The organism is Leifsonia poae (assembly GCF_050632865.1).
In the GTDB taxonomy this organism is placed as follows: Bacteria; Actinomycetota; Actinomycetes; order Actinomycetales; family Microbacteriaceae; genus Leifsonia; species Leifsonia poae_B.
This window is the reverse complement of record NZ_JBODSA010000001.1, coordinates 616,153-672,658: the sequence shown is the minus strand read 5'-3', so window position 1 is coordinate 672,658 and position 56,506 is coordinate 616,153. Positions and strand designations below refer to the sequence as shown.

Sequence of the window (56,506 nt, the reverse complement as noted above, 5' to 3'; positions counted from 1 at the left end):
TCTCCTCCAGCCAGGGCGACTCGAAGGCCAGCTCGCCCCAGCGCTTCTCGATGCCCTGCCACAGCCGCTCGACGCTGAGGTCGCGGTCGTCGCTGGTGCTCGCCTCCTCCATCACGGCGTGCACCACCGTGCCGATGCCCGCGGCGAGCCCGCTTGGCGAGGCGGCCATGGTGTCGACGAACCAGGCGAGCGGCGACTTCTCGAAGGTCTCCAGCCGCGACGGCGAGACGCGGACGACCGCCTCCGGGTCGTCGAGGTCGACCAGCGGCTCGGTGGTGGACGGCTCGAGCAGGCCGTACCAGGAGGAGGGATCGGCGCCCTCCACGCCGGCCTCCGCCAGACGGGCGAGGGCCGCGGCGGCGTCGGCGGAGCCGGTCGTCGCCAGCCGACGGCGCAGGCGACCGACCATCCCGCGGAGCGAGAGCGGATGCGCGCCCTCGTCCACGTCGTCGACGGCGAGCTCCCCCGCCAGCCGCAGGAAGGGCGACGGCTGCTCATCGTCGTTCGCGGTGGCCGTGAGCAGCACCTGGCCGCGGGCGCGGGAGACGGCGAGCGCGAACATCCGGAGCTCGTCGCCCAGCACCTCGGCGCGCGCGTCCTCGGTCTCGGTGCTGCGTCCCTCCACCGCGTCGGCGAGCTCCTGCGGGTGGAGCAACGAGCCGCGCAGGCGCAGGTTCGGCCAGACGCTCTCCTGCAGTCCGGCGACGGCGACGACCTCGAACTCGCGGCCGATCGCCGCGCTCGGCGTGCAGACCAGCACGGCGTCCGCCGCCGTCTGCGCGGCCAGGGTGTCCTCCGGGACCTCGGCGCCCAGCAGCTCGACCACGAAGTCGGATGCCGGTCGCTCGGGGTACCGCTCGACGAAGCGGCGGGCGGCGGTGAAGAGGGCGACGATGCCGTCGAGGTGCCGGTTCGCCTCGTCGGCGACGATGCCGCTGCGCTGCGAGTGCTCCAGCCAGCGCGACGCCAGGCCGCTGCGCTCCCACGCGTGCCACAGCAGCTCCTCGATGGAGTCGCCCTGCTCGGCCTTCGCGCGGCCGGAGCGCAGCGTCTCGGCGAGCCGGCCGGCGCGGCGTGCGGGCGACGCGTCGATCGTCGCCAGGTGGGCGGGATGCTGCAGGGCCTCCACCAGGAGCTCGTCGCCCGGCCGGTTGCCGTCGCCGGCGAGCTCTTCCTGCCGCAGCGCCAGGCGCAGCCGGCGCAGGCTGATGCTGTCGAGGCCGCCGAACGGTCCGAGCAGCAGCTCGTTCGCCACGAGCGGCGTCAGCTCGATCGCGCCCAGCTGCACTCCGGCCACGGTGATGAGCTGCCGGGCCGCGAAGTCCTCGCGCAAGGGACGCCCGGCGATGCTCGTCGTCGTCGGCACCTCGGCGACGGCCAGAGCCCGGGACAGCGCGGGCACGTGGGCGCCGGATCGCACGATGACGGCCATGTCGCTCCACGGGACGCCGTCGAGCAGGTGCCGCTCGCGGAGCTTGCGGGCCAGGCGGGCGGCCTCGGACGGGGCGGAGGTGGCGACCAGCCGGACGATCTCGGGGCGGTGCTCGTCGGTTGCGTCGGCGTCCGCGTGCGCAGGGTCCCCCGCCATCGGCTCCGGGCGCCCCGCCGACGCCATGCGCTGCACGCCCGCGGCAGCCGCGCCGATGCGCTCGGTCACTCGCGCGGTGAGCTCGCGCAGGGCGGGCGTCTGGCGGTGCGCGGTGGTCAGAACGAACCGCGTCACCGGCACGCCGAGCCGCGTCGCCAGCTGGCCGAGAGCCGTCGCCTCCGCGCCGCGGAAGGTGGTGGAGGCGACGTCCGGGTCGCCGAACGCGACCACCGCGACCCCGCGCTCCGCCAGGGCGCGCAGCAGTGCGAGGGTAGCGACCGTGGCCTCCTGCAGGTCGTCGACGAAGACCGCGCGGAGCCGGTCGAGCGAGCTCCCCTCGCGCACCGCGGTCACCGCCGACGCGATCAGCTCGGCGGAGTCGACGAACCCGCCGCGGTAGCTGTCGACGACGAGCTGGTACTCGGCCATGAAGCGCGCAGCGGCGCGCCATTCGTCGTGTCCGGTGATCGCGCCGAGCTCCGACAGCCGCGACGGCGTCACCCCGCGCTCGGCGCAGCGCGCCATCAGCTCGCGCAGCTCGGTGCGGAAGCCCCGCAGCGCGCGGACCTCATCGACCAGCGGCTCCGCCCATACGGGGCCCGAGTTGTCCTCCAGGTGACCGCTGAGCAGTTCGGCGATGATCTGGTCCTGCTCGCCGCCGGTGAGGAGGCGCGGCGGGTCGAGCTGCAGCCTCCTGGCGCGCTCCCCGACCAGCTGGAAGGCGAGCGACGTCGCGGTGCGGGCGAGCGGCCCATGTGTGGGCACCTCCAGGCGCAGCGCGATGCGGTCGCGCAACGCCGTGGCGGCCGTGCGGGACGCGCTCAGCGCGAGCACTTCGTCCGTGCCGTAGCCGCGTCCGTGCACGCGCTCGGCAAGCGTCTCGACGAGGGTCGTCGTCTTGCCCGTGCCGGGCGCGCCGAGGACCGCCGCGGACGCGCCATCGGGCAGCCCGATCACCTCCGTCTGCGCCGAATCGAGCACCAGGCCGGTGGATGCGGCGGTGCGATCGGCGCGCATCCGGAAGCCTGTGGTGCTCATGCCTCTCACGGTATCGGCGTCCGCCGACAGAGAACGCGAGCGGGCGCCGCGAGCCGTGTGCCGTAGTCTGAACTCACACCGGCCGGTCAGGCTCGGGACGCCCAGAACTCCTGAAAGGTACCGTCGTGGAGATCCGCATCGGAATCGTCAACGCCCCCCGCGAGCTCAGCTTCGAGACGTCCCAGTCGGCCGAGGAGCTGACCGGGCAGGTGAAGGCCGCCCTGACGAACGGCGGCGGCGTGCTCGAGCTCCACGACGACAAGGGCCGCCTCTACGTCGTCCCCACCGCGGGCATCGCGTACGTCGAGTTCGGCACCGAGGAATCGCGCCGGATCGGCTTCGTCGGCTAGCCTCCACTCGTGGAACTGCTCTTCGTCGTCCTCGGCGGAGCCATCATCGGGCTCGCCGGGCGCTACCTCCTGCCGTACCGCCACACGCACGGGTCCGTGCTGATCCCGGCGGTCGGCGTCGTCACCGCCTCCGTGCTCTGGGTGGGCCTCACCTGGGCCGGCCTGAAATGGGACGGCGGCTGGATCTGGTGGATCACCCTCCTCGGCACGGCGCTCGTCGTCGCGGCCGTCGACCTCGCGGTCGGGCGTGCGCGCACGGCCGGCGACGACCGGATGCTGCACACGCTCACACGGGGTGCGGTCGCGCGCTGAGGCTCAGTGATCGGCCCACAGGTCGAGAGTCCGCCACCCGTCGGGAAAGCCCATGTGCGTCTCCGGTGTCACCGGAAGCGCTGCCGGGAATCCGTCCATCGCATCGCGCAGCCGCGACGATCCATCCCGTTTCGGAGCGAACCCGCTGCGTAAGGAACGCCAGCAGCGCGCAGACCGCATAGGTGCGACTCCTGCTGTGCGCCTGGGCGTTGAGGTGGATGAGGTCGGGTGCCGTCTCAGGCACCCGGCCGAGCTTGTAGGTCAGAGTGCGGTTCCAGAGCCGCGCGTGGTGGGCGCTGATGTTCCGGGCGTAGTTGGCGGTCTTCATCCAGCGGACGAATACTGCCCCGGAGACTCCCGCCAGATCCTTCGACACCCGTGACTGGTCGGCATCGCGCATGAACCCGAACAACCGGACGAGTTGACCGAATTCCATGATCTCCGTAGCTGCCCAGATGGGCAGGCGGCCGTCGTACTTCTGGATGTGGTGGCTGATGAAGTCCTCGGACGACGAACTCAACAGATGGGCGCTGAATCGTTCGCGCCACGTGTCGTACGAGGTCCTGGTGCGGTCCACGGCATCCGGCCGGTCGCACTTCGCCGCGTCGAGGTGGTCTCTCGACAGGTGTCCGAAGGGGTCGCCTGCGCCGAGGTGGTAACCGATCTTCGAACGCAGGGCGATCTCGATCGTCTCCACCGCGTCCAGGATCAGCAGCCGAAGCGCGCGGTCGAAGGAATAGAGGTCTTCCGCCCACTCGAAGCGTGCATTCGCCACGAAAGCATCCGTGCGGTACTGGACGGTCGTGTCCCGGGCACCGGACGGTGGGATCGGCACGCGGAATGGATAGGCGTATGCGCTGAACCGGTAGTAGCCGACGGCCTCGAGAACCCGCCTCGCCTTGGCGGTATCACCGACCTGTAGACCTCGGCCCGACAAGCGCTCCACCTGCTGATCGAGCGTGAGGTGGGGCTTGGTGTAGCGCATGGTGGAGCCTTAGAGAAAAAGAAAACCAGCCCGTACCCGAAGGCAGAGGGGCTGGTGTTGATGAGTCAAGTATACCAGATGCTAGCCGAGTCCGCTACGCGGTCAACCCCAGCGCGTCCATGCGCCGCGTGTGCGCCGCGATCAGCTCGGTGAAGATCGGCTCGATCCGCTCCTCGTCCGTCGCCCGGTTGCCCGAGAGGTGCAGCGCGGAACGCGCGACCAGCAGCGTGTCGCCCACCAGGCGACGGCCCCACATCGCGAGCCGGGACGCCAGCTGCGGGTCCTTCCCGATCTCCGTGCGCAGCACCTCCAGCACGCCCTCCTGACCGGATTCCGACCCCAGGAGGTGCGCCAAGCGCGGGCCGACGTCGCCCGGGAGGCCCGCGGCGAGGCGGATGAAGAAGTCGTCGAGCAGGCCGCCGGTCACGAGTGCCGAGAGCAGCGTCTCACGCCAGTCGGCGCCGACGATGAGGGCGCTGAAGCCCTCGATCTCGACCGCGAACGGCTCCATCGCCGCCGCCGGGTCGTGGCCGCGGCGGCGGAGCTCGGCGACGATGCCCTGATGCTTCGACAGCGCGTGCCCGGCCGCGGCGGACACCAGCTGTTTGGCGTGCAGGTCCTCCGTCTCGGCGGCGACGCGCGAAAGCGTCTCGAACTGCTCCAGCTGCAGGTACGCCGCCTGCCCGACGTACGGCACCAGGTCGGGCATGACCTCGTGCAGGTCCACGCGGACGGTGGTGACGGGCCGCCGCGGAGTGAGGCGCGGGAGCTCGACGGTGGGCCGGCGCCGGGTGAACCACGTGGACATGCTCAGCAGTGTATCGGGCGGGTCCAGTAGGCTTGGAACGCCGTCGGCGCAGGATCGACGGCCCTACGCCTGCGACAGAGAACAGGGCGTAGACCTTCCGATCGAATCGACAGGCAAACCTCACAGTGACTTTCTCAGAACTCAACATCGACCAGGACATGGTGGACCAGCTCGCGGCCAAGGGCATCGTGGAGCCGTTCCCCATCCAGACGCAGACCATCCCCCTCGCCCTCACCGGCCAGGACATCATCGGCCAGGCCAAGACGGGTACCGGCAAGACTCTCGGCTTCGGCCTCCCGCTCATCCAGCGCCTCGGGCTCGACCCCGAGCCCGGCGTGAAGGCGCTCGTCGTCGTGCCGACCCGCGAGCTGGCCATCCAGGTCTACGAAGACCTCGAACTGGCCGCCGCCGGCCGCCCGACCACCATCGCCGCGATCTACGGCGGCAAGGCGTACGAGGGCCAGATCGCGCAGCTCAAGGCGGGCGCGCAGATCGTCGTCGGCACGCCCGGCCGCCTCCTCGACCTCGCCGGCCAGCGCCTGCTGAGCCTCGGCGGCGTGCAGGAGATGGTGCTCGACGAGGCCGACAAGATGCTCGACCTCGGCTTCCTCGCCGACATCGAGAAGCTGTTCGCGCAGACCCCGGCCACCCGCCACACCATGCTCTTCTCGGCGACCATGCCCGGCCCGATCGTCGCACTCGCGCGCCGCTTTATGACGCGCCCGGTGCACATCCGCGCCAGCGACCCCGACGAGGGCCAGATCCAGGCGAACATCAAGCACCTGATCTACCGCGCGCACTCGCTCGACAAGGACGAGGTCATCTCCCGCATCCTCCAGGCCGAGGGCCGCGGCAAGACCGTGATCTTCACGCGCACCAAGCGCGCCGCCGCCAAGCTGGTCGAGGAGCTGAACGACCGCGGCTTCAACGCCGCCGCCGTGCACGGCGACCTCAACCAGGAGCAGCGCGAGCGCGCCATGGCCGCGTTCAAGGCGGGCAAGAAGGACATCCTGATCGCCACCGACGTCGCCGCCCGCGGCATCGACGTGGACGACGTCACGCACGTCATCAACCACACCATCCCGGACGACGAGAAGACGTACCTGCACCGCGCGGGCCGCACGGGTCGTGCGGGCAAGACCGGCATCGCCGTGACCTTCGTCGACTGGGAGGACCTGCACAAGTGGGCACTCATCAACCGGGCGCTGGAGTTCGGGCAGCCGGAGCCGACGGAGACCTACTCGTCGTCGCCGCACCTCTACAGCGACCTCGACATCCCCGCCGGGGCCAAGGGCCGTCTGAAGACGACGCCCGCGGTCAAGGCGCCGCAGGGCGACGGCGCGCAGCCGTCTCGCGGCGGCCGCTCGGACTCGACCGGCCCCGACGGCGGCGAGCGTTCGGGCCGCAGCCGGAGCCGCCGCCGCACGCGTGGCGGCTCGGGATCCGGAGAGGGCCAGGCGAGCCAGGCCGAGTCGGCCGCTCCCGCCGAGGCCGGCGAGCCGAAGGCCGCGACCGGCACGCACGACGGAGGCGGTCAGCAGCACCGCGACGGCAACAGCGCACCGCGCCGCCGCCGTCGCCGCTCCCGCGGCGGCTCCCCGGCGACCCCCGCGAGCTGACCCCGGATCACTCCGCCGACAATCCCTGAGTTCTTCGACCGTTTCCGCTCCGGAAGACCGAAGAAGTCAGGGATTGTTTGCATCCGGCTGCCACCGCCCTATGCTTCGGTTATCGCGGAGGATGGGGGCATCATGATCGACATGCGCGAAGGCCGGGACGGCGTCTTCCGTGCGGACGGACCCGACCGGCCGCTGCCCTACGGCCTCCCCGACGATCCGCAGGAACCCTTCGTGGGGATCGTCGCCCCGAACATCGACAAGATGTCAGGGTTGTCGTTCGACGGCCGGACGGTGGCGGGACGCCGCTCGCGCAGAGGTCTCGTCGCCTTCGCCGCCTCGGTAGCGGGATGCGCGATCGTCATAGCGGTCGCGGTCGCCGCGCAGTCGGTGTTGACCGCCCTCGGCGTGGAGTGAACCCGGGCGTCAGTACCAGTTGGGGTCGTGGCTCATCTCGAACGTCCACGCGGCGCAGGGTGAGCCGTAGGCGCGGTTGATGTAGTCCAGACCCCAGTTGACCTGCGTGTTCTGGTTCGTCATCCAGTCCGCGCCGGCGCTCGCCATCTTGCTGGCGGGCAGCGACTGCGGGATGCCGTAGGCGCCGCTCGACGTGTTGTAGGCGTCCGCGCGCCAGCCCGACTCGTGGTTCCACAGCTTGATCAGGCACGGCATCTGGTCGCTCCCCCAGCCAAAGGCGCCGAGGCGGCTCGCCGCGTACGCCTGCGCGCCCGCCGGGTCCACGACCATGCCGGGCGGCGGCGCGAAGCCGTCGGATCCGCCGCCGGTGTTCGCGGCAGCGGCGGCTGCGGCCGCGGCCGCCTGTCCGGCCGCGTACTGCTGCTCGACCGACGCCTGCGTGTTCTTGAGCGCAGCGAGCTGCGCGTAGAGGGTGTTGGCGTGCTGCTTCTGGTCGGCCAGCTGCGCGTCCGCCGCGCGCTTCGCCGCGGTCGCCGCATCCAGCGCCTTCTTCGCCTCTGCCGCGAGCTGGTCGCGGATGGTCTTGGCGTCCGCCGCCTGGCTGCTCAGCGACGACGCGACGTTCTTCTGGGCGTTGGCCTGCGCGAACAGGGCGCTGTTGCGGTCGGCGAGCTGGGACACGGCGCCGAGCTGGTACAGCAGGGTGTCGGACTTCGAGGCGGTCGGGCTGAGGAAGAGGCGCAGCGACACCGAGGAGGTGCCGGCGCGGCTCAGCTGCTCGGCGAGCTTGCCGCTCTGCGACCGGAGCTGGTCGGCCTTCGCCGTCGCATCGTGCGCCTTGGCGGCGAGGTCGTCAGCCTTGGCGGTCGCCTTCTGCAGGGCGGCCTCGGCGGCGCCGTACTCGCCGAGCCGTTTCACGGCCAGGTCACCCGCGGCGTTCGCCGCGCTCTGGAGGCTCTGCAGGAGCCCGTTGATGCGGTCCACCTCGGCCTGCGCGGCGGCAGCGTTGTTCTTGGCGGCCTGCACGTCGTCCCAGGAGGGATACGTATCGGCACTGGCCGGGGCGGCACCGCCCGCGATCACCAGGGCGGCCGTCAGGGCGGCCGCGACCGCCGATCCTCGCCAGAACCGTCTCACCCGCGCACCTCGCTCTCTCGACCCCGACCGGGGTCCAGGCTACGGGGTGGAGGTCACGGAGCGTAGAAAGGCGCCGCGCCTGTCGCTTCTTCGATCATCGCGTCCACGACGGCGGGGTCGGTCGTGTTCTCGCCGAGGCGGTTCGGTTTGCCTGCGCCGTGGTAGTCGCTGGAGCCGGTGATCCGCAGCCCGTAGCGCGCCGCGAGTTCCCGCAGCCGCGCCACGCCGTCCGGCGTGTTCTCGCGGTGGTCGAGTTCCAGACCGAAGAGGCCCGCATCCACCAGGCGCCGCAGGCGGTCCTCCGGGATGACTCGGCTGCGACCGCCGGTCGCGGGATGCGCGAGCACGGGCAGGCCGCCCGCGCCGCGGATGAGCCGTACCCCGGTCAGCGGCTCCGGGGCGTAGTGCGGCTGGAAGTAGCCGCTGCGCCAGTGCAGGATGCCGGCGAACGCTGCGCTGCGATCCGAGGCCAGCCCGCGGGCCACCAGCGCGTCGGCGATGTGCGGACGGCCGACGGTCGCGCCCTCGCTCGCCTGCGCGAGCACGTCGTCCCAGGTGATGTCGTAGTCGGCGGAGATGCGGCGCACCATGTCCTCCGCGCGGCGCATGCGGCCGTCGCGGATGCGTTTCGTCTCGGCCACAAGCGCGTCGTTCGCCGGGTCGAACAGGTAGCCGAGCATGTGGACGCTGGCGAACTCGATGCGGGTGGACAGCTCCATGCCGGGGATGACGGTGATGCCCGACCGCGCGCCCTCGGCGGCCGCCTCCGCCCATCCCGTGGTCGAGTCGTGGTCGGTGAGCGCCACGGTGCCGAGCCCTGCGGCGGCGGCCGACCGCACGAGCTCCGCCGGCGTCTCGGTGCCGTCGGAGACGCTGGAGTGCGTGTGCAGGTCGACGGGACCACGGAACCGTCGCGCATCAGCCATGGTCAACATCCTAGGAGTGGAAGAATGGTCGGCATGTCGCAGTCCACGCAGAGCACGACCGACCAGGCGCCGCGCGCCACGCAGAACCGCTCGACCACGCCGGGGTCCGACGCGTTCCGGGAGTACATCGGCAGGGGATGGGCTGAGCGGCCGGAGGTGCTTCCCGGGGCACGGCCGCAGGCCGCGTACGCCGCCGCCCGCCGCGCTCGCGTGTCGGAGCTGTTCCCGGGCAAGCGGCTGATCATCCCGGCCGGTCGCCTCAAGCAGCGCAGCAACGACACCGACTACGCCTTCCGCGCGCACTCGGCGTTCGCGCACCTGACCGGCTGGGGATCCGACTCCGAGCCGGGCAGCGTGCTCGTGCTGGAGCCGACCGCCTCCGGTCATGAGGCGACCCTGTACTTCCGTGAGCGCGCGGGGCGCGACTCCGACGAGTTCTACGCGAACCCCGAGATCGGCGAGTTCTGGATCGGGCCGCGCCCGTCGCTCGCTCAGGTGGCGAGCGACCTCGGCCTGCCGACGCGCGGCATCGCCGACGTGCAGGCCGTGCTGGACGCGGTGGACGCCGACACGATCGTCCTGCGCGAGGCAGACCCCGCGCTCACCGACGAGGTGGATGCGGCGCGTCTCCTGCTCGGCGACGCGGACGCCGACACCACGGATGCCGAGGACCACGCCGACGACGACCGGCTCGCCCGCGACCTGTCCGAGCTCCGCCTGATCAAGGACGACTTCGAGATCGCCGAGCTGCGCGCGGCGGTCGACGCGACCGCACGCGGTTTCGACGACGTCATCGCCGACCTGCCCCGCATCACCGCGCACCCGCGTGGCGAGCGACTGGTCGAGGGCGTCTTCAACGGGCGCGCCCGCGCCGACGGCAACACGGTCGGCTACGACACGATCGCCGCGAGCGGACCGCACGCGTGCATCCTGCACTGGACGCGCAACGACGGTCCCGTGGTGCCGGGCGACCTCATCCTGATGGATGCGGGCGTCGAGCTCGACAGCTATTACACCGCCGACATCACGCGCACGTTCCCGATCGACGGAACGTTCACCGAGACGCAGCGGCTGATCTACGAAGCGGTGCTCGAGGCGGCGGACGCGGCGTTCGCGATCGTGAAGCCGGGCATCCGCTTCCGCGAGATCCACGCCACCGCGATGGGCGTGATCGCTCGCCGCACCGCCGAGTGGGGGCTGCTGCCGGTGAGCGCCGAGGAGGCGCTGCAGCAGGAGAACCAGCAGCACCGCCGCTACATGGTGCACGGGACGAGCCACCACCTCGGCCTCGACGTGCACGACTGCGCGCAGGCACGACGCGACCTCTACCTCGACGGCGTGCTCGAGCCCGGGATGGTGTTCACCATCGAGCCGGGGCTGTACTTCCAGCCGGACGACCTCACGGTGCCCGAGCGGTTCCGCGGCATCGGCGTGCGGATCGAGGACAACATCCTGGTCACCGCCGACGGCGCGGAGAACCTGTCGATCGGCATCCCGCGCACGGCGGACGACGTCGAGGCCTGGGTGCGTCGCCTCTCGCGGCGCTGACCTTTCCCTCCGTGAAGTGCAGGTCGTTGCGGTGTTCGACGGCGTGTCGACCGCAACTACCTGCACTTCCGCGGGCTATCAGTGGGCGAATACCGCATCCCACGCCAGGGCAAGCGCGACGAAGGCCGCCGTCGCCGCGATCGCCGGGCGCCTCCATCCCGATATCCAGGGCGGGAGCACCAGAGCGAGGAACGTCACCACGAACACCCCGCTGAGCAGCGGGATGGTGACGAACGCTACATCGGAGTCCGCACCCGCATGTGGGTAGTTGCAGCCGCCGAAGCCGCACCAGGCGAACGAAGCCCATCCCGTCAGACAGACGTCGATGAACAATGCGACCGGAATCGAGACGAGCAACCACAGGGCGTACCGAGGACGGGCGCCCATGGGACGTCGGCGCCGCGCTCGACGCGTCAGGCCGGAGGCGCGGGCGGACGCTCCTCGCCGGCGGGCGGCGCCGGCGGCGGGTCGGACGGGTGCTGCGGCTGCGGCGGCGGCGTCCATCCGGGGGCCGTGGCGGTCGGCGCAGCGGGCTGCTCCGCTCCCCCGCCCTGGAGCAGGTTGCGGGCGCGGTTGCCGAGCTCGCTGTCCACGACGACCGAATAGCTCGTGGCGATGACCTGCTGGATGGACGTGAAGTCGCGGCGACGCCGGTTCACGCCGTACGTGACCAGCCCCCACAGCATCCCGAACCCGGCGCCGATCAGCAGCGCGGCGATGACGAAGGCCAGGCTGACCGTCGGCGAGAAGATGATGAGCAGCAGGCCGAAGAACAGTCCGAGCCACGCTCCGGAGGCGGCGCCCGCGAGCGCAGCGCGGCCCCAGGTCAGCTTGCCGGTGACCCGCTCGACGCTCTTCAGGTCGCTTCCGACGATCGAGACCTTGTCGACCGGGAAGTCGGCGCGGGCCAGCACATCCACCGCCTCCTGGGCCTGCGGGTAACTCTCGAAAGTGGCCACCACCTCGCCGCGGGGCAGCGTCGGGAAGAGGATGCGGTTGCGCGCGTTCATCGGGCCGGGTGTGCTCATGGGGCCATTGTTCCATCCCGTCCCGTGACGGGCACAGGAAACAGCTGTCGTTCACCCGCGAGGGCTTAGGTTTATAGGGTGAGTGCCGCCAGAGTGTTCGTCGCCCGACTCGCCGGGACGACCGTGTTCGACCCCGTCGGCGACCGGGTCGGCAAGGTTCGCGACGTCCTCGTGGTGTACCGCAAGAACGACCCGCCGCGGGTGGTCGGCCTCATCGTCGAGATCCCGGGCAAGCGCCGGGTGTTCCTCTCCATCGGCCGTGTCACCAGCATCAGCAGCGGACAGATCATCACCAACGGCCTCATCAACCTGCGCCGCTTCGAGCAGCGCGGCGGCGAGGTGCGCGTCATCGCCGAACTGCTCGGTCGCCGGGTGGTCTTCGCCGACGGCAGCGGCGAGGCCACGATCGAGGACGTCGCGATCGAGGAGACCGACACCGGCGACTGGGCGGTCAGCCAGCTCTTCGTCCGCAAGCCCAAGACGGGTGCATCGCCGTTCGGCAAGGGCCCGACCACGTTCGTCTCCTGGAACGAGGTGCGCGAGAAGCAGAAGCTGGGCGAGGCGCAGTCCGCCGAGCAGCTGATCGCCACCTACTCCGAGCTGAAGCCTGCCGACCTGGCGAACACGCTCCTCGACCTCCCTCAGCAGCGGATGCTGGAGGTCGCGGAGGAGCTGCCGGACGACCGGCTCGCCGACGTGCTCGAGGAGATGCCCGAGAGCGAGCAGGTGCAGATCCTCGCCAAGCTCGACGACGACCGCGCGGCTGACGTGCTCGACCAGATGCAGCCGGACGACGCCGCCGACCTCATCGCCCAGCTCTCCGACGAGCGCGGCGAGCACCTTCTGGAGCTGATGGAGCCGGAGGAGGCGGAGGACGTCCGCATGCTCCTCAGCTACAACCCGGACACCGCCGGCGGTCTGATGACCACGGAGCCGATCATCGTGTCGGCCGACGCAACCGTCGCGGAAGGCCTCGCCCTCATCCGCCGCCACGAGCTCGCGCCGGCGCTCGGCGCCGCGGTCTGCGTGACCCTGCCGCCGTACGAGGCGCCGACCGGCCGCTTCCTCGGTGTCGTGCACTTCCAGCGGATGCTGCGCTATCCCCCGCACGTGCGCCTCGGCACCCTGCTCGACCCTGGCCTGGAGCCGGTGACCGCCGACACCTCCGCCGCCGAGGTGTCGCGCATCCTCGCCTCGTACAACCTCGTGTCCGTCCCCGTGGTGGACGACAAGCACCGGCTCGTCGGGGTGGTGACCATCGACGACATCCTCGACTACCTGCTCCCCGACGACTGGCGAAGTCAAGACGAGGACGACCCCGTGAAACGCACGGAGCCGTCCGACGAGACCGGCAGCATCCGCATCGTGAACGGAAGGAGGGGCGGAAGTGGCACGAGGTAGGCAGGACACGGCGCTCGACGCCCCGAAGGGCCTCCGCACACCGGTGCTCCGGCGCGACCGGGTGGAGTCGAACGACCGCTTCGGGCGGTTCACCGAGTGGATCGCGCGTGCCATGGGCACGCCCTGGTTCGTGCTCGGGCTCACGATCTTCGTCGTCGCCTGGATGGGGTGGAACACCCTCGCACCCAACGCGTGGCGTTTCGACTCCTCCGCGCTCGGGTTCATCGCGCTGACGCTGGTGCTGTCCCTGCAGGCGTCGTACGCTGCCCCGCTCATCCTGCTCGCCCAGAACCGGCAGGACGACCGCGACCGGGTGCAGATCGAGCAGGACCGGCAGCGCGCCGAGCGCAACCTCGCCGACACCGAGTACCTGGCCCGCGAGGTCGTCGCGCTGCGGTTGGCGGTGCGCGACATGGCGACGAAGGACTTCATCCGCGCCGAGCTGAGGTCGCTGCTCGAAGACCTGGAGAAGTCCGAGTCGGGCGAAGGGGAACAGGCGGCCCGTGCCTGATTCCCCTCTCGACGGCGCGGTCCGCGGCGCGCTGGCCGCTGTGCTCGACCCGGAGATCCGCAAGCCGATCACCGAGCTCGACATGGTGGACGCGGTGTCGGTGGATGCGGACGGCCGCGCGTCGGTCGGCATCAAGCTGACCATCGTCGGGTGTCCGGCGGCGGACGCGATCGAGCGGGATGTGCGCGCGGCGACGGCGGCGGTCCCGGGCGTGACGTCGGTCGCGGTGGACGTGTCCGTGATGACGCCGACCGAGCGGCGCGCGCTGACGGAGAAGCTGCGCGCCGGACGCCCCGCGCGCGGGCAGCAGTTCGGGCCGGAGTCGCTGACCCGCGTCTACGCGGTGACCAGCGGCAAGGGCGGCGTCGGCAAGTCGACCGTCACGGCGAACCTCGCGGTCGCGCTGGCCGAGCGCGGGCTGCGCGTGGGGATCGTGGATGCGGACGTGCACGGCTTCTCGATCCCCGGCATCCTCGGCCTCACCGACGAGAACGGCGTCGCGCCGCGGCCGACGCGCGTGGACGACATGATCCTGCCGCCGGTCGCCTACGGCGTGAAGGTGGTCTCGATCGGGATGTTCGTCGACTCCGCATCCGCGGCGGTCGCGTGGCGCGGGCCGATGCTGCACCGCACCATCCAGCAGTTCCTGACGGACGTGTACTTCGGCGACCTGGACGCGCTGCTCCTCGATCTGCCGCCCGGGACCGGCGACGTGGCAATCTCGGTCGGGCAGCTGCTGCCGACCGCGGAGGTGCTGGTCGTGACGACCCCGCAGCCGGCGGCCGCGGATGTGGCGGAGCGGTCGGGCGTGGTGGCCCGTCAGACCGGGCAGAAGGTCATCGGCGTGATCGAGAACATGGCTGGGCTGGTGCAGCCGGACGGGTCGGTGCTCGAGCTGTTCGGCAGCGGTGGCGGCGCGGAGGTGGCGCGCCGGCTGTCGGCCGGGCAGGATGAGGAGGTGCCGCTGCTCGCCAGCGTGCCGCTCAGCATCCCGCTGCGGGCCGGCGGGGATGCGGGTGCGCCGATCGTGGTCACCGACCCGGCCGACCCGGCCGCGGCGGCGATCCGCGCGGTCGCCGACCGGCTCGGGACGCGCGCCCGCGGCCTCGCCGGCCGCAAGCTCGGCCTCTCCGTCCGCTGACGCGCCCGCTTGCCTGAGCGCGAAGTGCACGTCGTCGCGCACCCGCGCGGCGTGTCGACCGCAACTACCTGCACCTCACGGTGACTTGCTCGTAGTTGCGGCCCTCGGCGGCGTGTCGAGCGCAACTACGAGCAACTGACGGCGTGGCGGCCGGGCCGGGAGGGCGGGCCGGCCTCGCGCGTCCACGGCACGAAGTGCAGGTACGCGCGCACCCGCGCGGCGCGTCGCCCGCACCAAGCTGCACCTCGGGCTGGCGGTGGTAGTCCCCGTGGCTTGCTCAATGTTGCTGCCCACGGCGGCGTGTCGGCCGCAACTACGAGCAACTGGCCGGAGGTGAGGGCGGGCCGGCCCCGCGCGTCCAGGGCACGAAGTGCAGGTCCTCGCGCGGCCGCGCGGCGCGTCGCCCGCACCTAGCTGCACCTCGGGCTGGCGGTGGTGGTCTCCGTGACTTGCTCGTAGTTGCGGCCCACAGTGGCGTGTCGAGCGCAACTACGAGCAACTGCCGGGCCGGGAGGGCGGGCCGGCCTCGCGCGTCCAGGGCATGAAGTGCAGGTACTCGCGCACCCGCGCGGCGCGGCGCCCGCAACTACCTGCACCTCACGGTGACTTGCTCGTTGTTGCGGGCCGCGGCGGTGTGTCGAGCGCAACTGCGAGCAACTGGCGGGCGGGCGGGGACGCGGCGGCGTCAGGCGTCGGGGGCTCGACGGCGCGGGCGAGCAGTTCGACGAGAAGGCGCTCGGCGACGGGACGCGGCAGCGCTTCCACGAGGGCGAGCAGCGGAGCCTGGTCGTCGGGGAGGCCGGGGGTCGCGCCGCCGGTCAGGCCGATCGCACCGAGGATGCGGGCGGCGGTCGCCGAGTCGAGGGCACCGGCGGACGCCAGCCGTGGCGGCAGGGCGCCGAGCACTGCGTGCCGGTCGACCGGCGGGACGCCGCGCGCCTCGTCGGCCGCGCCGCGGAGCGCCGCCTCCAGCTCGTCCACGCGCCCCTCCGTCACCGGCGTGATCGTGAGGTGCGTGGTGTGCGGCAGCCGCGTCCCGTCCGGCTGTGTGAGGCCGGGCTGCAGCTGCAGGATCCACCCTCGGCGGCGGACGCGGTCGGCCCAGTGGTGCGGATCCACGCGCCGGTCGGCCGGCACGGACTCGTCCGTCGCCACCGCGAACAACGGACCGGTCGGCGAGCCCACGACCCGCAGACCCTCGATGTCGCCGACCACATCCACCAGAGCTCGCGTCGCCCGCCCGCAGGACTCCGCCAGCCGGGCGAAGCCGCGCGCGCCGAGCGCCTGCACGATGGCCCAGGATGCGGCCAGCGCCGCCGCCGATTTCGACCCGAGCAGCGTGGCGTTGACGACCGGGTAGCCCGGCCATCCGGTCGTGGCGAAGTACTGGCGGCGCTGCCGGTCCCGGTCGCGCTGCAGCAGCACGCTGGCGCCCTTCGGCGCGTACCCGTACTTGTGGAGGTCAGCGGAGACGCTGGTGACCCCGGCGACGCGGAAGTCCCACGCGGGCAGCGGCGACCCGTCGGCGGCGCGCCAGAACGGCAGCACCCAGCCGCCGATGCACGCGTCGACGTGGCACGCCACACCCGCGGCGTCGCAGGCGGCCGCAACCTCCTCGACCGGGTCGAGCGTCGCGTACGGGTACGACGGGGCGGACACGACGACGAGCGCGACGTCCGGAGCGATGCGCGAGATCAGCTGAGACGCGTCCACCTGCCCGGCCGCGACCGACACCGGCACCAGATCGAGCGCGAGGTCGAACAGCGCCGCCGCCTTCTGGAACGCTGCGTGCACCGTCACCGGCGCGACCAGCCGCGGCGTGCCGGTCCCGCCGGCCGCGCGCCACGCATCCCGCGCGGTCTTCACCGCGAGAAGGCACGACTCGGTCCCGCCGGAGGTCACCGAGCCGACCACGTCGTCGTCGCCGTGCAGCAGCTCGCGCGCGAACCCGACGACCTCCCGCTCCATCACCGCGACGGAGGTGAACGTGGTCGGGTCCAGCCCGTTCACCGGCTGCACCAAGCGCATCGCCTCGGCGGCCAGCTCGTCGAGCTCCGGCATCCCGGAGTCGTACACGTAGCTCAGGACGCGCCCGCCGTGCGTCGGCGCGTCCGCCGCCCGCAGCGCGGAGAGCCGCGCGAGGATCGCGGCCTGATCAAACGACGACATCGATGTCTCCCTTCCGCAGCCGGTACCGCGCGAGCGGCACCAGGCTGACCGCGATGATCAGGGCCGGGATGAGGCTGAAGCCCAGCGCGATGCCCGCGACCGCGCTTCCCGGCTGCACCGCATCCGCCGCGGCGGCGCTGCGCGAGACGTAGCCGCTCACGGCGAGCACGATGCTGAGCACGGTCGCGCCGAGCGCCATGCCGGTCGTCTCGCCGGCGGTCCACATCCCGCCGAACGTCCCGGCGCGGCCCTCGCCGTTGCGTCGTGCATCGTGCGAGATGACGTCGGGCAGCATCGCCATCGGCAGCGCCTGCATCCCGGCGTACGCGGCGCCCGCCAGCGCGACCGGCGCGTACACCCACGCGCCCGGCGCCCACAGCAGCGCGACCATGGACAGTGCGGCCACGCCGAACAGGATGCTCGCGATCGCGAACCCGCGCTCCTTGCCGATTCGCCGGGCGACGACGCCCCACACCGGCGTGACGATCAGCGCCGGCCCGATCAGCGCGACGAACAGGAACGTCACCGCATCCTCGGAGTGCAGCACCCACGTCGCGACGTAGTTCGCGCCCGCCAGCATCAGCCCGGTCGCGAGTCCCTGCAGCAGGAAGGTGAGCAGCAGGGCGCGGAACGGCTGGCTGTCGCGCAGGACCTGCACCCCGGCCGCATAATTCGAGCGCAGGGTGACCAGGATGCTCTCCCGCGGCGGCACGTCGGCCGCGGGGAGGCCACGCGGGGCGACGAACGCGGAGACGAGCATCCCGGCGCCGATCACCACACCGGCGACGAGCGCCATGAGCAGGTAGCCGCTGAACGCGTTGCCGCCGCCGAGCGACCGGAGTGCCGGTCCCCCGGCCCCGAACAGCAGGATGGCGAACGTCAGCACGACGACGCGCCAGGTCAGCAGGCGCGTCCGCTGGTCGTATCCCGACGCGAGCTCGGCGGGCAGCGCGATGTACGGCACCTGGAACAGGCTGAACGCCGTCGCGGTCAGCACGAACGCGAGAAGCACCCACACCGCGGCGACGCCGGCCGGCGTGCCGGGAGGCACGGCGAAGGTGAGGAGGAAGAACACCGGGAGGGCGATCGCGCCGAGCAGCATCATGGGGCGGCGCGACCCCCGCACCGCGAGCATCCGGTCGCTGCGCGCTCCGATGACCGGGTCGATGATCACGTCCCAGACCTTCGCGACCGTGACCACGACACCCGCGACGATCGCGGCGACGCCGAGCGAGTCGGTCAGGTAGTAGACGAGGACGAGGCCCGGAAGGGTGGCGAAGCCGCCGGTCCCCAGCGATCCGACGGCGTACCGCGCGACGGTCGCCCGGGTCAGCGACTGCTCCGTTGCGATCATGTCCGCAGCGTAGTGGATGCGCGACCCCGCGCCCCGCAGCGGCTCAGGTGGACTCGGTGTCGTACGGCGGCACCGCGCCCGCCGTCAGCGGCATCTTGCGCTGCGCATAGGCGGACTGCGTCACCGGCTTGATCGCGCCGCCAGCCGCAGCGCCCGCGCCGGCCGCCGGATCCTCCAGCAGCGCCTCGCGGATGATGCGCCGCGGGTCGTACTGCCGCGGGTCGAGCTTCTTCCAGTCGACCTCGTCGAACTCGGGGCCCATCTCGTCGCGCATCCGGTCTTTCGCGCCGTTCGCGAAGTCGCGCAGAGAGCGCACCAGCTGGCCGAGTTTGGCCGCATAGGTGGGAAGGCGCTCCGGGCCGATGACGAACGCCGCGATCACCGCCACGATCAGCAGCTTGTCGAAGGTCAGCCCGAACACCATTCCAGGGTATCGCGGCGGTGCCTCCACGGATGCCGTGCCAGCCGACCGTATCCTCGGAAGAAGCCGCGAGAAGCAGCTGATCGACGGGAGCGCTGTGTCAGAGAAGGACTCGAACTGGAGGTTCGCCGACGACGTCGTCGTCGAGAGCGAGGTGATCGCGCGCGCCCGCCAGCAGTCGCTGGAGCTGGGCATCGAGCCGATCTCCCCGCGACAGGCGCCCAGGCGGCCGTGGTCGTCGCCGCCACCCGGGCGGAGAACGTCGTCGAGATCGGCACGGGCGTCGGCGTCTCCGGCCTGTGGCTGCTCACCGGCGGCACCGAGGCGCAGCTGACGTCCATCGACGTCGAGGTCGAGAACCAGCAGCACGCACGCGCGTTCTTCACCGAGGCGGGCGTCCCCGCCAACCGCGTTCGCCTCATCCCGGGCCGCGCCCTCGAGGTGCTGCCGCGGATGAACGAGAACTCCTACGACATCGTCTTCATCGACGCGGACCCGCAGTCGGTCATCGAGTACGTCGAGCACGGCCTGCGGCTGGTGCGCCCCGGCGGGACCGTGCTGGTCGCTCGCGCGCTGTGGCGCGGCCGAGTCGCGGACCCGGCGGCACGGGACGAGGTGGCCACCGGGTTCCGGACGCTCATCACCGAGACGTCCGCCTCCGGCGCCGTCATCGCGGCGCTCTCTCCCGCGGGCGAAGGACTGCTGCAGATCACGAAGCTCGCGCCGTAAGCGCGGGCGGACACCGCATGCCGAGAAGGGCCCCGGATCGATGCGATCCGGGGCCCTTCTCGGCTACAGACGTTGGTTCAGGCGGAGGTTACGACACTCGCGAGCGCATCATGGAGCTCTTTGGCTTCCGCGTCGTTGACGGAGACCACCAGTCGTCCCCCACCCTCGAGCGGCACACGCACGATGATGAGCCGTCCCTCCTTCACAGCCTCCATAGGCCCGTCCCCGGTCCTCGGCTTCATGGCCGCCATGCAGCTCCCCTTTCGTGGATGTCCTCCTATTATCCGACATCCTGGTGGGCCTGCGGAAATCGTGGGTATCACGGGGGTGACCAGTCGTATCCGTCGATGGTCCAGCAGATCGCCACCCATCCCACCTGCAGAGCGACGAACAGGGCGACGATGCCGACGCGGTAGACGCGACTCCGTGGCAGGGCGAGCGCGCCGAGCAGTGGGAACAGCGGCATCAGGAGGCGGAAGGTGCTGGACTGCGGGAAAAACACCGCGAGCAGGTAGAGGGAGTACGCGGCGACCCAGAAGCGCAGGTCGACGCCCAGCCGCCTGACCGCGGGCGAGAACAGCAGCACCGCGAACGCCACGAGGATGACGACCAGGGCGACCACGCCGATCCAGCCGGACAGGCCGAGCATGGCGCTCGCCCACCAGTCGGCGCCCTGGAACCACGGCGCGAACGGCACGAGGTGCACGTAGCCGATGTACGGGGAGCGCCAGGCCAGCTCGGTGTCGGTGTAGGCCGTGAGCGACCCGGTCGCGATCGCCGCGATGGCAGGCCACGCCAGCCCGGCCAGCCCGCTGAACACCGTCAGCGACACGCTCAGGATGCGCTCCCGCACGGGATAGGGATCGTCGCGCCGGCGCACCCAGCGGTAGACCACGTGCATGGCCAGCGCCAGGGCGAAGGCCAGCCCGCTCGGCCGGGTGAACGCCATGGCCAGCACGACCGGGAACAGCCAGCCGTACCTCCGCTCGACGAGCAACAGGAGTGCGGTGACCAGCAGCAGGATGTACAGCGACTCCGCGTAGGCGACCTGGAACAGCGGCGAGACCGGCGCGACGCAGAACAGCACGACCGCGAACAGGCTCTGCGACCGCGAGAGCCCGACCCGGCGCATCAGCTGGTGGAAGACCAGTGCGGCGCCCGCTCCCGCCAGGAACGACACCAGCACGGCGGCGTACGGCCAGGACAGCCGCGTGACGAACATGACCGCATCCACGACGCCCGGGAAGCCGGGCATGAACGCCCACGCGTTCTCGCTGACGTGCACGCCGTCCGTGGTCGGAAGGCTCGCCGGGTAGCCGAAGCCTGCGACGATCTCGTACCAGCGGCCGTCCCAGATGTTGGCGAAGGTGAAGTAGTCGGGAGCGGCCGAGGTCCACGCGTTCTTCGCCTCCGCGGCGGCGAAGGCGAGCATGATCACCGTGGTGACGACGCGCGCGGCGAGGTAGACGGCCAGGACGCGGACCCACCACAGGGTCCACCAGGCGCCCCGGACGCCCGCGCCCGGGCGGGGCGCGTCGTCGGCGTCGCTCAGCGCGACGGAGTCAGCGGGATCCTGCACCCGTGAGCCAGGCACGCAGCCCCTCCTCGGCCGCCACGATCTGCTCCACGTCCACGCGCTCGTCGTCGGCGTGCGCCTTCAGCGGGTCGCCGGGACCGTAGTTGACCGCGGGGATGCCCAGCGCGCTGAAGCGGGCCACGTCCGTCCACCCGTACTTCGGCTTGGCCACGCCGCCGACCGCGGCGACGAACTCCTGCGCGAGCGGCGCATCCAGTCCAGGACGGGCGCCGTCGGCGCGGTCGACCACGGTGATCTCGTAGTCGCCGAAGAGCTCGTGCATGTGCTCGATGGCCTCCTGCGAGCTGCGCGACGGAGCGAACCGGTAGTTGATGTGCACCATGCAATCGTCGGGGATGATGTTGCCCGCGACGCCGCCGGAGATGCCGACGGCGTTCAGCCCCTCCTTGTAGACGAGACCGTCGACCTCCACCTCGCGCGCCTTGTAGGCGGCCAGGATGTCGAGGATCGGCGCGGCCTTGTGGATGGCGTTGTCGCCCACCCAGCCGCGGGCCGAGTGCGCGCGGAGGCCGTAGGTGCGGACCTCGACCCGCAGGTTGCCGTTGCAGCCGCCCTCCACGACGCCGTTGCTCGGCTCGCCCAGGATGCCGAAGTCGCCGACGAACAGGTCGGGCCGGTTGCGGGCGAGGCGCCCGAGGCCGTTCAGCTCGGCGTTGACCTCCTCGTGGTCGTACCACATCCACGTCACGTCGACGGCGGGGTCGGTGAGCTCAGCGGCGAGCTTCAGCTGCACGGCGACGCCGGCCTTCATATCCACCGTGCCGCGGCCCCAGAGGTAACGGATGCCGTCATGCTCTTCGAAGCGCGTCGGCAGGTTGCCGTTGAGCGGCACCGTGTCGATGTGCCCGGCGATCAGCGCGCGGCGCTCGCGGCCGAGATTCGTGCGGGCCACGAGCGTGTCGCCGTCGCGGATGAGCTCGAGGTGCGGAAGGCCCGAGAGCGCCGCCTCCATGGCGTCCGCGAGCGCGCCCTCGTTGCCCGAGACGGACTCGATGTCGCACAGCTGACGGGTCAGGTCGATGGAGGTGGCGCTGAGGTCGAGGGTGAGGCTGTCGTTCTGCACCCTACTAACCTAGGGGCATGCCTTCAGACGTGCCTGACAGTTCCGCCGCGCCCCGCTCCGCCTGGGGCTACGGCCTCGCCACCGTCGCGGCCGACGGCACCGTGCTCGACACCTGGTACCCGTCGCCGCGACTCGGGACGCTGCCCGCCGGCCGCGACCGCTGGATCGCCCCGGCTGAGTTCGAGGAGCTGGCCGGCGAAGACCCGCGCCGCGCCGTCCGCATCGACATCGTGACGGTGGAGATCGACCTGGATGCGCCTCCCGCCTCGACGCCGGACGCGTACCTGCGCCTGCACCTGCTCTCGCACCTGCTCGTCCAGCCGAACGGACTGTCTCTGGACGGGATCTTCGCGCACCTGCCGAACGTCGCGTGGACGAACGCGGGCCCGGTCAACCCGGCCGACCTCGACCGGCTGCGTCCGCGACTGCAGCGGGCGGGCATCCAGGTCTCGGGCGTGGACAAGTTCCCGCGGCTGCTCGACTACGTCACGCCGGACCGCGTCCGCATCGCCGACGCGTCGCGTGTCCGCCTCGGCGCCCACCTCGCGCCCGGCACGACCGTCATGCACGAGGGCTTCGTGAACTTCAACGCCGGGACGCTCGGCTCGTCGATGGTCGAGGGCCGCATCTCCCAGGGCGTCGTCGTGGGCGACGGGTCGGACATCGGCGGCGGCGCGTCCATCATGGGCACCCTGTCCGGCGGCGGGACGCACCGCGTCTCGATCGGCGAGCGGGCGCTGCTCGGCGCGAACTCGGGCATCGGCATCTCGATCGGCGACGACTCCGTCGTCGAGGCCGGCCTCTATGTGACCGCCGGGACGAAGGTCGTGCTCGTCGGCGAGGCGGCGACCGCCGACGGACGCCCGCGCACCGTGAAGGCGGCCGAACTGTCGGGGCAGCCGGGGCTGCTATTCCGCCGCAACTCGCTGACCGGGGCCGTGGAGGTGCTGCGCCGCGCCGGCGTCGGCGTGGAGCTGAACGCGGCGCTGCACGCGTAGCCGGCCCGCCCGCTGGTCCTTACATCTGTGGGACGCAACACGCCGTTAGAAGCGCGCGATAACGGCGTGTTGTGACCCATGGATGCCTGCACCACATCCACTGCTCGGCCCGACACGCCGTTTCGCCGCCAGGCATAACGGCGTGTCGGGACCAGTCGTTCGTCGGTGGGACGCCACACGCCGTTACGTGAGCGCCGTGAGGGCGTCTTGCGACCTGTGGATGCCTGCACCACATCCACCTGCTCGGCCCAACACGCCGTTACGCCGCCAGGCATAACGGCGTGTCGGGACCAGTCGTTGATCCATGGGGCGCAACACGCCGTGCGGCCAGGGGCGCGCACGGCGTGTTGCGTCAACCAGCGCGGGTCAGACCATGGTGAGGACGGCGGCGGGGTCGGCGAGGATGCGGCCCACGTCGGCGAGGAAGCGGGAGGCCTGCTCGCCGTCGACGATCCGGTGGTCGAAGGTCAGCGCGAGGGTGAGCACCGTCGCGCAGCGCGATGCCGCCGTCGTGCTCCCACGGCTGCTTCCGCACGGCGCCGACCGCGAGGATGGCCGCCTCGCCGGGGGTGAGGATGGGCGTGCCGATGTCCACGCCGAACACCCCGACGTTGGTGATCGTGATTGTGCCGCCGCTGAGGTCGGCCGGCGCGGTGCGTCCGGCCCGGGCGGTCTCGGCGAGCTGGCGGATCGCACCGGCGAGGTCGGCGAGCGACAGGGCGTGCGCATCCCGGATGACCGGCACCATCAGGCCGCGCGGGGTGGCGGCGGCGATGCCGAGGTGGATGTAGTCCGCTTGCACGATCTCGTTGGCCGCGTCGTCCCAGCGCGAATTGACCTCGGGCGTCCGACGGACGGCGAGCGTCAGCGCCTTCGCGATCACCGCGAGGAGCCCCGGACGCACGTCAGCGAACTCGGGACGCGCGCGCAGCCGGGCGGTCAGCTCGGTGGTGGGCGTGACGTCCACCGTGAGGAAGACCGTCGCCTGAGGCGCGCCGAAGGCGCTGCGGACCATCGCGTCCGCGGTCGCCTTGCGCACGCCGCGGATCGGGATGCGCCTCTCGCGCGCTCCGTCGGACGGCGCGGGCGAGGTCGGCGCGGAGACGGCTCGGGCGGACGACTCCACGTCGGCTCGGGTGATGAGGCCGCGGTCGCCGGAGCCGGCGATGGACGTGAGGTCGACGCCCAGCTCGCGCGCGAGCTTCCGCACGGGCGGGGTGGCGCGCGGGCGCTCGGCCAGCGCGACCGGCGCAGGGGCCGTCTCGACCGACGCGGACGCGGCAACCGCACCCGTGGTCTCAGCTCCCTCCACCATCAGCCCCGGTCGCGCGCGCCGCGCCGGGCGGCTCGCCGCATCCGGCCGGGCGCCGTAGCCGACCAGTGTCGGCTCCGGCGCATCAGCCGCCCGGTTCTCCGCCGCTTGCGACTCGGGCGATGGCGACGGCGACGGCGCGCCGCCCGCATCCGCCCCCTCGACCTCGAACGCCACCAGCGGCTCCCCCACCGCCACCGTCACGCCCGGCTCGACGAACAGCCGCGACACCCTCCCGTCGTACGGCGCGGGAAGCTCGACAAGCGCCTTGGCCGTCTCGACCTCCGCGATGATCTGGTTGAGCTGCACGGTGTCGCCGACGGCGACCTTCCACGCGACCAGCTCCGACTCGGTCAGTCCCTCACCGAGGTCGGGCAGCGCGAACTCCTTGACCGCCATCAGTCCTCCACCCCGCTCAGCGAGTTCGGCCGGTCCATCGCGCGGTCGATGCCGTCGAGGATGCGGTCGAGGTCCGGCAGGTGCGCCGACTCCAGGCGTGCGGGCGGGTACGGGATGTCGTGCCCGGTGATCCGCACCGGCGCATGCTCCAGGTGGTAGAAGCAGCGCTCGGTGATCGACGCGGAGATCTCGGCCGCGAGGCCGCCGGACAGCGCGGCCTCGTGCGTGACGACGAGGCGGCCGGTCCGCTTCACCGACGCGACCACCGTGTCCAGGTCGAGCGGCGACAGCGAGCGCAGATCGATCACCTCGACCGAGACCCCCTCGTCGGACGCCGCGACCGCCGCATCCCGGGCCAGCTGCACGAGGCCGCCATACGTCACGAGAGTGACGTCGGTCCCCTGCGTCACGACCCGCGCTGTGCCCATGGGGCGCGCGTCGGCGAGCGGTGCGTCCTCATCCACCTCGCCCTTGGCGTGGTAGCGGCGCTTCGGCTCGAAGAACAGCACCGGGTCGTCGGAGGCGATGGCCTGCTGGATGAGCGTGAACGCGTCCTGGGGATCCGACGGGCTGACCACCCGGAGGCCCGCCGTGTGGGCGAAGTAGGCCTCGGGCGAGTCGGAGTGGTGCTCGGCCGAGCCGATGCCGCCGGCAAAGGGGACGCGGATGACGATCGGCATCTTCACGTTCCCGGCGGTCCGGTAGTGCATGCGCGCGACCTGGTTCACGATCTGGTCGAAAGCCGGATAGATGAAGCCGTCGAACTGGATCTCGACCACCGGCCGGTAGCCGCGGTACGCCATCCCGACCGCGGTGCCGAGGATGCCGGACTCGGCGAGCGGCGAGTCCATCACCCGGCGCGGGCCGAACTCGGTCTGGAGGCCGTCGGTGACGCGGAAGACGCCGCCGAGGGTGCCGATGTCCTCGCCCATCAGCACGACGTGGTCGTCGGCGGCGAGCGAGCGGCGGAGGCCGGCGTTGATCGCCTTGGCCATGCTCAGCGAGGTCATCGTCCGTCGCTCCCCACGAAGGTGCGGAGGTACCGCGAGTAGTGGTCCCGCTGGCGCGCAAGGCCGGTGTGCGGCTCGGCGTAGACGTTGTCGAAGACGGACAGCGGCTCGGGATCGGCGAGGGACGTGATGCCCGCGCGCATCTCGGCGGCCACCGCGTCCGCCGTGGCGAGGATCGCGGTCATCCGCTCGTCGGTGAGCGCGCCCTGGGCGTTCAGGTACGCCTCGACGCGGGACACCGGGTCCTTGCCGCGCCACTGGTCGAGCTCGGACGCGTCGCGGTAGCGGGTCGGGTCGTCGGCGGTGGTGTGCGGCCCCATCCGGTAGGTGACGGCCTCGATGAAGGTCGGGCCGCCGCCGCTGCGGGCGCGGTCGAGAGCGGCCCGCGTCCCCGCGAGCACGGCGAGGACGTCGTTGCCGTCGACGCGGACGCTCGGCACCCCGAAGCCCGGCGCACGGTCGGCGATGGGACGCTGCGCCTGCAGCGAGACCGGCTCGGAGATCGCGTACTGGTTGTTCTGGCAGAAGAAGACGACGGGTGCGGCGTACGTCGCGGCGAAGATCAGCGCCTCGTTGACATCCCCTTCGCTCGTCGCGCCGTCGCCGAAGTACGCGACCGCGACCGCATCCGTGCCGTCGGCCTGGATGCCGAGCGCGTAGCCGGTGGCGTGCAGGGTCTGCGCGCCGATGATGACCTGCGGGGTCGCCATGTTGATGTCGTACGGGTTCCAGCCGCTCTGTGTCGTGCCGCGCCAGACGCGCAGCAGGTCGACGAGGCCGGCGCCGCGGCAGTACGCGACGCCGTGCTCGCGGTAGCTGGAGAAGACGAAGTCGTCGGAGCGCAGGGCGCGTCCGGAGCCGATCTGGGCGGCCTCCTGGCCGAGGAGCGGCGGCCACAGACCCAGCTCGCCCTGACGCTGCAGCGCGGTCGCCTCGGCGTCGATGCGGCGGATGACGCGCATGTCCTCGTAGAGCGAGAGCAGCTGCTCGGTACCGATGTCCGAGACCCACGCCTCGTAGCGGTCGTCCTCGTGGCGGACGCCGTCCGCGTCCAGCAGGCTCACGACGTCGATGACGCCGAGGCCGAGTGACCCAAGATCCGTGTGGGAGCCGCCCTGACGGGTGGCGGGCTGATTGTCGATCGTCACGGTTCACGCAACCTTCACTCTCGCGCCCGGGCGGCGGGCTTGTGGCGCGCGCGACCGGCTTCCGGCCTCCTTGCCGGAATTGAGGGAAGGCTACGCTCCCGGATCAGCGCGCACAACCATCGGCGTGTCGACCGTGCAGGGTGCACTATCCGCACGCGCCGGGACCTGCTACTTTTCACACTATGCGCAGCTTCGACAACACCGACCGACGCATCCTCCTGGCGCTCGCGGACGACCCGCGATCGACGAACGTGTCGCTCGCCGACCGGCTCGGGCTCAGCCGCAACACCGTGCAGGCGCGCGTGGCCGAGCTGGAGCGCAGCGGCGCGTTCCTGTCGTTCGAGCGGCGCATCTCGGCGCGCCTGGCGGGGTACCCGCTCGCGGCCTTCGTCAACGTGCACGTGCAGCAGCAACGGCTGGCGGAGGTGGTGGAGAGCCTGGCCGCGATCCCCGAGATCGTGCAGGCGCACGGCCTCTCCGGGCCGTCGGACCTGCTGCTGCGGGTGGTGTGCGTGGACGCGGAGGACCTGTTCCGGATCACCGGCATCATCCAGTCCACGGAGGGCGTCGATCGCGCCGAGACGTCGCTCGACATGGGCGAGCTCATCCCTTACCGCCTCCGCCCGCTCCTCACCCGCGACAGTTAAGCGCGAAGGCCGCGCCGACCTGGGTCGACGCGGCCTTCGGGTGCGAGGTGCTTACGCCTCGGCGGGAGCCTCCGCGGGGGCGGTCTGGGCCGGAGCCTCGGCGCCCTCCTCGGCGATCACCGGAGCGAGCGACAGCTTTCCACGGTCGTCGATCTTGGTGATCTCGACCAGGATCTTCTGGCCGACCCCGAGCACGTCCTCCACGTTCTCCACGCGCTTGCCACCGGCGAGCTTGCGGACCTCGGAGATGTGCAGCAGGCCGTCCTTGCCCGGGAGCAGCGAGACGAACGCACCGAACGCGGCGATCTTGACGACGGTTCCGAGGAACTGCTCGCCGACCTCCGGGTTGGTGGGGTTCGCGATCGCGTTGACCTGGGCGCGGGCCGCCTCGGCCGAGGGGCCGTCGGTGGCGCCGATGTAGACGGTGCCGTCCTCCTCGATGGAGATCTCGGCGCCGGTCTCGTCCTGGATGGCGTTGATCGTCTTGCCCTTCGGGCCGATCAGCTCGCCGATCTTGTCGACCGGGATCTGGACCGAGATCACGCGCGGCGCGGTCGGGGCCATCTCGTCCGGACGGTCGATCGCGGCGTTGAGCACGCTCAGGATGGTGGTGCGAGCGTCCTTGGCCTGGGTCAGCGCGCCGGCGAGCACCGACGACGGGATGCCGTCGAGCTTCGTGTCGAGCTGGATGGCGGTGACGAACTCGCTGGTACCGGCGACCTTGAAGTCCATGTCGCCGAGCGCGTCCTCGGCGCCCAGGATGTCGGTGAGCGCCGCGTAGCGGGTCTCACCGTCGACGACGTCGGAGATCAGGCCCATGGCGATGCCGGCGACCGGGGCGCGCAGCGGCACACCGGCGTTCAGCAGCGACAGGGTGGACGCGCAGACGGAGCCCATCGAGGTGGAGCCGTTGGAGCTCAGCGCCTCGGACACCTGACGGATCGCGTACGGGAACTCCTCGCGGCTCGGCAGCACCGGCACGAGCGCGCGCTCGGCGAGGAAGCCGTGCCCGATCTCGCGACGCTTCGGCGAGCCCACGCGGCCGGTCTCACCGGTCGAGTAGGGCGGGAAGTTGTAGTGGTGCAGGTAGCGCTTCTTGGTGACCGGCGACAGCGAGTCGATCTGCTGCTCCATCTTGAGCATGTTCAGCGTGGTGACGCCCAGGATCTGGGTCTCGCCGCGCTGGAAGATCGCCGAACCGTGGACGCGCGGGATGACCTGCACCTCGGCGTCGAGCGGACGGATGTCGGTCAGGCCTCGACCGTCGATGCGGATGCCCTCGCGCAGCACGCGACCGCGCATGACGACCTTCGACACGGACTTGTACGCCGCGGAGAACTGGGTCAGGACCTCGGGGTCGAGGACGCCCGCCTCCACCTTCTCGGCGAGGGCGGCCTTGACGCGCTCCTTGAGGGCGTCGTCGGCGTTCTGGCGCTCGGTCTTGTCGGCGATCTGGTAGACGTTCACGAGCTCGTCGTAGGCGAGGCCGGCGACGTTGTCGTAGGTGGTCTGCGAGTAGGGCAGGAACACCGGGTAATCGGCGATCGCCTTCGCGGACTGCTGCGCGAGCACGTTCTGCGCGCCCACGAGCTCGCGGATGAACGGCTTGGCCGCCTCCAGACCCTGGGCGACGACCTCCTCGCTCGGCTTCACGGCACCGCCCTGGATGAGGTTCCAGCTGTTCTCGGTGGCCTCGGCCTCGACCATCATGATCGCGACGTCGCCCTCGGAGCCGTCCTCGTTGGTGAGCACGCGACCCGCGACGACGAGGTCGAAGACGGCCTCCTCGAGCTGCGAAGCCTTCGGGAACGCGATCCACTGGTCCTCGTGCTGGCCGTTGCCGGGGATGAGCGCGAGGCGCACACCGGCGATCGGGCCGGAGAACGGCAGACCGGAGATCTGCGTGGAGGCGCTGGCCGCGTTGATGGCGAGCGCGTCGTAGAACTCGTCCGGAGCGATGCTCAGGACGGTGATGACGATCTGCACCTCGTTGCGGAGGCCGTCGACGAACGACGGGCGCAGGGGGCGGTCGATCAGACGGCAGACGAGGATCGCCTCGGTGGAGGGACGACCCTCGCGGCGGAAGAACGAGCCGGGGATCTTTCCGGCTGCGTACGCACGCTCCTCGACGTCCACCGTCAGCGGGAAGAAGTCGAAGTTGTCCTTCGGGTGCTTGCTGGCGCTGGTCGCGCTCAGCAGCATGGTCTCCTCGTCGAGGTAGGCGGCGACGGCGCCCTGCGCCTGCTGGGCGAGGCGTCCGGTCTCGAACCGGACGGTGCGGGTGCCGAAGCGGCCGTTGTCGAGGACGGCTTCGGCGAACTTGATCTCAGGACCTTCCAAGAGGTCTGTCTCCTTTGTTTAACGTCGCGGTCCCGTGTGGACGCGACTTCATCCAAGGAGCAGGAACAGGCAGTTCGACACGTTCTGTGTACGCGGCATCCCATGCGGGTGCGTGGGCTGAGCCCGTCTGGCCATCAGTAGAAATACACGGTTGCGATCGATTCGCATCCGGATACCACCACCGAGGACCAGCTCCTGCCAGCCTGCTCCGGGTTCCTTCTCGGTATTGAGTTGGAATGTCGGCGCACGGCCGACCTCGTCAATCCTACCAGCCGGGGGCCATCACAGGGCGAGGGTCGCCCGCGCGGCGTCGGCGAGCGCGTGCCCATAGGACGGCCCGTGGCCGGCCGCGTGCACGGCGAGCGGGTGGAGCTGGTGCAGCGGGATGCGGTCGCGCCAGCCCGCGCGGAGCGGCCGAGCACCGTCGTACCCGGCGGCGATGTCGTCGAGGAACGGCGCACCGAACAGCGCCAGCATCGCCAGGTCGGTCTCGCGGTGCCCGCCGTGCGCCGCCGGGTCGATGAGCACGCCTCCGCGCGCGTCCCACAGCAGGTTGCCGTTCCACAGGTCGCCGTGGATCCGCGCGGGCGGCTCGTCGTCGTCGAACTCCCCCGCGTCCACCCGGTCGACGGCCTCGCGGATCACCGGCAGCTGCTGTGGCGTGACCGTGCCGGCCTCCACCGCCAGGTCGAGATACGGGAGCACGCGGTCGCGCGCGTAGAAGCGTCCCCAGCTCGTCTCGTGGGCGATCGGCAGCGGTCGCCGACCGATGAACAGCGGGCCGTCCCAGCCGTCCGGTGGCGCGCCGAACGCCGACGCCCCCGCCGCGTGGGTCACGGCGAGCGCCGCCCCGAAGGTCCGCGCCGCCTCCCTGGTCGGCCGGACCTCGTGGATGCGCTCCAGCTCGATCCATCCGGGTCCGGCGGACGCGACGCGCACGACGCGCGCTCCCCCGTCGGCTTCCGCCGCGCCGAGCCACCTCAGCCCCGCGGCCTCCGCTTCGAAGAACCCTTCGGGGGCGTCCGCGCGCTCCTTGGTCACCGTCTCCACGCGGCCACCCTACGACCGCGCCCGGCGGCGACGGGCGACCAGCGCGACGATCGCGACGCCGATCAGCGTCCCGAGCGTGTTGGCGAGCAGGTCGCGCGGGTCGCTCACCCGCGCGGGCAGGAACCGCTGCGTGAACTCGATCAGCAGCGTGGCGAAGACGCCGATCGCAACGGCCAGCCACCACCGCCACACCCCGAGCAGCAGCGTGAACAGCAGGCCCATCGGCACGAACAGCAGCACGTTGGCGGTGAACTCCGCCACGTCGTAGTCCACCCAGCCGAGGCCCGGCACGGCCGACACCGCGCGCAGCAGCGAGCGCAGGAGCGGGTTGCCCGCTGGATTCCCGGGCACCGGGTCGAGCGTGATGCCGGCGACCGCAAGCAGGTAGACGGCGGTCAGGATGGGCAGCACGGCACGTCGGCGCATCCTCCTATGCTGGCGCACATGACCAGCGCGTTCCGCATCCCGATGACCGGGCGCTCCACCGACGAGCGGCACCGTGTCTCCAGCCCGTTGGAGCTGTTGTTCGACCTCACCTTCGTGGTCGCGATCGCCCAGGTGGCCGGCCAGCTGGCGCACGCCGGCGAGGGCGGGCACGTGCTCGCGCGGCTGCCGTTCTACTTCATGGTCTTCTTCGCCATCTGGTGGGCGTGGATGAACTTCACCTGGTTCGCCTCGGCCTACGACACCGACGACGTGCCGTACCGGCTGATGGCGCTCGTTCAGATGGGCGGCGTGCTGGTGCTCGCCGCGGGTGTGCCTGCCGCGTTCGACGAGGACGACTTCACGGCGATCATCGTCGGCTACCTCATCATGCGGCTGGCGCTGGTCGGGCAGTGGCTCCGCGCGGGCATCGAGGACCCGTCCGGCCGCCGCACGGCGTTCCGTTATGCGGGCGGGATCGCGCTCGTGCAGGTGCTGTGGGTGGCGTGGGGCTTCCTCCCTCCGCACACGGCCGTCTGGCTCTTCCCCCTCGGCGCCGCGCTCGAGCTCGCAGTGCCGCTATGGGCGGAGCGGACCGGGATGACGTCGTGGCACCCGCACCACATCGCCGAGCGCTACGGGCTGTTCACGATCATCGTGCTCGGCGAGTCGGTGTCGGCGTCGGCGGTCGGCGTCCAGCAGGCGTTGGCGACGAGTGGATTCTCGGCCTCCCTGGTCTGGATCGCCTCGGCCGGCCTCGTGCTGCTGTTCGCACTGTGGTGGCTGTACTTCCTGGAGCCGGCCGCCGAGGGGCTGAGCAGCAAGCGCGGGAGGTCGTTCTACTGGGGGTACGGGCACTACTTCGTGTTCGCGTCGCTCGCGGCGCTCGGGGCGGGGCTCGAGGTCGCGGTGCAGGCGGGGGCTGCGGACGGGCACGCGTCGGAGACGGCGGTCGAGTATTCGATCGCGGTGCCGGTGGCGGTCTTCCTGCTGATGCTGTACATCCTGCACGCCCCGCTCGTGGACGAGGTCGTCATCCGGCCGCTGAAGACCGGCATCGCGATCGCGCTGGTCCTGCTCCTGCCGCTGGCGTCCCCGTTCCTCGGGCTGGTGGGCGTCACCATCGGCGTCGCGCTGGTCGCGTCGGCCCTGGTCGCCACGACGCTGATCGACCGGGCGCTCGCGGCGCGGTCGAGCACGAAGGAGCCGACCGCGTCCCGGCCCTTGCCCTGACGGGCGCGCCGCGGTTGGCTCGGGAGATGACCCACCGTGACGACCGCGCCGACCAGCTGACCACCGCGCCCCGCGCCGAGGAGAGCGACGCCGATCCGCGCATCGACGTCTCCGAGGGCGAGGACGGCCGCAGCCGCATCGACATCCGCGACGACGCGCCGGTGCGCCCGGGCTCCGGTCCCGAGGACCGCTGAGCCCGGACGCACCGGCGCCGCTGCTTATCCGCTGTGGCCGCGCGGCGCCCCGTACACGCGGACGTAGTCGAACGTCGTCGTGAACCCGGCGGCCGCCATCGACACGAGACCGAGCCGTGGCGGGGTCGCCGTCAGCGGCGTCGTCCAGGTGCCCGCGGTGTCCCACGTCGCCCCGTCGTCCTTGCTCGTGGTCGCGGTGTAGACGTTCTCGGTCGCCGTGTGGGTGCGGGTCAGCCGCAGCACCGTCCACTCGCCGACGGGTCCGCCGACCGAGTTGCCGTACGCCGGATAGCCCGGGCCCTCCGGCGTCTCGCGCTTGCCGAACTCGGTCTGCCGGGTCTCCCAGATGGACGTGACCGCGAGCTTCACGAAGTTCGCGTCGTCCTGGTAGATCACCAGGCCGCCCTGGGCGTAGTTCTGGCAGCAGCCGTCGCGCGGGACCGTCGTCTTCACGCGGGTCTCGACGGTGTAGTCACCGGTCGGGAGGGCCCGCACCGGCAGGCCGGCGGCGCCCGCATCCGGGCCGAGATCGGCCGCCTGCATCTGCCAGTTCAGCACCCCGCCCGAGACGGACCGGGTGGACGCGCCCGGGTCGCGGATCCACGTCCACGCCGGATCCATCGCGTGGCCGCCGAACTCGTCGGAGTAGGCGGGGAGCTTCGGCCCGCGCGCGAGCGGCCCGACGAACGCCGGGTGATAGGCGGCGGGCTGACCCGCCGTGACGACCGGCGCGGGCTGCGGGCTGTCGGACGGCCCCGCTCCCCGCGGACGACCGGCCAGCCGTCCTTCCAGTCGAGCGGATCCATCAGCACCGGCCGCTTGGTGTAGGTGCCGGCGCCGGCGACGTACGGGTCGGTGCGATCGACCGCGTGGTACAGCATCCACTCCTGGCCGGCCGCGTCGACCGTGCTGGTCACGTGACCCGGCCCGACCCAGCGGTTGCCGTTCTGGTGCAGCACGGGAGTGCCGCCGACGCGGGAGTCGAGGAACGACGCCCCGGTCCGGTCGAGGAACGGGCCGGTCGGCGAGGTCGAGCGGCCCGCGAAGACGCCGTACCCGGTCAGCGGGCCGTTGCAGCAGTTGGTCGCGGAGCCGAGCAGGTAGAAGTAGCCGCCGTGCTGGATGACGTGGGTGCCTTCGTAGCGGTTCGGGATGGCGACCTGGACCTGGCTGGCCGGGTCGGAGTGCAGACCGTCGGCGCTCACCGTGCGCACCGAGAGGCCGCCGTAGTAGCTGCCGAAGTAGAGGTAGTTCGTGCCGCCGACGGAAAGGAACTCGGGGTCGTAGACCCAGCGACGGTCGTTCGGGTCGGTGTTGCCCGGGGACGGCATCGGCTCGACGACCGGGCCGCCGGAGTCCGTCCAGGGACCGGCGGGGCTGTCGCTCGTCGCCACGCCGATCGCCGAGCCGCCGCCCGGCGTCACCGTGTTCGTCGCCGTGTAGTACAGCAGGTAGCGGCCGCCCACGTATGCGACGTCGGGCGCCCACATGTCGCCGTTGCCGATCCATGCGGGGCGGGTGGGCAGCGCCTCGCGCACGAACGTCCAGTGCACCAGGTCGGTGGAGCGGTAGGTCGGGATGCTCGAGAAGACGAGCGAGCCGTCCGGGTTGCGCAGGGACGAGTCGATGACGTCGCGGGTGCAGTAGAGGTACCAGGCGGGATCCGATGGGCTCTGGGAGCGGATCACGTCGGGATCGGCGCACTGCTCAGCCCTCTTGCCGCCGCCGAGTTCGAGATCGAGCGGATTGCTGTAGGTGGCGCCGGCGGCAGATGCCGGTGCGGCAGACGGAGCCGCCGCTGCCGGGGCGGCGAGGGCTGGAATGCTGACGGCCAGCGCCAGCGCTGTAAGCGCGGCGAGGATCGGCTTTGACCTTTGACGCATGACGAGAACTCCCCTTCGAGTCGTGGCGTGCGTCACACGCTACAGCGCTGTAAAGCCGCTGCCAAGGGTCAGCGCGGGCGAATGCGCGCAAACAGAACGGGCCGCCACCCGAAGGTGACGGCCCGTTGTGAAGAAGTTCGCGGTCGAATTATCGACACTCGCCTTTTATCGGCGCAGCCCCAGACGCTCGATGAGCGAGCGGTAGCGGCTGATGTCGATGTCCGCCAGGTAGCCCAGCAGACGGCGACGCTGACCGACCAGCAGAAGCAGGCCACGACGCGAGTGGTGGTCGTGCTTGTGCTCCTTGAGGTGCTCGGTGAGATCCTTGATCCGCTTGGTCAGGATCGCGACCTGGACCTCGGGGGATCCGGTGTCACCGGGGTGGGTAGCGTACTCTTCGATGATCGCCTTCTTGGTGTCTGCATCCAGCGCCATAGAGGGATCCCCTTTCTGCTCGTTGCGCGGTGCCCGGGGCCGTATGCCTGGGCTCTCTTGATCCGCGGCCGTTCGACGGCAACTGGAAGAGTCTACCAGAGCCGCCGGGTGCCACGGCGCGCTCAGACGGGCTCGGGCTCGGGCTCGAGGAGGGCGAACACGGCGCCCTGCGGGTCGACGACCTCGGCCCAGCGGCCGACGCCCGCCGCGGCGTTCGGCTCGGTGCGCAGCGTTCCGCCGAGCTCCGTCGCGCGCACCACGGCCGCGTCGAGGTCGGCGACGTTGAAGTACACCAGCCATTCGGCGGGATCGGCGCCATCCGACCGGTAGGCGCCGGCGACGCTGGTGTCCCCGACGTCGAAGAGGCCGTACGGCTCGTCCCCCACGCGCATCTCGCTCACGCCGACGCCCAGCACGCTCTCGTAGAACGCGAACGTCGACGCGGGGTCGGGTGCGACCAGCTCCAGCCAATCGACCGCGCCCGGCTCGTCGCGCAGCCAGGGCTCGTTCTGGTCGGTCAGCTGCCACAGACCGAAGGCCGCGCCCGCAGGATCCTGGACGATCGCCAGGTGGATGCCCGGCACCGTCTCCGACGGTTCCAGCAGCACCGTGCCGCCGGCGGCGAGCGCGGCATCCGCCGCGGCCTGCAGGTCGTCGACGGCGAAGTAGACCGTCCACATGGTGGGCACGTCCTCGGCGGGGAGCGGTCCGAGCGCGGCGACCGCGACGCCCCGAGCGCGTGCGAGGGAGAAATGGCCGGTCTCGGCGAGCGCCGGACCGACGTCCCAGCCGAACAGCTCGCGGTAGTAGGTGGCGGCGGCGGGCTGGTCGGGGCTCTGCAGGTCCACCCAGATGGGAGTGCCGTGCGGGAACACGTCTTCGATCGGCATGCGGCCCACGCTACTCGCCCGGGTGCGCCCGCCGCGAGGCTCAGATCCCGCGCAGCACCTCGTCGAGGGCCGCCACCACGATCGGCGCGGGCGGGCCGTCGTCGTTGCGGGCCCACCAGAGCAGGGCCGAGAAGTTCGCCGAGCTGAGGACGTCGGCCAGCACCTGGACGCGGAGACCGGCCGGATCGGCGCCCAGCCGGTCGGCGAGGAAGCCGACGATCAGATCGCGGTGGGCCGCCATCGCGGTGAGTCCGAACCCGATGAGCGCGGGATGCGTGGCCATGAGAGCGAGACGGCGACGGGTGGCCTCCTCGGCGTCCGGCGGCAGCGTGAGGGCCGAGCGGACGGCGTCGGCCAGCACGTCGCGGATGGACGCGTCGGCCGCCGGGTCGTCCAGCACGGCGTGCATCCGCTCGACCACCGGGCCGATGCCACCCCACACCAGCGCGGGCTTGCTGGGGAAGTAGCGGAACAGCGTCCGCCGGCCGATGCCTGCGAGGGCGGCGATGTCGTCCATCGTCGTCTGCTCGTACCCGTGCTCGTCGAAGTGGCGGAGCGCGAGCAGGGCGACGCGCTCGGGGTCGACGTCGGCGGGTCGCCCGCGACGGCGGGGTGCGGGCGCGGCGCGTGCCGCGTCGGCGTCCGGTGTCATCCCTCGATCATGGCACCGGATGGTCGCCGTGACCGACGCGCTCGCGTGCGATCGCCTCGGCGACGGTGCGGAGCCCGTCCGGGATCTGCGCCGCCGGGATGCCCCCGAAGCCGAGAAGCAGGCCGTCCGGGCCTCCCTCCGCGGCCGCACGGAATCGCGATACCGGCTGCACGGCGACGCCCGCGACTCCCGCGCGCTCGGCGACGCGGCGGACGTCGAACGAACCCGGCTCGTGCTGGAGCACCGCCAGATGCAGCCCGGCGGCGGACGGCACCAGCCGCAGGTCGGGCGCGAGAGCGCCGACCGCCTCCTCCAGCACGGCGTGCCGCTCGGCGTAGACGCGGGTCGCGCTGCGCACATGCCGTGCGAAGCCGCCCGAGTCCAGCAGGCGCGCCATCGCCCGCTGCGTCACGGTGTCGTTGTGCCAGTCCGTCAGCCGCTTGGCGTGGCGGATCGCCGCGAGCAGGGCGGGCGGTGCGATCACGAAGCCCAGGCGGAGGGCGGGGGCCATGGTCTTCGAGAAGGTGCCGACGTAGACCACGCGACCGTCCGCATCCAGCCGCTGCAGCGGATCGAGCGGACGCGCGCCGAAGCGGAACTCGCTGTCGTAGTCGTCCTCCACGACGACGGCGTCGTGGCGCGCCGCCCACTCCAGCAGCGCGACCCTGCGCTCCAGCGGCAGCACGCCGCCGAGCGGGAACTGGTGCGACGGCGTCACGTACACGAGCCGTGCGGGCGGCAGCAGGTCCACCCGGAGCCCCTGCTCGTCCACCGACACCGGCAGGACGCGCGCGCCGGCCAGCTCGAACAGCTGACGGACCGGCGGGTAGCCCGGGTCCTCCATCGCGACCGCGTCGCCCGGGCGCAGCAGCACGCGGGCGAGGAGGTCGAACGCCTGCTGAGCGCCGCTGGTGACCACCACGTCCGCCGGTCCCGCCTCCACCGAGCGGGAGACGCCGAGGTGGCGCGCGATCCCGGCGCGCAGCCGCTCGGCGCCCGCAGGGTCGCCGTACCCGGACGATCGGAGGAAGCCGCCGCGCAGCTCGGCGGCCACGTAGCCGCGCCAGGCGTCGAGCGGGAAAAGGGCGGGATCCGGTGAGCCGATGCTGAAGTCGTAGGCGATCGCGCGCGGCTCGGTCCAGAGCGGGTCGTCCAGGCCGCGCCAGGCCGGAGCGGGGCGCGCGACGCTGCGGCGGCGCGGCGGGCGGGCGTCGGCGGCAGGGGCGGCGGTGTAGGCGACGAACGTGCCGGCGCCGACCCGCGCTTCCAGGTAGCCCTCGGCGGTCAGCCGCTCGTACGCGGTCGAGACCGTGGAGCGCGAGACCTGCAAACGCTCCGCGAGCTCGCGGGTGGCGGGCAGCCGCTCGCCGCGGCGCAGGCGGCCGTCGAGCACAGCATCCCGCAGCTGGCGGTAGATGCGGTCGGCGCGGTCGCCGCGACCGCCGATGGCGACGTGGAGGTCCAGGATGCTCCCGAATGGTCTGGTCGGATTCCGTCGGATTGGCGCTTACACCGAGCCGATCCGCTTCCTAGCGTAGGGGTCATGACAGAACGAATCCAGATCCCGTCCATCGCCCCGGAGGGCTACCGCAAGGTCGTCAACCTCGACGGCTACGTCGGCGGCGTCGTCGAGGAGCCCCTGGGCGACCTCATCAAGCTGCGCGCGTCCCAGATCAACGGCTGCACCTACTGCGTCGACATGCACTCGGTCGACCTGCAGGGCCGCGGGGTGCCGCTGCGCAAGGTGTTCGCCGTCACCACCTGGCGCGAGTCGCCGTGGTTCACCGACCGCGAGCGGGTGGCGCTCGAGCTGACGGAGGCGGTCACGCTCATCCACGAGGACGGCGTGTCCGACGACCTGTACGGGCGGGCGCTCGCGGAGTTCGGCGACGACGGCCTCGCCAACCTGCTGCTCGCCATCGCCACCATCAACGTGTGGAACCGGATCGCCATCCCGACCCGGATGGAGCCGGCCGCACTCTGAAGGCCGAACGACGAAGCGCTCCCTCGGACCGATCCGAGGGAGCGCTTCTGTTCGCGAGGAAGGCGGCTCAGCTGACGCCGAGCAGGTCGATCACGAAGATCAGGGTCTTTCCCGACAACGGGTGACCACCGCCGGCCGGACCGTAGGCCTGCGCGGGCGGAACGGTGAGCTTGCGGCGCCCGCCGACCTTCATGCCCGGGATGCCGTCCTGCCAGCCCTTGATGAGGTTGTTCAGGGGGAAGTTGATCGACTGCCCGCGGCTCCACGAGGAGTCGAACTCCTCGCCGGTCTCGTACTCGACGCCGAGGTAGTGCACGTCGACCTTGGAGCCGGGGGTCGCCTCCGGGCCGGTGCCCTCGACGATGTCGACGATCTCCAGGGTCTCGGGGGCGGGACCCTCGGGGGCGTCGACTTCGGGCTTCTGGTTGGTGTTCTCTGCCATGACCCCATCCAACCGCGAGCGGCGCGATTCGGGAAACCCCGTTCGCTGACCGCGCACCGTGGATTGAGGGTTGCGCTCGTTGCGAGCCGGGGGCATCCTTTAAGCCATAACTCGTTCCCCCGGGAGAGCTGCAGGCATCGCCGCACCACCGGGGGTCGAGTCCGTTAAGGGGTGGTTTCGCCGGCGCTCAGGCGCCGAAGACCTTGCCCGGGTTGAGGATGCCGAGCGGATCGAACACCGACTTGAGCTTCACCTGCAACTCGTAGGAGTCAGGCCCGACCTCGTCCGCGAGCCAGCGGCGCTTCAGCACGCCGACGCCGTGCTCGCCGGTGAGCGTGCCGCCGAGCTCGATGGCGGTCCGGAACAGATCGTTGGCCGCATCCCACACCGCCTGCGGCACCTCGTCGCCGCTGTAGACGAAGTTGGGGTGGAGGTTGCCGTCGCCGGCGTGCGCCACGGTCGGGATCGGGATGCCGTACTTCGCCGAGATGCGCTCGATCGCCGCGAACATCTCGGGCATGCGCGAGCGCGGCACCGCGACGTCCTCGATCAGCACCTCCCCGCTGGACGCGAGGGCGGGGTGGAACGCGCGGCGCAGCGCGAGCAGGCGCTCGCCCTCCTCGGCGTCGGCGGCGACGCGGACCGTTCCGCCGGTCTCCGCCAGCAGCTCGCCCGCGGCCGCCGCATCCACCGCCGCCGTGGCGCCGTCGAACTGCACCATGAGGTAGGCCGCGCCGCTGCTGGCGCCGAAGGCCTCCCGGATGCGCTCCTCGCCGAGGTAGGCGGCGATGCGCTCCAGCGCCGGGGCGTCGAGAAGTTCCATGACGGCCGGGCGGAGCTGCGCGGCGGTGATCCTGGCGGAGGCCTCGGCGGCCGCCCGGACGTCCGGGAACAGGGCGCCGAGGGTGACCGGCTCGCCCGGCGGGATCGGCTGGACGCGCACGGTCGCCTCGACGATCACGCCGAGGGTGCCCTCCGAGCCGACGAACAAGGCGGTCAGGTCGTAGCCGGTCACGCCTTTGACCGTGCGGTGCCCGGTGCGGACGATGCGCCCGTCCGCGAGCACCACGGTGAGGCCGAGCACCGCCTCCCGGGTCACGCCGTACTTCGCGCAGAGCAGGCCGCCGGCATTGGTCGCGATGTTGCCGCCGACCGTGGAGATCGCCTTGCTGGCCGGGTCGGGCGCGAAGAACAGGCCGAACGGCTCCAGCGCCGCATTGAGGTCGCTGTTGATGACGCCCGGCTGGACGACGGCGAGCTGGTCCTCTGCCGAGATCTCGAGGATGCGGTTCATCCCGGACACGTCCAGCACCAGCGAACCTTCTGTGCCGTTGGCGCCGCCCGCGAGTCCGGTGCCCGCACCCCGCGGGACGACGGGGACGCGGAACTCGCTCGCCGCCCGCAGCGTCGCCTGCACGTGCTCGACGGACCGTGCGGTCACGATGGCGCGCGGCGTGCCGGGCGCGACCCAGCCGGAGCGGTCGGTGCGCGCGGCGTCGAGCAGCGCGGGGTCGGTCGTGAGCACGCCCTCCGCAAGGGCCTCCTCGCCGAGCGCAGCCGAAAGCCAGTCGAGAACGTCCATGCCCTCAGGCTAGCCGTCCCGCGGTCATGTCCGATTTCCGCTATCGGATGTCGGCGGCCGGCGTCAGGATGGAGGCATGACCACGAACGAGCGCACGACCGTCGCCGGCGAGGCGAAGCTCGCTGACCCCGTGTTCGCCGAGCGGTACCGCTCGATGAGCGCCAGGGACGCGCGGTTCGACGGCCAGTTCATCACCGGTGTCCACTCCACCGGCATCTACTGCCGCCCGAGCTGCCCGGCGGTCACACCGAAGCCGGGCAACGTCACCTTCTACCTGACCGCGGCCGCCGCCCACGAGGCCGGTCTTCGGGCGTGCAAGCGCTGCCTGCCGGACGCCGTTCCCGGGTCACCCGAGTGGAACGTGCGGGACGACCTCGCCGCCCGCGCGATGCGGCTCATCGCCGACGGCACGGTCGAACGGGAGGGCGTCCCCGGGCTCGCTCACCGGCTGGGCTACACGCCGCGGCACCTCGGCCGCGTGCTCACCGCGGAGCTCGGCGCCGGTCCCCTCGCGCTCGCCCGCGCCCACCGCGCGCAGACGGCGCGGCTGCTCCTCGTCGGCAGCGACCTGCCGATCACCGACGTGGCGTTCGCCGCCGGGTTCAACAGCGTCCGCCAGTTCAACGAGACGATCGCGGAGGTCTACCGGCTCACGCCCGGCGCGCTCCGTGCGTCCGCCCGCCGCTCCCCCGCCACCGGTGCTCACCGAGCGGAGGGCGCCGTGACCCTGAGCCTGCGGCTGCCCGCTCGGGCGCCGTTCGACGCGGAGTCGGTGTTCGGGTTCCTGGGCGCCCGCGCGATCAGCGGAGTGGAGGACGCGACCGGATCCGGTTACGCCCGTGCCCTGCGCCTCCCGCACGGCCCGGCTGCGGTCCGCCTCACCCCCACCGGGACACCGGACGCGCCGGCCGTGCAGTGCGACGCCGCGCTCGCCGACGTCGCGGACCTCGCACCGCTGGTCGCCCGCGTCCGGCGGCTGCTCGATCTGGACGCCGACGCCGAGGCGATCGACGCGGCCCTCGCCGCCGACCCGGCGCTCGCGCCGAGCGTGGCCGCGCGCCCCGGCCTGCGGCTGCCCGGCGCGGTGGACGCGGACGAGATCGTCTTCCGCGCGCTCATCGGGCAACAGGTGTCGGTCGCGGCCGCGCGCACCGCGCTGACCCGGCTGACGGACGCGCTCGGAGAACCGGTCGACCTCGTCGTGCCCGGCGGGGACGCCTCCCTCACGCGCCTCTTCCCGACCGCCGCCGCGATCGCCGAGCATGGCCGGGAGGTGCTGCGCGGGCCGGCGAAGCGCATCGACGCGTTCGTCGGCGCCGCGCAGGCGCTGGCGGACGGCAGCCTCACGATCGACGTCGGCGAGTCCCGCGACGACCTTGAACAGCGCCTGCTCGCGCTCCCCGGCATCGGACCATGGACGGCCGGATACATCGCCCTGCGGGTGCTCGGCAGCCCCGACATCCTGCTCACCGGCGACCTCGCGCTCCGGCAGGGAGCCGCCCGGCTGGGCCTCCCCGCCGAGCCGCGGGCCCTCGCGGAGTACGGAAAGCGCTGGGCGCCGTGGCGCAGCTACGCCGGGCTCCATCTGTGGCGGAGCCTGAGCACGTAGGATCCGTACGTGCCCACAGTGTCGGTCGTGATCCCCGTGCTGGACGACGCCGAAATGCTCGCCCGCTGTCTGGCCGAGCTCGCGGCGCAACTGCGACCGGCGGACGAGATCATCGTCGTCGACAACGGGAGCACTGACGACACGGCCGCGGTCGCCCGCGCGGCGGGAGCCCGCGTCGTCGAGCAGCCGACACGCGGCATCTGGCCGGCAGCCTCGGCGGGCTACGACGCCGCCACCGGCGACATCATCGCCCGGCTCGACGCGGACTCCCGGCCCCCGGCCGATTGGCTGCTGCACATCGAGGCGGAGCTGGTCGACTCCCCCGAAGTCGGTGTCCTCACCGGGCGCGGGGTGTTCTACGACGGCAACGCGGTGGTCTCCGGACTCGGCCAGGTGCTGTACATCGGCGGCTACTTCTGGTCGATGGAGCTGTGGCTCGGCAACCCGCCGATCTTCGGCTCCAACTTCGCGATGCGCCGCGAGGTGTGGCGGGATGCCCGGACGCGCGTGCACCGCGACCGGACGGACATCCACGACGACCTGGACCTGGCCTTCCACCTCGACCTCGCCACGGTCGTCCGCTACGACGACCGGCTCACGGTCGGGATCTCGGCCCGTCCGTTCTCCACCTGGAGCGGCTTCGGGCGGCGTCTGCACTGGGCGTACACCACGCTCGCGATGCACCTGCCGGAGCAATCCCCGTGGCGCCGACGCACCGCGCGGCGCCGTCGGGCGCGCGAAGAAGAGCGCGGAGTGCCGGGCGCCATCGCCTGATTCGGCTGCGACCACGGACCCCGATAGCCTAGATCGGTGAGATTCTCGCACCTCAGCAACGTCGCCGATCCCCATCCCCGCCTGGCCGCCGTCCTCGGAGACGGCGCCCTCTTCCTCGACCAGGTGATGGACCGGCCGCCGCGAGACCTCCAGGAGCTGATCGAGCGCGGCGACGAGGGGCTGGCCGAGGTGCGCGGCGTCGTGGCCGAGGCGGAGGCCTCCGGCGTCGAGCTGCCGCCGGTCCACGGCCTGCGGCACGCGTCGGCCGTGCTGCGCCCGCCCCACGTCATCGCGATCGGCGCGAACTACGCCGCGCACGCGTCCGAGCTGAAGCTGCGCACCGAGAAGGCGGCGACCGTCTTCAACCTCTGGCCCAACTCCCTCACCGGCCACGGGAACACCACCTCGTGGCCCGCCGACCTCTCGACCCAGGTCGACTACGAGGCCGAGCTCGGCGTCATCATCGGCAGGCCCGCACGCAACGTCCCCGTCCGCGACGCCCTCGACTTCGTCTGGGGCTACACCGTGGTCAACGACATCACGGCCCGCGACCTGCAGTTCTCGGAGGCGCAGTGGGCGCGCTGCAAGTCGTTCGACGGCTTCACGCCGACCGGTCCCGTCGTCGTCACGGCCGACGAGATCCCCGACCCGCAGGACCTCTGGCTCACCACCAACGTCGACGGCGCGATCCTGCAGGACGCCTCCACCGCCGACATGGTGCGCAGCGTCCCTGAGCTGATCGAGTTCCTGTCCCGCTCGGCGACCATCCCGCCCGGCACCCTGATCTCGACCGGCAGCCCGGGCGGCGCGGGCTACTCGCGAACTCCACCGGTCTTCCTGCACGACCGGTCGACCGTCACCGTCTCCATCGGCGGGATCGGGTCCCTCACCACCTTCTGCCGCGTCACATGACGCGCGGCGGGGCACGCGGTGGTCTAGCGTAGCCTCGTGTCCATCGGAGAGCGGCGACCCGTCACGGGCGGCGACGACGAGGCCCAGCGCCTCGACGCAGCGCTGCCCGATATCGACTGGTCGATCGCGCCGGTCGGGACGGTGTTCTCGCGGTTCGCGGCGCCGAGCGGCGAGCTCGCCGTCGCGGCGCTCGGCGACCCGGAGGACCCGCGCGTCGTGCTCATCCCGGGCGTGACCGGCTCCAAGGAGGACTTCTACCTGCTCGCGCCCATCCTGGTCGCCGCCGGGTACTACGTGCAGAGCTTCGACCTCGCCGGGCAGTACGAGTCCGCCGATGCCGGGCCCGCGGCTGGTGAGAAGTACACCTACCCGCTGCTGACCGGGGATGTGGTGGCCTTCCTGCGCGACGGCGGACCCGCGCACGTGCTCGGTTACTCGTTCGCGGGCATCCTGGCGCAGCTCGCGCTGGTGACGCATCCCGAGCTGTTCCGCTCGCTGACGCTGCTGACCGCGCCGCCGGAGCCGGGGCAGTCGTTCCGCGGCGTGCGGATCATCGGCCCGCTGAGCTGGGTGGCAACGCCGCACATCGGCGCGTCCCTCATGATCTGGGGCATCACGACGAACAAGAACCGGGTGTCCGACAGCCGTCTCGCGTTCGTCCGTTCGCGGTTCGCGCTGACACGCCGCTCCAGCGTGGACGACATCGTCGGGCTGATGAAGAACGTCCCGGACGTGCGCGGCCGGGTCGCGGCGACGGGCATCCCGATCCTCGTCGCGACGGGCGACCACGACCTGTGGCCGACGCACCTGCACGCCGCCAACGCGAAAGCGCTGCGGGCGCGGCTCGCGGTCTACCGCACGGGGCACAGCCCGTGCGAGACGGCACCGCACCAGCTCGGGCGCGACATGATCGCGTTGTTCCGCGAGGCGGAGGCGCGGGAGACGGACTGAACGGGCGGTCCCACCCTCGGGGGATCGCGAGGAGGGCCCGGCGGGGCATAACCTTCTCCACATGACCTACGAGCACTCAGGGTCCTCGATGCTCCGTTGCGTGCTGATCGCAGAGGACGGCGGGGAGACCGTGCTCACCGTGCCGTCCCTCGGCGACGCGCCCCCGTCGCGCGTCCGCGTGCCGTCCTCGCTGGGAGGCGCCGCCGTCCTGGACGTCTACACCTTCTCCCACAGCCGCGACACCCCGCCGGAGGCGGTCTACATGTACGTCGGCACCGTGCCGGTGAGCACGGACGAGATCACCGGCACGGAGCCCGGCGAGCAGGGTCCGCAGCTGCCCGAATAGTCGGCTACTCGCCCTCCTGGCGTGCCTCCGCGATCGCGTCCGCCTCGACCACGGGGATGGCCGTGGTGATCGTCTCGAGACCGCTCAAGCGCGCCGGCGACAGCAGTCGGGTGACCTGCTCGCGGCTCATCAGCTTCGCTTCGACCACCAGGTCGGCGACGTTGTGGCCGGTCAGCAGCGCCGACTTCGCGAGCGCCGCGGCGGCCGCGTAGCCGATGTGCGGGGTGAGCGCCGTGATCACGCCGACCGACGAGCCGACCATCGCGCCCAGTCGCTCCTCATTGGCGGTGATGCCGTCGACGCAGTTGATTCGGAGGGTGTGGAAGGCCTGCGCCATCCACGTGATGCTCTGGAGCAGGGAGTGCGCGATGACGGGCTCGAACGCGTTGAGCTGCAGCTGGCCGCCCTCCGCCGCCATGGTGACCGTGACGTCCGCGCCGGCGACCGAGAAGGCGACCTGGTTGACGACCTCCGGGATGACCGGGTTCACCTTGCCGGGCATGATGCTGGAGCCGGCCTGGCGCGCCGGGAGGTTGATCTCGCCCAGGCCCGCCTGCGGTCCGGAGGACAGCAGCCGCAGGTCGTTGCAGATCTTCGACAGCTTGATCGCGCTGCGCTTGAGCGACCCGGAGAACGACATGAACGCGCCGGCATCGCTCGTCGACTCGATGAGGTCGGGAGCGGTCTCGAGGTTGAGTCCGGTGATCGCGTTCAGGTGGCGGACGGCCGCCGCTGCGTAGCCCGGGTCGGCGGTGATGCCGGTGCCGATCGCGGTCGCGCCGAGGTTGATCTCGGCGAGGAGCCACTTCGTCTCGGTGAGGCGGGCGTGGTCCTCGGTCAGCGTGGTCGCGAAGCCGTGGAACTCCTGCCCCAGGGTCATCGGCACCGCATCCTGGAGCTGCGTGCGGCCGACCTTGAGGATGTTGCGGAACTCCTCGGCCTTGTGCGCGAACGAGTCGCGCAACAGCGCCAGCTCGTCGAGCAGGTGCCCGAGCGCGAAGGTGAGGCCGATCTTGATCGCCGTCGGGTACGTGTCGTTGGTGCTCTGGCTGCGGTTGACGTCGTCGATCGGGTGGAGGTGGGCGTAGTCGCCCTTCGGGTGGCCGTCGAGCTCCAGCGCGATGTTCGCGATGACCTCGTTGGCGTTCATGTTCGTGGAGGTGCCTGCGCCGCCCTGCATCACGCCGACGACGAACTGGTCGTGAAAGCCGCCGTCGATGATGATCTGGCAGGCGCGGTCGATCAGTTCGGCCTTATGAGGCTCCAGCACGCCGATCTCGAGGTTGGCCCGGGCCGCGGCCTGCTTGACGCTGGCGAGCGCGACGATGAGGTCGGGGTAGACCGAGATGGGCCGCTTCGCGATCGGGAAGTTCTCGAGCGCGCGGGACGTGTGGATGCCCCAGTACGCTTCGGCGGGGATCTCGCGCGCGCCGAGCGAGTCGGTCTCGGTGCGGGTGGGGCGTCCCTCGCTGCTGGATGCGGGGACGTCCGACACGTTCTCGGACGCGTCGGTCACCACGGGGATGGTTGCTGTCGGGTTCACGGTTGGCACCGTTGCCTCTCGTCGTGCGTTGGCATGCTTCTGTCGCCGGGAGTTCGTGGCCTCCGGCAGTGCCGAGCCTACCCCCGGGTCAGCGCCGTCCGATGGACTCACTGTCCGGCATCCCGAGCGTCCGTGTACACGATGTCGATCAGCCCAGCTTGCGCAGCAGACCGCGCGCGAAGCGGTCCTTGGACTCGGTGTACGGCGGGTAGATCAGCTGGAGGGTGTCGGGGCTCAGCGGCTTGCTGAGCACCGCCTTCTCATGGCTGAACGTCCGCAGCGAACGCTCCCCGTGATACGCCCCCGCGCCGCTCTCCCCCACCCCGCCGAAGGGCAGGCCGGCCACCGCCAGGTGCGCGGCTGGGACGCCGAAGCCGACCGCGCCCGAACTGGTCTCGGTCAGGATGCGGCGGCGGGTACGGGCGCTCGACGTGAAGACGTAGAGGGCGAGCGGCTTGTCCCCGGACCGGATGAACCGGATCGCGTCGTCCACCCCGTCGACCGGCAGGATGGGGAGGATCGGGCCGAAGATCTCCTCCGCCATCGCGGGCGAATCGGGCGCGACGTCCGTCAGGACGGTCGGCGCGAGGTAGCGGGTGACGGCGTCGTGGTCGCCGCCGACGGCCGTGGTGCCGGAGCCGAGCATCCCGGTCAGGCGCTCGAACTGGCGGTCGTTGACGATGCGGCCGTAGTCGGGGCTCTGCGACGGGTCGTCGCCGTACAGCTCGCGCACGGCCTCGCGCAGTGCGGTCGCCAGGCGGGGTGCCACGTCACGGTCGGCGAGCACGTAGTCCGGCGCGACGCAGGTCTGGCCGGCATTCATGAACTTGCCCCACGCGATCCGGCGGGCGGCCGCCGCGACGTCCACCGTGCGGTCCACGTACACCGGCGACTTGCCGCCGAGCTCCAGGGTCACCGGGGTCAGGTGCTCCGCCGCGGCCTTCGCGACGATGCGGCCGACGCGTCCGTTCCCGGTGTAGAAGATGTGGTCGAAACGCTGGGCGAGCAGGTCGGTGGTCTCCTCCACGCCGCCCTCGACGACCGCGACGGCCCGCGAGTCGAGGTATTCGGGGATGAGCCGGGCCATGGCGGCCGAGGTCGCGGGAGCGAGCTCGCTGGGCTTGAGCACGACGGCGTTGCCTGCGGCCAGGGCGCCGACGAGCGGGGCGAGCAGCAGCTGGACGGGATAGTTCCACGGCGCGATGACCAGCACGACGCCGACCGGCTCCAGGATGGTGTACGCCCGGGCGGGCAGCAGGGCACCCGGCACCGAGACGCGGCGGGGACGCAGCCAGCGGCGCAGGCGCTTCACCGTGTGGTCGAGATCGCCCACGACGAAGCCGAGCTCGGCGATCTGCGACTCGGTCGGGTTCTTGGCGAGGTCGGCGTGCAGTGCGTCCTCGAACTCCGAGCCGCGCTCGGTGAGCATGCGGCGCAACGCGCGCAGCTGGGCGAGCCGCCAGGCGAGCGGCTTGGTGAGCCCTCCGTCGAAAGCGGACCGGAGCTCGTCGACCGTGGCGTGCGTCATGCGCCCATCCTAGGGATGTGGTCAGCGGGCGGGGCGGTAGGCGAGGTCGAAGATGGCGTGGCCGAGGCGCTCGCCGCGGCGCTCGAACTTGGTGACCGGGCGATCGTCCGGACGCGGGATGAAGTGCTCGGCGCCGGCGACGTTGACCAGGGCGGGCTCGGCGTCCAGCACCTCGATCATGTGCTCGGCGTACGGCTCCCAGTCGGTGGCGAGCCGCAGCACGCCCTCGGGGGCGAGGGTGCGGGCGAGGAGCGTGGCGACCTCCGGCTGGATGAGGCGGCGCCGGTGGTGGCGGGCCTTCGGCCAGGGGTCGGGGAAGAAGATCAGGATCTCGTCGACCGAGCCGGCGGGAAGCCCTTCTCGAAGACCTCGACCGCGTCGTGCCGGACGATCCGGATGTTGGTCAGCCCCCGGTCGCGCATCGCGCCGAGCACGCGGCCGATGCCCGCGCCGTGCACTTCGATGCCGAGGAAGTCGCGGTCGGGGTGCCGCTCGGCCAAGGTCAGCAGGTTCTCGCCGTTGCCGAAGCCGATCTCCACGACGCGCGGGGCCGTGCGACCGAAAGCCGCGTCGAGGTCGAGCGGCGATCCGTCGAACTCCAGCCCGAATGTGGGCCAGAGCTCGTCGATAGCGCGGGACTGCGCCTCGGTCTTGCGGCCCCGGACGACGAAGCTGCGCGGCCGGACGAGGGGGATGGTTCCATCCCCCCATCATCTCAAACCCGGCTCAGAGCCAGGCGAACGGCAGGGCCGCCAGCCCGATCCCGAGCCCGACGACGGCGAACAGCAGGCCGATCGCGACACCCGCGAGCATGACCGCGTTGAGCACGATGCCCCAGATCGCGAAGGTGCGGCCGGCCGGCTCCCGGTTCAGCGCCATCACGCCGACGACGAGTCCTGCGATGGGTGCGATGAGGGTCCAGCCGAAGGCGATGGACGCGATTCCGAGCGCGAAGCTGGTGATGCTGAGGGTGCGGTCGGGGACGGCGGTGAGGTTCGGGTTACTGGTGGTGGTGGTCATGGATCCAGTCAAGCGTCGGGCGGAACCGGCGGCCATCCGGATAACCCCCGATTCCACCCTGACGTTGACCCGAGGATCAGACCTGGCCGAGCAGGCCCTCGATCGGGCCGCGCGCGAAGTAGATCAGGAAGCCGGCGGCGACCACCCACAGCAGCGGGCTGATCTCGCGCGCCTTGCCGGCGAGCGAGCGGATGAGCACCCAGCTGATGAAGCCGACGCCGATGCCGTTCGCGATCGAGTACGTCAGCGGCATGACGATGATCGTCAGGAACACCGGCAGCACGACCGAGAACTCGCTCATGTCGATGTGGCGGATCTGCACGACCATGAGCGCACCGACGACGACCAGCGCCGCCGCCGCGACCTCGAGCGGGACGACCTGCGTGAGCGGCGTGAAGAACATCGCGAGCAGGAACAGCACGCCGGTGACGACGCTCGCGAAACCGGTCTTCGCGCCCTCGCCGATGCCCGACGCGGACTCGACGAAGACGGTGTTCGACGAGGACGAGGTGCCACCGCCGACGATCGCGCCGACGCCCTCGACGATCAGCGCCGACTGCAGGCGCGGGAAGGTGCCGTCCTCGTTCGCGAGCCCAGCGCTGCGAGCCAGGCCGGTCATCGAGCCCATGGCATCGAAGAAGTTGGTGAAGACGAGCGTGAAGATCAGCATGATCGCGGCCAGCGCGCCGATGCGGCCGAAAGCGCCGAACAGGTCGACCTGCCCGACCAGGCTGAGGTCGGGCAGCGAGACGAGGGAAGTGGGCAGCTGCGGGACGGTGAGGTTCCAGCCGGCCGGGTTCTTGCCCATCGAGGGGCCGACGTGCCAGATCGCCTCGCCGATGATCGCGACGACGGTCGCCGCCACGATGCCGATGAGGAGCGCGCCCTTGACCTTGCGCGCCATGAGCACGCCCATGATGACCAGCGCGATGAGGAAGGTGATGGTCGGGAGGGTCGCGATCGAGCCCGCCTCGCCCAGCTGCACCGGCGGCGACGAGAGCGTCGTGGTGCGGACGAAGCCGGAGTCGACGAAGCCGATGAACGCGATGAAGAGGCCGATGCCGACCGTGATCGCCGTCTTCAGCGGCGCGGGCACCGCGTTGAAGATCAGCTTGCGCAGGCCGGTCGCCGAGAGCAACACGATGATGATGCCGTTGATGACGACGAGGCCCATGGCCTCCTGCCAGGTCAGGATCTTGACCACGTTGACGGCGAGGAACGAGTTGATGCCGAGTCCGGCGGCGAACGCGAACGGCAGGCGCGCGATCAGGCCGAAGAGGAGGGTCATCACGCCGGCGCTGAGCGCGGTCACGGCGGCGACCTGGGTGGTCCCCAGGGTGTGGCCCACCACATCCTTCGTCCCGCCGAGGATGAGCGGGTTGAGGATGACGATGTACGCCATGGTCACGAACGTCAGGACGCCGCCGCGCACCTCGGTGCCCCAGGTGGTGCCGCGTGCGCTGATCTCGAAGAAGCGGTCGAGGCGCCCCTTGGCCGTCGTGGGCGCGCTGGTCGAAGCGGAAATGGTTGACTCCCGTTTAGGATCTTGTGAGCGGTGACCCGGCGTGCGTTCAGCTTCGTCGGGTACTGCGCGAATGCGCAGACACCAGCCTATTCCGACTCGAACCCTGGTGAGGACACGCATGGCTCTGCCCTGGACACTGCACGGCGACGGAAAGAAGGTCGGGGCGCACGAGATCGTGCTGCCCGGCGAGCGGCTGACCTGGCCGCGCACGATCGGTCTCGGCGCTCAGCACGTCGTCGCGATGTTCGGCGCGACGTTCCTGGTGCCGCTGCTGACCGGCTTCCCGCCCGCGACGACGCTGCTGTTCTCCGGCGTCGGGACGCTGCTCTTCCTCGTCATCACCGGCAACCGGCTGCCGAGCTACCTCGGCTCGTCGTTCGCCTTCATCGTCCCGATCGTGGCGGCGACGAAGGCGCACGGGATGCCGTCGGCGCTGTTCGGCATCCTGATCACGGGCCTCCTGCTCGCGATCGTCGGCCTGATCGTCATCGGGACCGGCACCAAGTGGATCGACGGCCTGATGCCTCCGGTGGTCGCCGGTGCGATCGTCGCGCTCATCGGTTTCAACCTGGCGCCCGCCGCCGGCGCCAACTTCGCGAAGGCGCCCGTGACCGCGCTCGTGACGCTGGCCGCCGTCATCCTGTGCACCGTGCTGTTCCGCGGGATGCTGGGGCGCCTGTCGATCTTCCTCGGCGTCGCGGTCGGCTACGTCTTCGCCGTGATCGTCGGCCAGGTCGACTTCAGCGGCGTCGCGAAGGCGGCGTGGATCGGCCTGCCGCAGTTCACCCTGCCGGCCAACCCGTTCACGGCGCCCGCCGCGACGTGGGGCATCCTGCCCGCGTTCCTCCCCGTCGTGCTCGTGCTGATCGCCGAGAACGTCGGCCACATCCGCGGCGTCGCGCAGCTCACCGACCCCGCGGTCAACCGCCTCACGGGCCGCGCGCTCTTCGCCGACGGCGTCGCGACCACGGTCGCCGGTTTCTTCGGCGGCTCGGGCACGACGACGTACGGCGAGAACATCGGCGTCATGGCGGCGACCCGCGTCTACTCGACGGCGGCGTACTGGGTCGCGGGCATCGTGGCGATCCTGCTCGGCCTCTCCCCCAAGGTCGGCGCCGTGATCAACACGATCCCGGCCGGCGTCCTCGGCGGCGTGACGACGGCGCTGTACGGCCTCATCGGCATCATCGGCGTGAAGATCTGGCTGGACAACAAGGTCGACTTCTCGAAGCCGAAGAATCAGTTCACGGCCGCGACCGCGCTCATCATCGGCATCGGCGACTTCACGCTCAACCTCGGCCAGCTGACCTTCAACGGGATCGCGCTCGGCGCCATCGCCGCGATCGTCGTCTACCACGTGATGAACGCGATCGGGCGGGCGCGCGGGACGGACTGAGTCCCGCGCTCCACCGCGAATTGCTCGTAGGTGCTGTCCGGCACGGCGTGTCGGCAGCACCTACGAGCAACTGGCGGGGCCTACTGGTGGAAGTACGGGATGATCAGGTACAGCCCGTACAGCACCGCCAGCGCGCAGACCGTGAAGCACGCGTACGCCCCGGTCAGCGCCAGGCGCTTCTGGCCGGCGGTCAGCGGGTTCTTGCGCTGGGCCTTCTCGGCCTTGCGCTGCAGCTTGGCGGCCTTCTCGGGCGTCAGGACGGTGATCGCGTCCGTGAACTCGACCGGCTCGACGAACAGCGCGCGGCCGGCGACCGCCAGCAGGCGCGTGCCGAGCGCGTAGGAAGCGACGACGACGCAGGAGCCGATCAGCGCGGCCAGGAAGACGACGACGAATGCTGCCCAGTCGATCATGCGGACCTCCTCGGACGCTCGCGCTTGAGCGGCTTGACCTTCTCGATCCTGACCGCCTTGCCGGACTGCGCGACCTCGCTCTTGCCCTGCAGCGGCACTGGCTTGACGGCGTTCTCGCTGGTGACCCGATTGCGGCGCGCGCGCCAGAAGATGTAGACGACCACCGCCGTTCCGACGATGGTGTCGATGACGACGCCGATCGGCCCGATGTTCGCGATCAGCCCGGCGACGGCGCCGACGATCGCCGCGGACGGCAGCGTCAGCAGCCAGCCGATGCCGATGCGGCCGGCGGTCCCCCAGCGCACCGACGAGCCGCGGCGGCCGAGCCCGGAGCCGATGACCGACCCCGAGGCGACCTGCGTGGTCGACAGGGCGAAGCCCAGGTGGCTGGAGGCGAGGATGGTCGCCGCCGTGCTCGTCTCGGCCGCGAAGCCCTGTGCGGGCTTGATCTCGGTGAGCCCGCGGCCGAGGGTGCGGATGATGCGCCAGCCGCCGGAGTACGTTCCGAGGGCGATGGCGAGCGCGCAGGCGATGACGACCCAGATCTCAGGGCCGGAGCCGAGCGGCTGGAGGCCCGCGGAGATCAGCGTGAGGGTGATGACGCCCATGGTCTTCTGCGCGTCGTTGGTGCCGTGCGAGAGGGCGACCAGGGACGACGAGAAGATCTGTCCGTAGCGGAAGCCGCCGCGTCCGTCCGGCCGCCCGTCGTAGCGTCGCGTGATCCAGTACGCGAGCTTCGTCGCGCTCCACGCCACGACACCGGCTGTGAAGGGGGCTATCAGCGCCGGCAGCACCACCTTGTCCAGCACCACGAGGAAGTCGACCGATTGGATGCCGGCGCCGACGATCGCCGCGCCGATCAGGCCGCCGAACAGCGCGTGGCTGGACGACGACGGCAGGCCGAAGAGCCACGTCACCATGTTCCAGACGATCGCGCCGACCAGGCCGGCGAAGATGAGCACCGGCGTGATCTGCACGCCGCCGTCGCCTTCCTTGATGATGCCGCCGGAGATCGTCTTGGCGACCTCGGTCGAGAGGAAGGCGCCGATCAGGTTGAGCACGGCAGCCAGGGCGACGGCGACCTTCGGACGCATCGCTCCGGTCGCGATGGGGGTCGCCATCGCGTTGGCCGTGTCGTGGAAGCCGTTCGTGAAGTCGAAGAAGAGCGCCAGCAGAATGACCAGCACGACGATGAGGGTGAGGTCCACCGTTCTCTTTCTCGCGTTGACGCTGTCGCGTGTCGGATGCGTCCCTCCCGACCTAAAGCTTCATCGGGAGTTCACGCAAGGGACCTGGCGCTGTTGGGACGCCGTGACGATACTCACACGGTGTCCGCGACCGGGTCAAACTCGTCAGAGCCGTCCGACCGAGGTGACCCGGATCACGGCGACGCCTTCGCGCGCCGAGTCCTCCAGCAGCACGTCCGCCGCGATGCCCCAATCGTGGTCCCCCTCCGGGTCGGCGATGATCTGACGCACGCGCCAGATCCCCTCGACCCCCTCGGGCTTCTCGTCCACCAGGATCATCGACGCCGATCGCGCGGAGGCGTCGGTCAGGATCTCGTCGTGCTCCGCGTAGTAGCCCTCCAGCGCCGCATCCCACTGCGCCTCGGTGAACGGCGCGGCGCCCCCGGCGAGCACCGCGGCCTCCGCCTCCAGCACGCCGAGGTCGTGGACGCGGTCGAGCGCGGCCAGCTGGACGCGGCGGAACAGCTCGTTCCGCACAAGGACGAAGAACGCCCGCCGATTGGTGGTGACGTTCCGCGGTGCGGGCGGCGCCAGCTCGGAGGACTCGGCGGCGTGCTTGGCGGCGTCCGGGTGGACCAGCTCCTCCCACTCGTCCAGCAGGCTCGAGTCGACCTGGCGGACGAGCTCGCCGAGCCATTCGATGATGTCGCGGAGGTCTTCGGTGCGGAGGTCGAGCGGCACGGTCTGGTTGAGGGCCCGGTAGGCGTCGGAGAGGTAGCGCAGCACGACGCCCTCCGAGCGGGCGAGCTTGTATAACGCGATGAACTCGCCGAACGTCATCGCCCGCTCGTACAGGTCGCGCACGACCGACTTGGGGCTCAGCTCGAAGTCGGCGACCCACGGCTGGCTCGAGGCGTAGGTGGCGAAGGCCTCGTGCAGCAGGATGTCGTGCGGCTTCGGGTGCGTGACCTCCTCCAGCGCCTCCATCCGCTCCTCGTACTCGATGCCCTCCGCCTTCATCGCCGCGACGGCCTCGCCGCGAGCCTGGAACTGCTGCGCCGACAGCACGGGCCGCGGGTCGTCGAGGGTGGCCTCGACGACGGAGACGATGTCGAGCGCGTACACCGGGGACTCGAGGTCGAACAGCTCGAACGCGGCGAGCGCGAACGGCGACAGCGGCTGGTTGAGGGCGAAGTTGGGCTGGAGGTCGACCGTGAGACGGATCTCCACCCCGTCGTGGCTCCGGACCGCCTCTACGACTCCGGCGGTGAGGAGCGACCGGTACAGCTCGATCGCGCGCCGGGCGAGGGCGAGCTGCCGCTTCCACGGCTCGTGGTTGTCGAAGACGAGGTCGCGGACATGCCGGTAGACGTCGCCGCCGCGGCCGATGATGTTGATGAGCATCGCGCTGGTGATCTGCATCGAGGACGTCAGCGTCTCGGGCTCCGACTCGATGAGCTTTCGGAACGACGGCTCGCCCCACGAGACGAAGCCCTCCGGCGCCTTCTTCCGCACGATCTTGCGGCGCTTCTTCGGGTCGTCGCCGGCCTTCTCCAGCGCCTTCAGATTCTCCGACTCGTGCTCGGGCGCCTGCGCGACGACGGTCCCTGCGGTGTCGTAGCCCGCGCGTCCCGCCCGGCCGGCGATCTGGTGGAACTCGCGCGCATTGAGCTGCCGCATCCGGGTGCCGTCGAACTTCGTCAGCGCGGTGAGCAGCACGGTGCGGATGGGCACGTTGATGCCGACACCGAGCGTGTCCGTCCCGCAGATGACACGCAGCATGCCCCGCTGGGCCAGCTGCTCGACCAGGCGGCGGTACTTCGGCAGCATCCCGGCATGGTGCACCCCGATGCCCTGGCGCAGCAGGCGCGAGAGGGTCTTGCCGAAGCTCGTCGTGAAACGGAAGTCGCCGATCAGCTCGGCGATCGCATCGCGTTGCTCCCGGCTGGCGATCTTGGCGCTGGACAGCGACTGCGCGCGTTCCAGCGCGGCGAGCTGCGAGAAGTGGACCACGTAGATCGGCGCCTGCCCCGTGGCGAGCAGGTCCTCGATGGTCTCGTGGACGGGCGTGACCTCGTAGTAGTAGTGCAGCGGCACCGGGCGCTCGACGCCCGTGACGGTCGCCGTCGGGCGGCCGGTGCGGCGCTCCAGGTCGTCGGCGAGCGCCGTCACGTCGCCGAGGGTGGCCGACATGAGCACGAACTGCGTGTGAGGGAGGGTGAGAAGCGGCACCTGCCACGCCCAGCCGCGATCCGGGTCGGAGTAGAAGTGGAACTCATCCATCACGACCTGGCCGACCGGCGTCTCGTCGCCGTGCCGGAGGGCGAGGTTGGCCAGGATCTCGGCCGTCGCGCACATGATCGGCGCGTCGGCGTTCACCGCGGAGTCGCCGGTCGTCATCCCGACGTTCTCGGCGCCGAAGATGTCGACCAGCGCGAAGAACTTCTCGGAGACCAGAGCCTTGATCGGCGCCGTGTAGTACGTGCGCTCCCCGCGGGCGAGGGCGGCGAAGTGGGCGCCGACGGCGACGAGCGACTTGCC

52 protein-coding genes and 3 pseudogenes (2 of these 55 running past the window's edge) are annotated in these 56,506 nt (G+C 71.4%); 20 read left to right on the top strand and 35 right to left on the bottom strand.

Annotated elements, in window-relative coordinates:
• Positions 1-2,626, bottom strand: the 5' portion of a protein-coding gene (locus ACRAWB_RS03370; RefSeq protein ID WP_431352059.1) for an ATP-dependent helicase. The gene continues 575 nt to the left of window position 1, outside the view; 2,626 of the gene's 3,201 nt are visible here — the first part of the coding sequence; its start codon is at positions 2,624-2,626; the stop codon falls past the left edge of the window.
• Between the two features lie 125 nt (positions 2,627-2,751).
• On the opposite strand from ACRAWB_RS03370, the gene ACRAWB_RS03365 reads away from it, so the two are divergent.
• Both ACRAWB_RS03365 and ACRAWB_RS03360 read left to right on the top strand, forming a co-directional pair.
• Positions 2,752-2,976, top strand: coding sequence for a DUF3107 domain-containing protein (locus ACRAWB_RS03365; protein WP_431352058.1), 225 nt, complete (start codon positions 2,752-2,754; stop codon positions 2,974-2,976).
• A 9-nt stretch (positions 2,977-2,985) separates the two neighbouring features.
• Positions 2,986-3,288, top strand: coding sequence for a hypothetical protein (locus ACRAWB_RS03360; protein ID WP_431352057.1), 303 nt, complete (start codon positions 2,986-2,988; stop codon positions 3,286-3,288).
• Here ACRAWB_RS03360 and ACRAWB_RS03355 read toward each other — a convergent pair.
• Positions 3,263-4,273: an Abi family protein gene (locus ACRAWB_RS03355; RefSeq protein ID WP_431352056.1), complete on the bottom strand. Its 1,011-nt coding sequence runs from the start codon at positions 4,271-4,273 to the stop codon at positions 3,263-3,265. The genes ACRAWB_RS03360 and ACRAWB_RS03355 overlap by 26 nt on opposite strands.
• 94 nt (positions 4,274-4,367) lie before the next feature.
• Positions 4,368-5,081 carry a ferritin-like fold-containing protein gene (locus tag ACRAWB_RS03350; RefSeq protein WP_431352055.1) on the bottom strand — a complete coding sequence of 238 codons (714 nt, stop codon included), beginning with the start codon at positions 5,079-5,081 and terminating at the stop codon, positions 4,368-4,370.
• Positions 5,082-5,206: 125 nt separating this feature from the next.
• Here ACRAWB_RS03350 and ACRAWB_RS03345 point away from each other — a divergent pair, with 125 nt between their 5' ends.
• Together ACRAWB_RS03345 and ACRAWB_RS03340 are read left to right on the top strand one after the other, a co-directional pair.
• A complete protein-coding gene (locus tag ACRAWB_RS03345) occupies positions 5,207-6,700 on the top strand; it encodes a DEAD/DEAH box helicase (protein ID WP_431352054.1) in 1,494 nt (497 codons plus the stop codon).
• A gap of 132 nt (positions 6,701-6,832) precedes the next feature.
• A complete protein-coding gene (locus ACRAWB_RS03340) occupies positions 6,833-7,114 on the top strand; it encodes a hypothetical protein (protein WP_431352053.1) in 282 nt (93 codons plus the stop codon).
• Between the two features lie 9 nt (positions 7,115-7,123).
• Here the strand turns inward: ACRAWB_RS03340 and ACRAWB_RS03335 are convergent, their stop codons facing one another.
• Positions 7,124-8,251: a hypothetical protein gene (locus tag ACRAWB_RS03335; protein WP_431352052.1), complete on the bottom strand. Its 1,128-nt coding sequence runs from the start codon at positions 8,249-8,251 to the stop codon at positions 7,124-7,126.
• Between the two features lie 53 nt (positions 8,252-8,304).
• Positions 8,305-9,177: a PHP domain-containing protein gene (locus ACRAWB_RS03330; RefSeq protein ID WP_431352051.1), complete on the bottom strand. Its 873-nt coding sequence runs from the start codon at positions 9,175-9,177 to the stop codon at positions 8,305-8,307.
• 33 nt (positions 9,178-9,210) lie between these two features.
• Here ACRAWB_RS03330 and ACRAWB_RS03325 point away from each other — a divergent pair, with 33 nt between their 5' ends.
• A complete protein-coding gene (locus ACRAWB_RS03325; protein WP_431352050.1) occupies positions 9,211-10,725 on the top strand; it encodes an aminopeptidase P family protein in 1,515 nt (504 codons plus the stop codon).
• 78 nt (positions 10,726-10,803) lie between these two features.
• Here the strand turns inward: ACRAWB_RS03325 and ACRAWB_RS03320 are convergent, their stop codons facing one another.
• Entirely contained in the window at positions 10,804-11,082 is a 279-nt protein-coding gene (locus ACRAWB_RS03320; protein WP_431352049.1) for a hypothetical protein, read from the bottom strand.
• 56 nt (positions 11,083-11,138) lie between these two features.
• On the bottom strand, positions 11,139-11,753 hold the full coding sequence (locus tag ACRAWB_RS03315; RefSeq protein WP_431352048.1) for a general stress protein: 615 nt from the start codon (positions 11,751-11,753) through the stop codon (positions 11,139-11,141).
• Between the two features lie 78 nt (positions 11,754-11,831).
• Between ACRAWB_RS03315 and ACRAWB_RS03310 the strand changes: the two genes are divergently transcribed.
• Genes ACRAWB_RS03310 through ACRAWB_RS03300 form a run of 3 tightly spaced genes read left to right on the top strand, consistent with a single transcriptional unit; the run spans position 11,832 to position 14,806 of the window.
• Positions 11,832-13,154 (top strand): magnesium transporter MgtE N-terminal domain-containing protein, encoded by a 1,323-nt coding sequence (locus ACRAWB_RS03310; protein ID WP_431352047.1) that lies wholly within the window; start codon positions 11,832-11,834, stop codon positions 13,152-13,154.
• Positions 13,141-13,665, top strand: coding sequence for a DUF1003 domain-containing protein (locus ACRAWB_RS03305; protein ID WP_431352046.1), 525 nt, complete (start codon positions 13,141-13,143; stop codon positions 13,663-13,665). Before ACRAWB_RS03310 ends, ACRAWB_RS03305 begins: the two co-directional genes overlap by 14 nt.
• Positions 13,658-14,806, top strand: coding sequence for an Mrp/NBP35 family ATP-binding protein (locus ACRAWB_RS03300; RefSeq protein WP_431352045.1), 1,149 nt, complete (start codon positions 13,658-13,660; stop codon positions 14,804-14,806). Before ACRAWB_RS03305 ends, ACRAWB_RS03300 begins: the two co-directional genes overlap by 8 nt.
• Positions 14,807-15,403: 597 nt before the next feature.
• Here the strand turns inward: ACRAWB_RS03300 and ACRAWB_RS03295 are convergent.
• The 3 genes from ACRAWB_RS03295 to ACRAWB_RS03285 are packed head-to-tail and all read right to left on the bottom strand — an operon-like array spanning position 15,404 to position 18,750.
• Positions 15,404-16,975 (bottom strand): pyridoxal phosphate-dependent decarboxylase family protein, encoded by a 1,572-nt coding sequence (locus ACRAWB_RS03295; protein WP_431352044.1) that lies wholly within the window; start codon positions 16,973-16,975, stop codon positions 15,404-15,406.
• On the bottom strand, positions 16,962-18,329 hold the full coding sequence (locus tag ACRAWB_RS03290) for an MFS transporter (RefSeq protein ID WP_431352043.1): 1,368 nt from the start codon (positions 18,327-18,329) through the stop codon (positions 16,962-16,964). The genes ACRAWB_RS03295 and ACRAWB_RS03290 overlap by 14 nt, the downstream gene beginning before the upstream one ends.
• A 43-nt stretch (positions 18,330-18,372) precedes the next feature.
• The gene (locus ACRAWB_RS03285) at positions 18,373-18,750 is read right to left on the bottom strand and encodes a twin-arginine translocase TatA/TatE family subunit (RefSeq protein WP_064112188.1); all 378 of its coding nucleotides are present in this window, start codon (positions 18,748-18,750) and stop codon (positions 18,373-18,375) included.
• 97 nt (positions 18,751-18,847) lie between these two features.
• On the opposite strand from ACRAWB_RS03285, the pseudogene ACRAWB_RS03280 reads away from it, so the two are divergent.
• Positions 18,848-19,479 (top strand): annotated as a pseudogene (locus ACRAWB_RS03280) (O-methyltransferase).
• A gap of 77 nt (positions 19,480-19,556) precedes the next feature.
• Here the strand turns inward: ACRAWB_RS03280 and ACRAWB_RS03275 are convergent.
• From ACRAWB_RS03275 to dapE, 3 genes are all read right to left on the bottom strand, one after another.
• Entirely contained in the window at positions 19,557-19,730 is a 174-nt protein-coding gene (locus ACRAWB_RS03275) for a DUF3117 domain-containing protein (protein WP_018190460.1), read from the bottom strand.
• 68 nt (positions 19,731-19,798) lie between these two features.
• Positions 19,799-21,073, bottom strand: a complete 1,275-nt coding sequence (locus ACRAWB_RS03270; RefSeq protein ID WP_431352042.1) for a hypothetical protein — start codon at positions 21,071-21,073, stop codon at positions 19,799-19,801.
• Complete coding sequence (gene dapE / locus ACRAWB_RS03265) at positions 21,042-22,139, bottom strand: succinyl-diaminopimelate desuccinylase (protein ID WP_431352041.1); 1,098 nt, start codon at positions 22,137-22,139, stop codon at positions 21,042-21,044. The genes ACRAWB_RS03270 and dapE overlap by 32 nt, the downstream gene beginning before the upstream one ends.
• A 17-nt stretch (positions 22,140-22,156) precedes the next feature.
• Here dapE and dapD point away from each other — a divergent pair, with 17 nt between their 5' ends.
• Positions 22,157-23,137 (top strand): 2,3,4,5-tetrahydropyridine-2,6-dicarboxylate N-succinyltransferase, encoded by a 981-nt coding sequence (gene dapD / locus ACRAWB_RS03260; protein ID WP_431352040.1) that lies wholly within the window; start codon positions 22,157-22,159, stop codon positions 23,135-23,137.
• Between the two features lie 366 nt (positions 23,138-23,503).
• Here the strand turns inward: dapD and ACRAWB_RS03255 are convergent.
• From ACRAWB_RS03255 to pdhA, 3 genes and pseudogenes are all read right to left on the bottom strand, one after another.
• Positions 23,504-24,848: pseudogene (locus ACRAWB_RS03255) on the bottom strand (dihydrolipoamide acetyltransferase family protein).
• Entirely contained in the window at positions 24,848-25,858 is a 1,011-nt protein-coding gene (locus tag ACRAWB_RS03250; protein ID WP_431352039.1) for an alpha-ketoacid dehydrogenase subunit beta, read from the bottom strand. Before ACRAWB_RS03250 ends, ACRAWB_RS03255 begins: the two are co-directional and overlap by 1 nt.
• Entirely contained in the window at positions 25,855-27,006 is a 1,152-nt protein-coding gene (pdhA, locus tag ACRAWB_RS03245; RefSeq protein ID WP_431352038.1) for a pyruvate dehydrogenase (acetyl-transferring) E1 component subunit alpha, read from the bottom strand. The genes ACRAWB_RS03250 and pdhA overlap by 4 nt, the downstream gene beginning before the upstream one ends.
• Before the next feature lie 182 nt (positions 27,007-27,188).
• Here pdhA and ACRAWB_RS03240 point away from each other — a divergent pair, with 182 nt between their 5' ends.
• On the top strand, positions 27,189-27,653 hold the full coding sequence (locus tag ACRAWB_RS03240; protein WP_431352037.1) for an Lrp/AsnC family transcriptional regulator: 465 nt from the start codon (positions 27,189-27,191) through the stop codon (positions 27,651-27,653).
• A gap of 51 nt (positions 27,654-27,704) precedes the next feature.
• Here ACRAWB_RS03240 and ACRAWB_RS03235 read toward each other — a convergent pair whose 3' ends face one another.
• From ACRAWB_RS03235 to ACRAWB_RS03225, 3 genes are all read right to left on the bottom strand, one after another.
• Positions 27,705-29,993 (bottom strand): polyribonucleotide nucleotidyltransferase, encoded by a 2,289-nt coding sequence (locus tag ACRAWB_RS03235; RefSeq protein WP_431352036.1) that lies wholly within the window; start codon positions 29,991-29,993, stop codon positions 27,705-27,707.
• Between the two features lie 282 nt (positions 29,994-30,275).
• On the bottom strand, positions 30,276-31,034 hold the full coding sequence (locus ACRAWB_RS03230; protein WP_431352699.1) for a fructosamine kinase family protein: 759 nt from the start codon (positions 31,032-31,034) through the stop codon (positions 30,276-30,278).
• Between the two features lie 18 nt (positions 31,035-31,052).
• Entirely contained in the window at positions 31,053-31,469 is a 417-nt protein-coding gene (locus ACRAWB_RS03225) for a VanZ family protein (protein ID WP_431352035.1), read from the bottom strand.
• Between the two features lie 18 nt (positions 31,470-31,487).
• On the opposite strand from ACRAWB_RS03225, the gene ACRAWB_RS03220 reads away from it, so the two are divergent.
• Entirely contained in the window at positions 31,488-32,699 is a 1,212-nt protein-coding gene (locus ACRAWB_RS03220) for a low temperature requirement protein A (RefSeq protein WP_431352034.1), read from the top strand.
• A 26-nt stretch (positions 32,700-32,725) separates the two neighbouring features.
• Positions 32,726-32,893 carry a multidrug transporter gene (locus ACRAWB_RS03215; RefSeq protein ID WP_431352033.1) on the top strand — a complete coding sequence of 56 codons (168 nt, stop codon included), beginning with the start codon at positions 32,726-32,728 and terminating at the stop codon, positions 32,891-32,893.
• A 24-nt stretch (positions 32,894-32,917) separates the two neighbouring features.
• Here ACRAWB_RS03215 and ACRAWB_RS03210 read toward each other — a convergent pair whose 3' ends face one another.
• From ACRAWB_RS03210 to ACRAWB_RS03185, 6 genes are all read right to left on the bottom strand, one after another.
• Positions 32,918-33,514, bottom strand: coding sequence for a hypothetical protein (locus tag ACRAWB_RS03210; protein ID WP_431352032.1), 597 nt, complete (start codon positions 33,512-33,514; stop codon positions 32,918-32,920).
• Positions 33,445-34,776 (bottom strand): family 43 glycosylhydrolase, encoded by a 1,332-nt coding sequence (locus ACRAWB_RS03205; RefSeq protein WP_431352031.1) that lies wholly within the window; start codon positions 34,774-34,776, stop codon positions 33,445-33,447. The genes ACRAWB_RS03210 and ACRAWB_RS03205 overlap by 70 nt, the downstream gene beginning before the upstream one ends.
• A 165-nt stretch (positions 34,777-34,941) precedes the next feature.
• Complete coding sequence (gene rpsO / locus ACRAWB_RS03200; RefSeq protein WP_090036365.1) at positions 34,942-35,211, bottom strand: 30S ribosomal protein S15; 270 nt, start codon at positions 35,209-35,211, stop codon at positions 34,942-34,944.
• A 122-nt stretch (positions 35,212-35,333) separates the two neighbouring features.
• Positions 35,334-36,101, bottom strand: a complete 768-nt coding sequence (locus ACRAWB_RS03195; RefSeq protein ID WP_431352030.1) for a VOC family protein — start codon at positions 36,099-36,101, stop codon at positions 35,334-35,336.
• A 40-nt stretch (positions 36,102-36,141) separates the two neighbouring features.
• Entirely contained in the window at positions 36,142-36,753 is a 612-nt protein-coding gene (locus tag ACRAWB_RS03190) for a TetR family transcriptional regulator (protein ID WP_431352029.1), read from the bottom strand.
• Between the two features lie 7 nt (positions 36,754-36,760).
• Positions 36,761-38,170, bottom strand: a complete 1,410-nt coding sequence (locus ACRAWB_RS03185) for a PLP-dependent aminotransferase family protein (protein WP_431352698.1) — start codon at positions 38,168-38,170, stop codon at positions 36,761-36,763.
• 126 nt (positions 38,171-38,296) lie between these two features.
• Here ACRAWB_RS03185 and ACRAWB_RS03180 point away from each other — a divergent pair, with 126 nt between their 5' ends.
• Positions 38,297-38,737 (top strand): carboxymuconolactone decarboxylase family protein, encoded by a 441-nt coding sequence (locus tag ACRAWB_RS03180; protein ID WP_431352028.1) that lies wholly within the window; start codon positions 38,297-38,299, stop codon positions 38,735-38,737.
• Between the two features lie 67 nt (positions 38,738-38,804).
• Here ACRAWB_RS03180 and ACRAWB_RS03175 read toward each other — a convergent pair whose 3' ends face one another.
• Together ACRAWB_RS03175 and ACRAWB_RS03170 are read right to left on the bottom strand one after the other, a co-directional pair.
• Complete coding sequence (locus ACRAWB_RS03175) at positions 38,805-39,179, bottom strand: FKBP-type peptidyl-prolyl cis-trans isomerase (protein WP_064111564.1); 375 nt, start codon at positions 39,177-39,179, stop codon at positions 38,805-38,807.
• A 187-nt stretch (positions 39,180-39,366) separates the two neighbouring features.
• Positions 39,367-40,761, bottom strand: coding sequence for an FAD-binding oxidoreductase (locus tag ACRAWB_RS03170; RefSeq protein WP_431352027.1), 1,395 nt, complete (start codon positions 40,759-40,761; stop codon positions 39,367-39,369).
• Positions 40,762-40,837: 76 nt separating this feature from the next.
• Here ACRAWB_RS03170 and ACRAWB_RS03165 point away from each other — a divergent pair, with 76 nt between their 5' ends.
• From ACRAWB_RS03165 to ACRAWB_RS03145, 5 genes are all read left to right on the top strand, one after another.
• On the top strand, positions 40,838-42,370 hold the full coding sequence (locus ACRAWB_RS03165; RefSeq protein WP_431352026.1) for an AlkA N-terminal domain-containing protein: 1,533 nt from the start codon (positions 40,838-40,840) through the stop codon (positions 42,368-42,370).
• A gap of 9 nt (positions 42,371-42,379) precedes the next feature.
• Positions 42,380-43,144 carry a glycosyltransferase family 2 protein gene (locus tag ACRAWB_RS03160; protein WP_431352025.1) on the top strand — a complete coding sequence of 255 codons (765 nt, stop codon included), beginning with the start codon at positions 42,380-42,382 and terminating at the stop codon, positions 43,142-43,144.
• 36 nt (positions 43,145-43,180) lie between these two features.
• A complete protein-coding gene (locus ACRAWB_RS03155; protein ID WP_431352024.1) occupies positions 43,181-44,056 on the top strand; it encodes a fumarylacetoacetate hydrolase family protein in 876 nt (291 codons plus the stop codon).
• Between the two features lie 36 nt (positions 44,057-44,092).
• On the top strand, positions 44,093-45,007 hold the full coding sequence (locus ACRAWB_RS03150) for an alpha/beta fold hydrolase (RefSeq protein WP_431352023.1): 915 nt from the start codon (positions 44,093-44,095) through the stop codon (positions 45,005-45,007).
• Positions 45,008-45,068: 61 nt separating this feature from the next.
• Positions 45,069-45,353, top strand: a complete 285-nt coding sequence (locus ACRAWB_RS03145) for a hypothetical protein (RefSeq protein WP_431352022.1) — start codon at positions 45,069-45,071, stop codon at positions 45,351-45,353.
• Between the two features lie 4 nt (positions 45,354-45,357).
• Here the strand turns inward: ACRAWB_RS03145 and ACRAWB_RS03140 are convergent, their stop codons facing one another.
• From ACRAWB_RS03140 to ACRAWB_RS03120, 5 genes and pseudogenes are all read right to left on the bottom strand, one after another.
• Entirely contained in the window at positions 45,358-46,869 is a 1,512-nt protein-coding gene (locus ACRAWB_RS03140; RefSeq protein WP_431352697.1) for an aspartate ammonia-lyase, read from the bottom strand.
• A 175-nt stretch (positions 46,870-47,044) separates the two neighbouring features.
• The gene (locus ACRAWB_RS03135) at positions 47,045-48,424 is read right to left on the bottom strand and encodes an aldehyde dehydrogenase family protein (RefSeq protein ID WP_431352021.1); all 1,380 of its coding nucleotides are present in this window, start codon (positions 48,422-48,424) and stop codon (positions 47,045-47,047) included.
• Positions 48,425-48,445: 21 nt separating this feature from the next.
• Positions 48,446-48,963: pseudogene (gene trmB, locus ACRAWB_RS03130) on the bottom strand (tRNA (guanosine(46)-N7)-methyltransferase TrmB).
• A gap of 187 nt (positions 48,964-49,150) precedes the next feature.
• On the bottom strand, positions 49,151-49,444 hold the full coding sequence (locus tag ACRAWB_RS03125; RefSeq protein WP_431352020.1) for a hypothetical protein: 294 nt from the start codon (positions 49,442-49,444) through the stop codon (positions 49,151-49,153).
• Between the two features lie 76 nt (positions 49,445-49,520).
• On the bottom strand, positions 49,521-50,969 hold the full coding sequence (locus ACRAWB_RS03120; RefSeq protein ID WP_431352696.1) for an NCS2 family permease: 1,449 nt from the start codon (positions 50,967-50,969) through the stop codon (positions 49,521-49,523).
• A gap of 118 nt (positions 50,970-51,087) precedes the next feature.
• Between ACRAWB_RS03120 and ACRAWB_RS03115 the strand changes: the two genes are divergently transcribed.
• Positions 51,088-52,365: a uracil-xanthine permease family protein gene (locus ACRAWB_RS03115; protein ID WP_431352019.1), complete on the top strand. Its 1,278-nt coding sequence runs from the start codon at positions 51,088-51,090 to the stop codon at positions 52,363-52,365.
• An 80-nt stretch (positions 52,366-52,445) separates the two neighbouring features.
• Here ACRAWB_RS03115 and ACRAWB_RS03110 read toward each other — a convergent pair whose 3' ends face one another.
• The 3 genes from ACRAWB_RS03110 to ACRAWB_RS03100 all read right to left on the bottom strand — a co-directional run.
• On the bottom strand, positions 52,446-52,778 hold the full coding sequence (locus tag ACRAWB_RS03110; protein WP_431352018.1) for a peptidase: 333 nt from the start codon (positions 52,776-52,778) through the stop codon (positions 52,446-52,448).
• Complete coding sequence (locus tag ACRAWB_RS03105; RefSeq protein WP_431352017.1) at positions 52,775-53,986, bottom strand: inorganic phosphate transporter; 1,212 nt, start codon at positions 53,984-53,986, stop codon at positions 52,775-52,777. The genes ACRAWB_RS03110 and ACRAWB_RS03105 overlap by 4 nt, the downstream gene beginning before the upstream one ends.
• Positions 53,987-54,130: 144 nt before the next feature.
• A protein-coding gene (locus ACRAWB_RS03100; RefSeq protein ID WP_431352016.1) for a DEAD/DEAH box helicase crosses the window boundary here: on the bottom strand, positions 54,131-56,506 show its 3' portion. The gene runs 213 nt beyond the window's last position; 2,376 of the gene's 2,589 nt are visible here — the last part of the coding sequence; the start codon falls outside the window, past its right edge — the gene reads right to left on this strand; its stop codon occupies positions 54,131-54,133.

Excerpts from the sequence above, each read along its gene's own strand:
- ACRAWB_RS03205 (WP_431352031.1), bottom strand. The coding sequence starts at position 34,776 with ATGCGTCAAAGGTCAAAGCCGATCCTCGCCGCGCTTACAGCGCTGGCG.
- ACRAWB_RS03350 (WP_431352055.1), bottom strand. The coding sequence starts at position 5,081 with ATGTCCACGTGGTTCACCCGGCGCCGGCCCACCGTCGAGCTCCCGCGC.
- ACRAWB_RS03195 (WP_431352030.1), bottom strand. The coding sequence starts at position 36,101 with ATGCCGATCGAAGACGTGTTCCCGCACGGCACTCCCATCTGGGTGGAC.
- rpsO (WP_090036365.1), bottom strand. The coding sequence starts at position 35,211 with ATGGCGCTGGATGCAGACACCAAGAAGGCGATCATCGAAGAGTACGCT.
- ACRAWB_RS03315 (WP_431352048.1), bottom strand. The coding sequence starts at position 11,753 with ATGAGCACACCCGGCCCGATGAACGCGCGCAACCGCATCCTCTTCCCG.
- dapD (WP_431352040.1), top strand. The coding sequence starts at position 22,157 with ATGCCTTCAGACGTGCCTGACAGTTCCGCCGCGCCCCGCTCCGCCTGG.
- ACRAWB_RS03330 (WP_431352051.1), bottom strand. The coding sequence starts at position 9,177 with ATGGCTGATGCGCGACGGTTCCGTGGTCCCGTCGACCTGCACACGCAC.
- ACRAWB_RS03115 (WP_431352019.1), top strand. The coding sequence starts at position 51,088 with ATGGCTCTGCCCTGGACACTGCACGGCGACGGAAAGAAGGTCGGGGCG.
- ACRAWB_RS03290 (WP_431352043.1), bottom strand. The coding sequence starts at position 18,329 with ATGATCGCAACGGAGCAGTCGCTGACCCGGGCGACCGTCGCGCGGTAC.
- ACRAWB_RS03275 (WP_018190460.1), bottom strand. The coding sequence starts at position 19,730 with ATGGCGGCCATGAAGCCGAGGACCGGGGACGGGCCTATGGAGGCTGTG.
- ACRAWB_RS03145 (WP_431352022.1), top strand. The coding sequence starts at position 45,069 with ATGACCTACGAGCACTCAGGGTCCTCGATGCTCCGTTGCGTGCTGATC.
- ACRAWB_RS03215 (WP_431352033.1), top strand. The coding sequence starts at position 32,726 with ATGACCCACCGTGACGACCGCGCCGACCAGCTGACCACCGCGCCCCGC.
- ACRAWB_RS03355 (WP_431352056.1), bottom strand. The coding sequence starts at position 4,273 with ATGCGCTACACCAAGCCCCACCTCACGCTCGATCAGCAGGTGGAGCGC.
- ACRAWB_RS03135 (WP_431352021.1), bottom strand. The coding sequence starts at position 48,424 with ATGACGCACGCCACGGTCGACGAGCTCCGGTCCGCTTTCGACGGAGGG.
- ACRAWB_RS03250 (WP_431352039.1), bottom strand. The coding sequence starts at position 25,858 with ATGACCTCGCTGAGCATGGCCAAGGCGATCAACGCCGGCCTCCGCCGC.
- ACRAWB_RS03165 (WP_431352026.1), top strand. The coding sequence starts at position 40,838 with ATGACCACGAACGAGCGCACGACCGTCGCCGGCGAGGCGAAGCTCGCT.
- ACRAWB_RS03240 (WP_431352037.1), top strand. The coding sequence starts at position 27,189 with ATGCGCAGCTTCGACAACACCGACCGACGCATCCTCCTGGCGCTCGCG.
- ACRAWB_RS03225 (WP_431352035.1), bottom strand. The coding sequence starts at position 31,469 with ATGCGCCGACGTGCCGTGCTGCCCATCCTGACCGCCGTCTACCTGCTT.
- ACRAWB_RS03325 (WP_431352050.1), top strand. The coding sequence starts at position 9,211 with ATGTCGCAGTCCACGCAGAGCACGACCGACCAGGCGCCGCGCGCCACG.
- ACRAWB_RS03340 (WP_431352053.1), top strand. The coding sequence starts at position 6,833 with ATGATCGACATGCGCGAAGGCCGGGACGGCGTCTTCCGTGCGGACGGA.
- ACRAWB_RS03180 (WP_431352028.1), top strand. The coding sequence starts at position 38,297 with ATGACAGAACGAATCCAGATCCCGTCCATCGCCCCGGAGGGCTACCGC.
- ACRAWB_RS03175 (WP_064111564.1), bottom strand. The coding sequence starts at position 39,179 with ATGGCAGAGAACACCAACCAGAAGCCCGAAGTCGACGCCCCCGAGGGT.
- ACRAWB_RS03110 (WP_431352018.1), bottom strand. The coding sequence starts at position 52,778 with ATGATCGACTGGGCAGCATTCGTCGTCGTCTTCCTGGCCGCGCTGATC.
- ACRAWB_RS03210 (WP_431352032.1), bottom strand. The coding sequence starts at position 33,514 with ATGGATCCGGCGTGGACGTGGATCCGCGACCCGGGCGCGTCCACCCGG.
- ACRAWB_RS03170 (WP_431352027.1), bottom strand. The coding sequence starts at position 40,761 with ATGGACGTTCTCGACTGGCTTTCGGCTGCGCTCGGCGAGGAGGCCCTT.
- ACRAWB_RS03295 (WP_431352044.1), bottom strand. The coding sequence starts at position 16,975 with ATGTCGTCGTTTGATCAGGCCGCGATCCTCGCGCGGCTCTCCGCGCTG.
- ACRAWB_RS03190 (WP_431352029.1), bottom strand. The coding sequence starts at position 36,753 with ATGACACCGGACGCCGACGCGGCACGCGCCGCGCCCGCACCCCGCCGT.
- ACRAWB_RS03125 (WP_431352020.1), bottom strand. The coding sequence starts at position 49,444 with ATGACCACCACCACCAGTAACCCGAACCTCACCGCCGTCCCCGACCGC.
- ACRAWB_RS03220 (WP_431352034.1), top strand. The coding sequence starts at position 31,488 with ATGACCAGCGCGTTCCGCATCCCGATGACCGGGCGCTCCACCGACGAG.